The organism is Streptomyces sp. NRRL S-31 (assembly GCF_000718775.1).
In the GTDB taxonomy this organism is placed as follows: Bacteria; Actinomycetota; Actinomycetes; order Streptomycetales; family Streptomycetaceae; genus Streptomyces.
This window is the reverse complement of sequence record NZ_JOCB01000048.1, coordinates 1-56,018: the sequence shown is the minus strand read 5'-3', so window position 1 is coordinate 56,018 and position 56,018 is coordinate 1. Positions and strand designations below refer to the sequence as shown.

Here is a 56,018-nt window from a genome sequence, read left to right as displayed (position 1 = left end):
GCCGTGCCACCGTGCTATCCGCCGGGACGCCCGGGCCCTCGGCGGTCTTCCCGGACGGTGCCGCCCGGGTGCGGGCGGGCCGGGGCGGCGCCGACCCGCGGCTCAGCCGCGGTTCTCCGCCTGGAACATCCAGCTCTGCTTCTCCAGCTCGGCGGTCAGCCCGATCAGCAGGTCCTGGGTCACGACGTCCGACCGCCCGGTGGTCTCGACACGCTCGCGCAGCCGGCCGATGAGCGCGGAGAACGACACGACCAGGGCCTCCACGGCCGCGCCGTCGCCGATCCAGCCGGACTGGAATGCGGGCAGTCCGCTGCCGGACGCGACCGTGGCGGCTCGCCCGTCGGGGCTGATGCCCAGCGCGGCCGCCCGCTCGGCGACCTGGTCTGCGTAGTCGCGCGCGGTGGCGACGACCTCGTCGAGCTGCTGGTGGATGGTGCGGAAACGGGCCCCGTACAGGTTCCAGTGGGCCTGCTTGGCCACCAGGGACAGGTCCAGCAGGTCGACCAGGGTCTCCTGTAGGGCGGTCCCGGTGACCTCGCGGTCCTGCTCCGGCAGCGAACTGGTGATGATCATGGCTGCGTGCTTCCTCCGTGGTCCTCGTGCGGCGTCGTCACCCGGCGGCACTCCCGCGCCGCGGAGGGCCCTGGGGTCCCCCTCCGGCTCGCGTCACGGTGGCCGGGGTCTTCACCCTCATTCTTCGAACGGGCGTGTCGGGCGGAATCCGTCGTTTGACTTACGGTCCGGCACGGCAGTCACCGGGCGAGCCGGCCGACGACGGCAAGCCGTTCCTCGCGGCCGCCGGAGACGGGCGCGAGGGCGGGACGGCCCCGAGGGCGGGACGGGCGCGAGGGCGGGGCGGGCCCGAGGGCGGGGCGGGCCCGAGGGCGGGACGGGCGGTCCTCGCGGTGGCCTCACCGCCGGACCCCGGCACCAGCCGGAGCGGCCGGGAGGGCGCCGGAGCGGCCGGGAGGGCGCCGGTGCGGCCGGGAGGGCGCCGGTGCCGGCTCGCCACCGCCCACCTCCGCGGTCCCGCACGGCACGGTCCGGAGCGAGGCGTTCCCGACTCCCCCGTCGGCAGACGCCAGGGCCTGCCCCCGAGAGGGGCGGGCGGCGTCAGCGAGCCGCCGCCGCCCTCACCGCGGCGGCCACCGGGACGTCCCCGCCGGTCAGTTCCAGCGTCAGTCCGGCCGTGCCCGGCTCGTCGAGCAGCGCCAGCAGGACCGCCGCGACGTCGTCACGGGTCACGTCGCCCGGCGCCGTCGTCGCCGCGAGGGCGACACGCCCGGTTCCCGGTTCATCCGTCAGCCGTCCCGGCCGCAGGATCGTCCAGTCCAGCGCCGCCCGTGAGCGCAGGTCCGCGTCGGCCAGGGCCTTGGCCTCGAGGTAAGCGGCGAAGACCGGGTCGGTGCCCCGCGGGGGTTCGTCGCCCACACCCTTGCCGGAGATCATCAGGAAGCGGCGCACCCCCGCCGTCTCCGCGGCGTCCGCCAGGAGTACGGCCGCCGCCCGGTCGACGGTGTCCTTGCGCGCCGCGCCGCTGCTGGGTCCGGCACCCGCGGCGAAGACCACCGCGTCCGCGCCCGCCAGGTGATCCGCCACCTGCTGCACCGACGCCGACTCCAGGTCGCACACCACGGGCCGGGCGCCCGCGGCCCGTACGTCCTCGGTCTGCTCCGGCCGGCGGACGAGCCCGACGGCCTCGTCGCCACGTGCCGACAGCAGACGTTCGAGCCGGAGAGCGATCTGACCGTGTCCTCCGGCGATCGTGATCCGCATGACGGTTACCTCTTTCTCGTTATGGGTTCCAGGGAGCCGTCCGCCACGGAGGCGGACGGGGTTGCTGCCGGGCCGTCGCGAGCCCGGGCCCGTCCGTCCCGTGGTCGGACGCCCGCGCGTGCTGCCGGCAACAGCGAAGAGCAGGAGCGCTCAGGACAGGAAAGCGAGCACGTCCCGCGCGAACTGCCGATGGTGCTGGAAGAGGAAGCCGTGTCCGGCGTCCGGGTAGATCTTCACCCGCGCGTCCGGCAGGAGGCCGCCCAGGAGGTGGAAGACACGCGGGGGAACCACGATGTCGTGATCGCCGCCCGCCACGAACACCGGCTGCCGGATGCCCTTGAGCCGCTGGAGGGCGGTGTGGTCCGGTATACCCCACTCGAGCACGGCGTCGTACTGGGCGTCCCGGGCCGCCTCGTCGACCGGCACGTCACGGTCGTGCTCGCGCTCTATGTACCGGCCGAGGAACTCCAGCCCGCTGCGCTGGCTCGTCTCCGTGTGCCGGAAGAAGGTGAAGAGGTAGTCCTCGGCACCGAGCGGCTCGAAGTCGGCGTGCGCCAGCACGTCCTCGGTGTACCCGTGCACTCCCGGCGCCCCTCGGGGGGCGGTGGCGGCGAGGACGAGCCTGCGGACCGCCCGAGGCCGGAGCAGGGCCAGCTCCTGGGCGGTGAAGCCACCCATCGAGTGGCCCAGCAGGTCGACCCGGCGCAGGTCGAGGGCGGTCATGAAGGCCAGGGTGTCGACGGCCAGGTCCCGGACGGAACGGCACACCTGCCCGGTACTGAGTGCCACTCCGGCGTTGTCGAGTGCGATGACATCGCGTTCGGCGGCCAGGGCGTCGACGAGTGCCGGGTCCCAGCTGTCCAGAGTGCCGCGGAAGTGCTGCAACAGCAGGAGCGGCGGGGCGTTGGAGGGACCGCAGCGACGATAGGCGTACGTGATGCCGTTGGCTGCTCGGATCGTCCGGTTGGGGGTGTCGACGTACATTCGGCTTCCTCGGCGGTGCGGGGGATGTGCGCCGAGTCTGACGTGGCCGGGAGGTCCAGCCATCGGCCATTTGACCGTAAGCGGCGGCCCCGGCGCCGCGGGCAGGCCCGGGCTCGGTGTCGGCCCGCGGCCGCACCCCTGAGACGAGGGGCTGTCACACGGACTGGGCCACAGCCATGCCGGGGCCGAAGCCGCGCCCGACCCACAGCCATGCCGACCGAAGCCGCGCCCGACCCACAGCCATGCCGGGGCCGGAGCCGCGCCCGACCCACAGCCATGCCGGGGCCGAAGCCGCGCCCGACCCACAACCGCGCCGGGGCCGGAGCCGCGCCGGGAAGTCATGGCACGCCTGAAAGCCATGGCCGTGCCGGGAAGGGCGTCCGGCCGTCGGCGCACGGGTGCCGCCACCGCGCAATCGGCCGGGCCGCCAGGTGTCGCGGACGTGGCCGCGGAGCCGCGACGACGGCCGGCGCACGGGATCCGCGGAGGGCGCGTGGGCGGTGGCGTGCGGTGCCGGGATGCCGACGGGTGTCCGGCACCGCCGCCGTCGCCCGGCACGGTCCCGCGTACGACCGCCGGTCTCAGTCGGTACCGGGTGCGGCGGCGTCCGTACCGGCGTCGTCCCCTGCCGCCACAACGGTGTACAGGACCGACCTGTTCTGCTTGTGACGCCGGATGAGTCCCTTGGCGACAAGCCCTTCCAACGTGTTCCGCACCACCTGGGGAGTGGGCACGCGGTCCGGATGTGCCCGCAGGAGCTCCTCCCGCAGCTCGTGCGCCGGGACCGGCTCCACATGCCCCTTGAGCAGGTCCAGCAGAAGGTCCCGGAGCAGGGGGCGTCGGCCGGCCGGCTGCCGGGCCTCGCGGCCCCGCCCTGGCCGCGAGGCGGCGGTGTCCCGGCGCTGTCCGCGGGCGAGCGGCTCCGGAGCGCTGCGCGAGGGTGCGCTGGACGGCCGGGGCGCGCTCTCCTCCTGTGCCTGCTCGGGCACGGCCGCGGCATGCTCGGCCAGGTCGAGGATGCTCCTCAGCAGAGTCTCCTCCTCCCGCAGAGCGTCGAGCCGACGGGCCAGTTCCTGCTGCGCGCGACGGTTCCGTTCCAGGTCCGTCGCGGCCTGTTCCATGTACCTCGACCGCACCGTGGCGCTGGCTGACTTGCTGGGCACAGCCCGTTCTCCCTAGGTATGTGGATGACCTGCGCAATCGTACTCAGGGGAACGGGCGGCCGCTGAGGGACGAACGGAAACCGGGTGACACGCTCCGGCGCGGGCGGGCGGATGCGGAAGCGGGTTGAGGGCACACGCGTGCCCTTCCGGACATGTGTGCGCCGGGACCGGGAGGGGGCGGCGGACCGCCCGGATGTGCGTTGCGGTGTGCCGCCGCGACGGGCGGGGTGGAGGGGAACGACCGACGGCAGTCGCGGCGTTCCCCTCCGCGCGAGTCATCCACTACCCGCGGACCCCCATACTGCCCGTTCGGACACGCGCAGGGGTACGACAGGACGTTCCGGGAGTCCTTCGCGCACATTCGGTGCCCTCGACGGGTACACCTGCGGCGCGAATTGAACCATGGAGCGTGCTGCATCGTGGGACGGCGAAAGTAGGCCGCCGGACGGCGGCACACTCTCAGGCGGGTGGCCGCAGCAGGCCGGCGGCCAGGTCGTCCCAGTCCGTGAGGAGGCTCTCGGTGCCGGCCGGAACGGCCGTGTACGTGTGCTCCAGCCACTGCCGTATCTCCGTCAGGTCGGCGACGAAGGTCGCACTCGCGTCCAGGCGCTGGAAGTGCAGGTAGAGCGATGGTGATCCCTGCCGGCTTCGTGAGGGCCAGACCTTGACGTCGCCCTCACCGCTCAACCCCTCCGTGCCGGCCAGGAGCAGGTCCCGGCCGATGACCCAGCTCATGCCCTGGCCCGAGGGCAGCAGCAGATGCATGTGGACACAGAGGGGCTCCGCCGCGGCATAGCGGAACCGGCACACCACGGTCCCCTCCTCCTGTGGTGCGGTGAGGTGGTGGAGTGTGGTGAGGAGCTCTGATGAGAATTGCGGGGAACCCGTCCCGTGGTCGCGCGGCTCCTGCTGTTCCATGTGTGCGTTTCCTCGACTCGTTCCGTAGGGAGTTGCTGTCTGCCGGACTCCGCGCCGGGCGTCCTCGGGTGGTCGGCGACGCGGCCTGGCGGTACCTCCGGCGGAAGGCCGGGAGAGGGCTGTGCCGGGCGCCGCGGGCACGGGCCGGCCCCCGAAGTCCCTGGGTGGCCCCGGGAGTCCCGCTGTCGCGGGCCGGTCTCACCCGGCATCGGGAGGCGCGGGGGGTGCCGTGCCGTGTCCGCCCGTCACGGTCGCGCGGCGGCTCAGGGCACGCCGCTCCTCCTCGGTGAGGCCGCCCCACACCCCGGCGCTCTCCCCGTTGCCGACGGCCCACTCCCGGCACTCGCGCTGGAGCGGACAGCGGCCGCAGACCGCCTTGGCCTTGGCGATGAGCACCAGGGCGGGTCCGCTGTCGCCGACGGGGAAGAACAGCTCGGGGTCCTCGGAGCGGCAGGCCGGACGGCGACGGGTGTTCCACAGGAAGCGCGGGTTCACCATCGCGTCCGCCCCCGGAAGTGGGCACCGGGTCCGGGGCGCCGGGCCATCGCTCCGGCGCCGCCGGGAACGTACGGAGCCGGTGAGGAACGGGAGAGGGAGAGTGAGCGGTCAGTGTCAGTCCGGCCGGACCTGGTCATCGGCGCCTCCAGCGGCAGGCGGGTGATCGTGGCGCTTCCCACCCTGTACGGGCCGGCACGGAGGTGCATAGGTCGAGTGACTGGCCTTGCCGAGGACCGCTTCCCCCAAGCCGCTCGCCGGCGGCGGCGGAGGACGGCGACGCGGAGCCGGACCGGTACGTCCTCCAGGACTCCGCTCCGGCCCCGCAGGGCACTCCCGCGGCCGTCCGTCAGCCCTGGTTCCCCGTCGGTTCGCGCCCGGCTCCTCGAAGCCCTCGGCGCCCTCGAAGATCGCGGAGACCGCGGAGACCGCGGAGACCGCGGAGACCGCGGAGATCGCGGAGATCGCGGAGATCGCGGAGACCGCGGAGATCGCGGAGGGCACCATCTCGGTCAGGGCGCACCGGCCACCCATCGGCCCCGGTGCCCTCGACGTTCGGTAAGTCGAAGGCCTCCCGCAGGACGGCCGCGCCCTCCGCGTCGTCCTCGAGGCGCACCACCGTGTCTCCCGCGACCGCGGACGGTACGACGTACGGGACACGCACCGCGGCCCCCGTGGACCGGGCCGGCGCACCGGCCGTGCGCAGGGCCCCTCTCCCGGAGCGGTTCGATTCGATGGCCACCGGAATGCGGTCGAACATGGCCGTGTTCTCCTTCGCCCGACCATCGCGGTGCCGGGATCGATTGCGCGGACCTCCACAATATGACCGGTCGTCTTAAACGTCAAACGGCTACCGTACGGATTCCTTCACACTTCGAGCACCTGTGCTAGCCTGCGCCTGCGCTCACACGTGTCTCGATTGCGACCCGTCATGTTCCGGGCATCGCCACATGTGAGTCGTACGTACCGCGGCTCCCGAACACGTATGTGCGGGTGGCTGGATGGTGGTCCCGGGATGCCGGGCAGCACAACACAGCGATGGTGAAGTGGGGTCAGTGAACGGCAACCAGGCACCGCGGACCGGTCAGCGCTCCCAGTCGGCGTTCCCCGAGGAGCACCCTGCCGCTGCGCGAACGGCGGACGAACCTGCCCTGTGGGCGGAGGAACTGCCCTGGCTCGACGACCCGGGGCCCTCCGGGCAGGCGCCCGCGCACATCGCCGACCCCGCCGGGCAGGCGCCCGGGCACGTCGGCGACCCCGCCGAGCAGGCGTCCGCGCCGGCCCGCACCACCGGTCCCGCCGGACAGGCGCGGGCAACGGCGGACACCGCACCGGCTCCGGAGCCCGGCCTGAGCGACACCGCCGGACCGTCCCGTACCGGACCACCGCCCGGTACGGGCGAGGAACCGGACGTCCTGATCCACCCCGCACCCCGTCCTGGAAGGTCCGGCCGGGGCCGCGCGGAGTCGCGGCCCGCCCGCAGACGCCGGCGGACCGCGATCGTCACCACCTTCGCCGGTGCGGGGCTCATCGCGACGGTCGCCGTACTGAGCACCCGTCCGGCCCCGCCCGACGAGGTGAGCGCGGCGCCCATGGTGCCGCTCGACCCGGCCACAGCACCGGCCGCCTCACCGGAATCCCACACGGCCCCTTCCTCCTCCCCCTCGTCTTCCCCCTCCCCCTCCTCGTCCACCGCCTCCCCGACCACCGGCCCCACCGGCACCCCGTCCGCGGATCCATCGGCGACCGCGTCCCCCACGCACCCGTCCGAAGCGCCCTCGCACACCACCGCGCCCGCGCGGCCGCCCTCCGGATCGCCGGCTGCACCGGCCCCCGGCCCCGCCACGACACCGAAGCCGTACGTGGTCCGGGCGACCACCGTGCTGGGCCCCGGCGACTCGGTGTCCTCGGGCAAGGCCACCCTGGCCATGACGGCCGGGGGGAACTTCGTCGTCACCGACGAGCACGGCGCCGTCCGGTGGGCCTCCCACACCTCGGGCAGCGGCCTGCGCGCCGTCTTCCAGGACGACGGCAACCTGGCGGTCTACACCGCGCAGGGCGCGGTCCGGTGGTCCTCGCGCACCGACGGTCACCCGGGCGCGGTCCTGGTGGTGGGCGCCGACGGCAACGTGCAGATCCGGCAGGACGGAGTGGTCCTCTGGCAGACGGGTACCGGGCATTGAGCCGGACGCCCGGCACCGCACCGGGTCCCGCGGGGACCGCACCCGGCAGGCGCACGCGCCGCGGACAGCACCCGGCACGCCCATGACGGCACCGCTCCCCCGCACCGGTCCCCGGCGCGGCGTTCCGCACCTGACCGCCCGGCGCGCCGGAAACGCCTGGCTGATCCACCCCATGGACGCTCTCGACCAGCGTTCCTGGATGTACGCGGCGGGACTGGCCCGCGACCCCGAAGGCACCCTGGTCGTCGTCGACACTCCGAAAGAACCGTCCCCGGACTTCCTGCCCGGCATCCTCCGCGCACTGCCGCCCGGCCGGTCGGAGCTCCGGCTGCTCTTCGGACGGACGCCCCCCGGCGGAGTCGCACGGGCGGGGAAGTGGCTGGCGGCCCGTTCCGGACGCGTGGTGGTGACGACGACCGCCCGCCCCCGGCCCACGGCCCAGGGTGCCCTCTTCGTCGGTCCCGACCGGGGACCGGGCTGGACGAGGTACACCCCTGCCGGGGACGAATCGCCGGCAGGACGGCGCTTCCCGCGTCCCTCCTGGGAGGACGACCTGTCGGACGGGCCCGTCGCCGTCTCGCCGTGGAGCCAGGCCGAGCCCATACCCGCCGGACTGTGGCTCCGCCCGGCGGGACCCGCCCCCGTCCCGCCCGACCACCGGACGCTGGTGACGACACGTCTGAGGAGCAGGCCGGACGCGGTCACGGTCGTCCTCGGTCTGCCCGGCGACACCGCCGTTCCGCTGGCCGACGTGGCCCGCCTGTGGCAGGCGCTGCCCGGTCACCTGCGCTCCGCCACCTGGTTCTGCTGCTTCGGACCGGTCGCGCTGCCACCGGGCACCGCGTTCGACGCGGCACTGGCCGCCGCGGTCGGGGGCACCGTGCGGTCGTACAACGGGCTGCCCGTCAGCCCCACGCCCCGGGAGCCCATCGACGACCCGGTGATGACGGTCGGCGGCGACGGATCACTCGGCCGGCCACTGATGACACACGAACTCGTCCGGTTCCCGCCGCAGGACGCGGCGAGAGATCGGGACCCCATGGTGACGGGCCACCGCTGGCCCGTCGAGGGCCTGCCGATGCTGCGCCCCGGCGTCTACCAGCGGGACCCGGACACCGTGCTGGAGGTGCTGCGCTGCGGTCTGTGGGTCCGCGGCCCACAGGAGCCGGCCGGGGACGGGCCGCGCTTCCTTCCCGTGGATCGATCGGCCGAACTGGTGCTCTACGACACCAGTGATACCAGTCGGCTCCCGGCCTTCCGCCGGCTCGCCAAGGAGATCGCACAACAGGTCTTCGCGGCACACGGAGTCCCCGTCCAGGTGCGGACCGCTCCCCGGGCACCCCTGCCCCAGGACTCCGCGCCGCCGTCCGCAACCAGCGGCCCGCCTGCCCGACCGGTGACCGGCCCCGCGCACGGCACACCCGCTTCCGGAACGGCTGTCCGCCGGGCGGCCCGGCTTCCGGAACAGAGCGAGCGGAGGAAGACGGCGGCCGAGAGGGACGGTACGGGCCGGCCGGGGGGCGCCGTCACGGTACGGCCGACACTGGACGACTGGCTGCGCGGCGCGTTCGGGGCCCGGTACGAGGAGTGCACGTCGTTCGTCGAGGCGCTGATACGACAGCGGGCGTCCGCGCTCGATACACGTGCGGCCGGTGACCCCGTGGCGGAGCTGGCGGCGCTGCGCCTGTACCTGCTGCGGGGCGGCCACATGACCACCGGGCCGGAAACGGCGCCGGACAGCGGGGCCGGCCGGGGGCCGGGGGGGCTCGAGCGGGAACTGCGGCGACGGCTTGTCTCGGGACTGCGCAGACTGCCCGCCTTCCGGGGCCCGGTGACGGTACGGGTGTCACTGCCGGAAACGGGCCTGGCCTGGTACCGGGCGCGGAGCACGCTGACGGACGGCGACTGGTGTGCCACCACCATGTCGGGAAGGCCCGGCCAGCCGGGCGACACCGACGTGGTGATCCTGTCGGCCGACGGCCGCTGCCCGGCGCTGCTCGGGGCCGGCGATCCGGACGTGGTGGTGTTCCCACCGGGCACCCGCTTCGCGCGGCTGCACGTGGAATCCGGGGAACGCGGCACCGTACTGCTGCGGCAGCTCCCCGCCGGGGACACGGCACCGGACCCGCAGGCGGACCGCGACGCACTGCGCCGGCTCCGCCGTGCCCTGGCCGACTGGCGGCGGGACGAGAGCGCCGGTGTGGTCCGCACCGGGCAGCCCGGACGGCTCTTCCGCGCACCCGGCACGGGAACGGCCGCGGAAGCAGGTGCTGCGGACGGGTGATTACGGCGTAATAACCCGTCCGCCGCGTTAGAGAGCCTCAGGTGCCTGGCACCGCGCGGCACACGGCCATGTGCCGCGCGGTGAACGACACCGCTCCGGGGGATCAGGAAGAGATGGGGCAGGAGCAGCGCCGCCATGGTGCCGAGCAGGACCTCGTGCACGGTACCCGGCCGCCCCTCGGTGATCACCCGCCGGGCGTTGCCGGCGAGATGCCGCAGGTCCCCGGCGACGGCGCGCGGGCGCGGGCCCGCGACTGCGTACCGGACGAGCGTCACGATCCAGGCGAGCGCCGCCGCCGGCCACAGGAAACATCGGCGATCACTTCCGGCGCGCCCAGCACCTTCCCCAGTCCCCTGTCCAGCTACCCTGACCCAGTCCCTGTCCGGGGCCCCTCACCCAGTCCCTGTCCGGGGGTCCTCAGTCCACCCAGGCCGTGAACAACGCGTTCAGTCCCTCGGCCATCGTGGGATGCGCGATCATGCCGTCACGGAGGGCCGTGTAAGGCAGGCCCGCCAGCATGGCCGTCTGCACCACCGTGACCACTTCCGCGGCCTCGGGCCCGAGCAGGGCCACGCCGAGGATCTGCTCGCTGTCACGGTCGACGACGGCCTTCCACAGCCCTCGTGTGTCCCGCAGGGTCCGGGCCCTGGGAATGGCCATGACGGGCAGCTTGGCGATCCGCACGTTGTGTCCCGCCGCCCGGGCCTGGTCCTCGGTGAGCCCCACCCGGGCCAGCTCGGGGTCTGTGAAGAGGTTCCAGGGAACGAGGCGCCCGTTCGTGCTCCGGTCGCCGCCCGCGATATTGGCCTTGACGATCCGGTAGTCGTCCAGGGAGACGTGGGTGAACTGGGGGCTGCCCGCCACGTCGCCCACCGCCCAGGTGCGCGGAGCACTCGTCGCGAGCCGGTCGTCGACCTGGACGAAACCGTTCTCGTCGGTGCGGACGCCCGCCGCGTCGAGGCCGAGTTCCCCGGTGACCGGAGCCCTCCCGGTGGCGGCCAGCAGATCGTCGGCCTCCAGCCTGCGGCCGTCCTCCAGGAGGACCGATACCGTCCCGCCCTCGCGGACGACCTCCTTCGCCGCCGAGCCGGTGACCAGTTCCACGCCGTCCTCGCGCAGGTAACCGAGGAGCGCCTCGGCCACGTCGGAGTCCTCCCGGGGCAGCAGGCGCGGCCCACTCTCCAGGACGGTGACCCGGCTGCCGAAAGCGGCGAACATCTGGGCGAACTCGAGGCCGACGTACCCACCGCCGATCACCACCAGGCGGTCCGGGATGTGGTGCAGGTCCATGATGGACTCGCTGGTGAGCGGCTTGGCGGTGGCCAACCCCGGGACGGGGGCGATCCGCGGGACGGTGCCCGTGTTGATCACCACGTCCTTGCCCCGTACGACACGCCGGCCACCGTCGTTGAGCGCGATCTCGACCGTACGTTCGGCGATGAAGCGAGCCGTCCCCAGGACCAGGTCCATGCCGCTGTCGATGAACTGGCGACGGTTCACCTCCACCATGCCCGAGACGACGTCCTCCTTGTGGGAGCGAAGCAGTTCCAAGTCCACTTCGGCCTGGCCGAGCCGCAGCCCCAGGGCCTCCGCGGTCGCCGCCCTGCGCAGCAGCCGCGCGCTGGTGACCAGCGACTTGGTGGGAATGCACGCGACGTTGATACACGTGCCGCCGATCATGCCCCGCTCCACCATCACCACGCGCTGTCCCGCACGAGCGGTGTCCATGGCCAGCGTCTTGCCCGCCTTGCCTCCGCCGACCACCAGCAGGTCGACATCCTCCACGTCCCGCGAAACGACCACGACAGCTCGCCTTCCTCCGAATGCCACTACGGTGAGCGCCCCCTGGCCGGTGTACCGGCGCACAGGGGCTCTCGCCTTCCCAGGGTCGCCCGCCTCCCCGGCGGCGGCATCGGTCAATTGACTCGTGACCTCGTCGGCGGCTGACCGCTCCGCCCTGTTCCGCCATACGCGGTGGTGAGATACGTCCGCCCACTCCGCCCAGCAGGCCGGCAACGGTTCCGGCGTCCTCCAGTTCGTCGGACGCCTTCCGCAACCTGCCCGAAGGTGACGCCACGCCCTTTGACGAGGAGCAAGCGATCCGGCCGCGGGCTGATCCACCTGCCCCTGACCGAAGGCCGGTCCGTACGGACTTGTCGCGCAGGGCTGCGGAGTACATGGGCGAGAGAACCCCGCTCGGCCTCCGGCACCGTGCACAACCGGTTGCCGCACTTCCTGCCGGCCGGCGGCCTGGATATCCGCAGCTTGGCCGAGGCGGTCGGTGATGTCGGTGGAGAAAATGACCAAGACGCCGCCTTATCCGTGAGTGCCTGGGTCTAACCTGATCGGCGCCCCCTGTGTCAGTAGGAGCCGATTTCCGGTCGTGGCATGATCGGCGCCATGGAGCACTTCATACGTCCCAACGGTTCACCGCCCGTCAATGGCTACAGCCACGCGGTCGCCTTCACCGGAGCGATGGTCGCCGTCTCAGGTCAGGTTCCGGTGGACGGCGACGGCAATCTGGTTGGTAAAGAGGACGCTGAGACCCAGGTTCGGCAGGTCTACGCGAATCTGACCACCGCACTGGAGGCAGCGGGCTCCGGCCTGGAGCACGTAGTCAAATTGACGGTCTACCTGACCGATCTGGGCGATCTTGGCGCGTTCCGCAAAGTGCGAGACGAGTACCAGGACGCAGAACACCCGCCCGCCTGCTCCTTGGTGAGGGTCGCCGGCCTGGTCAACCCCGATTTCCGGGTCGAGATTGACGCATTGGCCGTGGCACCGAGCGCTGGATAACGATCGAATTCCGGCGGAACCTTGGGAACGCGGACTGCTCCACCCCGTCGGCGAGCTACGAGACGCGCTTCCGTGCGTACAGTGCGCGACCCGACGTGCTCAAGCTCGACAGTGACGAGACCGGCGAGGAGTTGAGCAGCGCGGGTTTTCGACTACGTGAGTCTCACGGTCTGTGTGAAACTCGCAGCATGGATATGGGGCGGGAGTCGCGGTGGGAGAAGGACGCGATGACGGTGGAGATCGTGTTCGCCCTGGTGACGGCTGCTGTCCTTGCCGCAGCCGTGTTCGGCGTGCTACTGATCCCGGCACTGGTCGTGGGTACCTCCGAGCCTGCGGGGAAATGCCTGCTCGTGACGGGAGTCGTGCTAGCGGCGTTTGCCTCGGTGTGGCGTGTGGCACGGGTACTGCTCCGCTTCGATGCGCGTCGGCATCAGGGGCGTTGACCCGGGTCGATCGCGCTCACCTCCGAACGCCTCTCGCCGCATGTCCGCGCCAATGGGTGGGACGTCACACGGTCCTGCTCAGATCGTCAAGCCACTCACCCAGTTGGTGGGCCGGAGCACCGACGCGAACTGACTTCCACGGGCCCGACGTTCGGCCCGTGCATGTGGCGGCCCCGGCCAGATACCTCTGGTCGGGGCCGGCGCGCGTTCGGACTGAGTCTTCGCCGAGCATGTTCCTGCCGCGCCTGGACGAGGCGAGCTGGGCGATCCAAGGCCAGCAGGGTGACGTCCAGCGCGCCTACGCCCGGCTCTTCCTCGCCCTTTGGACGCCGTTTTGCCGGAGCGGCAACAGGAGTGGCTTGACCGGGCCACGATGGGTGACGTTGGGCCCGTGACCGACAACATCGCAGCGGGATCGCCCGCGTCTGACACTTCCTTTCCTGGCGACGGATACGTCGGAGACCCCGCGGTGCGGGCAGAGTGGGACAACCGATACGCCGACCGACAACAGCTGTGGAGCGGCCGGCCCAACGGTGCGCTCGTGGCCGAGGTCGCCGGGCTCACGCCCGGGCGGGTGCTCGACGTCGGCTGCGGCGAGGGCGCGGACGCCGTCTGGCTCGCGCGCGGCGGCTGGGACGTGACCGCGCTCGAGGTCTCGGGCGTGGCGCTGGAGCGGGCGGCCGGGCACGCACGGGACGCAGGCGTCGGCGTTCGCTGGGTACACGCCGCGCTGACGGAAGCGGCACTCCCGCCGGCCTCCTTCGACCTGGTCTCCGCGCAGTATCCAGCCCTGCTGCGCACCCCCGACGCCGCAGCCGAGCGAGCGCTGCTCGCGGCCGTCGCGCCCGGCGGTGTGCTGCTGCTCGTACACCACTCGGGGATGGACACGCAGCAGGCGCACGACAGCGGCTTCGACCCGGCTGACTACGTCTGGCCCTCGATGGTCGCCGCCCTGCTCACCGACGACTGGAAGGTGGAGGTGAACGAGCAGCGCCCACGCGTGGCACCCGACGGCGGCGCCGGCGCGCACCATACCGACGACTTGGTGCTGCGTGCGCGACGGCTGCGCTGAGCCCCTCCGCTCACAGCAGGCCCGGCATCTGGGCGGACTGGATGACCGAGCCACCGAAAACGGGCTGCGGCCTCCTCGGGCAGGTCGAGGCGCTGGCGCGGCCGAGGGAGCCACACGTCCGGGCCAGCGGGCAGCAGGCCCCTGCGGAGGAGCTTGACGCGGCGGCGGCACCAGGTGCGGCGCCGGGTGCGGATCAGTGTGCCGTCGATCAGGACGGTGTGGCCACCCGTTCGGCTGACTTCTTCAGCGCGCGCTCCAGGCGCTGGACCCGTGCGGCAAGCAGTTCGATCAGTTCCGGGCCCCAAGGACGCACCGTCGTGGCGGAGATGTGGTTGCCGCCTGCCAGGTCGGCAAGCCGCTGGTCATGGCGGAGAACCGCGAGGACGATCGCGGCGATCTGCCCGGGCGGCAGCTTGCGCCACCGGGAGCGGATCTTCGGATGGCCGCGGAGCAGGTCGCCGAGGAAGGTCCGGGTGGCCCACATCGTCTGCCGTTTCGGTGATCAGGGATCCGCGGATTCCCGGCGTGAGCGAGGTAGCCGTCCGTACGACGGACTTCAGCGCGGCGTTCGCCGGACTTGATCAGCGGTGGGAAGACTGGGCGTACCGGAGGGCCAGACGTTCCTGATCAGCCCGGACGGCGAGTACGACGTCCTGTTGAGACGCGGGCGGGCCGGCCCGGAGCATCTTCTCCGGGCCGGCCCGCGCACGCGATGTCAGTTTGCGGCGGGGACCGGGTCGCGGGTCGGTCCGGGCATCGCCGCGGGTGCGGGCGTCTGCTTCGGAGCGGGCTCGGCTGTCACCGTGGAGGGAGCGGGGGCGGGGGCGTAGGGGATCTCTCCGCGCAGGACGGCCTTGGCGCGGTCCTCGTCGAGCTCGCCCTCCCAGCGGGCGACGGCCAGGGTGGCGACGCCGTTGCCGACCAGGCTGGTCAGGGCGCGGGCTTCGGACATGAACCGGTCGACGCCGAATATCAGCGCGAGGGCGGCGACCGGGACGTGTGGGACGGCGCTGAGAGTCGCGGCCAGGGCGATGAAGCCGGAGCCGGTGACGCCTGCGGCGCCCTTGGAGGTGAGCAGCATGACGGCGAGCATGGCCAGCTGCTGGGTGAGGCTGAGGTCGATGCCGAGGGCCTGGGCGAGGAAGACCGATCCCATGGTCAGGTAGATGGCCGTGCCGTCGAGGTTGAAGGAGTATCCGGCGGGCAGCGTGATGCCGACGACCGGTTTCGAGGCGCCCACGTGCTGGAGCTTGGCCATCATGCGCGGCAGGACGGGCTCGGTGGAGGAAGTGCCCAGGACGATCAGCAGCTCTTCCTTGATGTAACGCAGGAAGGGCAGCAGCCGTAGTCCGTTCAGGCGCATCACGGTACCGAGGACGACCAGGACGAAGAAGAGGGAGGTCAGCCAGAACGAGCCGACCAGCAGGGCCAGGTGACGCAGGGTGCCCAGGCCGTAGTGGCCGATGGTGAAGGCCATCGAGCCGAACGCGCCGACGGGGGCGAGCCGCATGATCCAGCGGATGAGCGTGAACAGGACCGTGGAGAACTTCTCGATGCCCCGGGCGATGCCCAGGCCGGCCTCCCCGCTGGCGTGCAGGCCGAAGCCGATGAGCACCGACACCAGCAGCACCGGCAGGATCTCGTTGCCGGTCAGGGCGCTGAGCAGGGTGGCCGGGATGATGGCCAGGAGGAAATCGGCGAAACCCTCGTGGGCCGTGGTCGCCTCCGGCGGCAGGCCCTTGTCGGACAGGGCCGAAACATCGACGTGCAGACCGCTGCCCGGCTGGACGACGTTGACGACGACCAGCCCGACCACCATGGCCACGGTGGTCAGCACCTCGAAGTAGACCAGAGCCTTCAGGCTCACCCGGCCGACCGCGCGGGCGTTGCCCATGGAGGCGATGCCGTGGACGACCGTGCAGAAGATGATCGGCGCGATGAACATCTTCACCAGCGCGATGAAGCCGTCGCCGAGCGGCTTCAGGTCAGCGCTGAAGGACGGCCACAGCCCGCCCACGACGGCGCCGAGAAGGACGGCAATCAGGCACTGGACGTAGAGATGGGACAGCATCCGGCGGATGCGGCCCGGTGGTGCGGTGACGGTACCCGGGGCGGCGTCGTTGCGGCTCATGCGGGGCGTCCTTCCAGGACGGGGACAAGGAGTTCGGCTCGGGCGATACGCCGGGCGGCGCGGTGCAGGAGCACCGTGGGGGACGCGCCGTCCGGTGCGGGAACGGCTCGGGTGGTGACCACGCCGGCGGGGGTGCCCAGGCGCAGCGTGCCGTCGGCGGTCTGCCGGGCGACGCGGTGCGCGAGGGTGCCGGGGGTGGCGGCGGCCGTGGCCAGGGCGACGGCGGAGGTCAGGCCGATCGCCGGGTGCGGGGCGTGCATGGAGACCATGCGCACGGCCAGGTCGTACTCGTCGTGGTTGACGAGGATCCCCTGTGCGGTGCGATAGAGCGCGGGTCGGGCGACGATGCCCGCCTTCGGCACCGTGTGGCTGACCGGATCGTCCTCGCGGGCCAGCCCCATGGCCAGCGCTGCCTGGCGGCGCAGCAGCGTCAGCGCGGGTACTGCGGCGGCGAACGCGGTGAGGGATTCCGTGCCCTCGAGGCCGAACGCCTTGGCCTCGAACAGCGCGGCGGGCGCGCCGGCGTCCACCAGGGACGCCTCGACGGGACCGTCCGGGCCGGTCAGCTCATCCAGTGCCCGGCCGGTCGGCAGTGCCCGGCCGGTCGTCGAGCCCGCCGGATCCTGGAACCCGAGCAGGACCGGCACACCCGGCGCCGAGGTGCCCGGCACCCTGGCCGTGCCCTCTTCCGGGGCCACGCCCGCGGGGGTGGGGATCGTGCCGGCGAGGCGGGCCCCGGTGTTGACGTTGAGCATGCGGACCGTGGTGGTGTCCGACGTGATCGGCACGAGATCGTGGTGGACGGCGTACAAGGCCACGGCAGTGGCGCAGTTGCCGCAGTTGCTGGCCCACTCCACGCGCTCGTCGCCGATCCCGACCTGTGCGAAGGCGTACTCGACATCCACACCCGGCTGGGTCGACGCCTGTACGACGGCGGCCTTGGATGTGGTGGAGGAGGCACCGCCGACGCCGTCGATCTGGCGGGGGTCGGCGGCGTTGAAGGCGGCAAGCAGGAGGGCATCGACGTCCACGCCCGTGGCGGCCACGTCGTGGTGGTCGAAGATCCAGCACTTGCTGGTTCCTCCGCGGATCATCTCGCCCTGCAGACGCAGCACAACTGACTCCTCACAGCCATGGAAGGGGGCCCACCGACGGCCTCGCCGTGCGTGGTGTCCTCCACGGTGGGTTACGGCTGCGTGAAGTACAATCTCGGAAATCTGCATGGCTATTAAGCTGGAGTGAACGCTGGAGGTGGCGGCATGCTCGACGTCCGGCGAATCCTGCTGTTCACGGAGGTCGCCCGGCGCGGTTCGGTGACCGCGACAGCCCGCGCCCTCAACTACACCCCGTCAGCGGTATCGCAGCAGATCAGCCGCCTGGAAACGGAGGCAGGCCAGCCCCTGCTCGAACGCCACGCCCGAGGCGTCACCCTCACCGACGCCGGCCGGGCACTGGCCGAACGAGGGCACCGGATCGAACGCGAACTGCGGGCCGCGGAAAACGAACTCGCCGACTTCGCCGGCCTGCGTACGGGCATCCTGCGCATCGGCACCTTCCCCACGGTCGGCGCCTCGCTCCTCCCGCAGGCCGTGATCGCCTTCCGTGACGCCCACCCCGACGTACGGCTGACCGTCCGCAGCGCCCGCATCGCCGGGCTGTGGACCATGCTGGGGAACCGGGAGATCGAGCTGTCGCTGATGTGGGACTACGACTGGAGCCGAATCGACCGGGAGGACATCGTCGTCACCCCGCTCCTCGATGACCCGCCGGCCCTTCTCGTCAGCGACCACCATCCACTCGCCGACCGCGGCACCGCCTCACTCGCCGACTTCGCCCACGACCCCTGGATCACCCGCGCCGAACATCATCCGGTGGCCGAAGCCCTCGTCCGCGGCTGCCGCGCCGCCGGCTTCGAGCCCCACATCGTCTACGAGGCCCACGACTACCAGGAAGCCCAGGCCATGGTCGCCGCCGGCATCGGCGTCGCCCTCGCCCCCACCCTGGCCCTGGAGGGCATTCGACCCGGCGTCAGCGTCCTTCCCCTCCAGGCGCCGGCCCCCATCCGCCGCATCCTCCTGGTTCGCATGGCCGACCACTCGCCCACCCCCGCCGCCCTGACCTTCGCCACACTCCTCCGCGACGCCGCTGCGGCCCGAACCCTCTGACGCACTTCGGTGTCAGACCTGAGCGACGGGCGGCGGCAGGCAACCCTGGCCGTACGTTGGGTCCGGCGGCGTGATCCTGAAGGAACACGGGATCCGAGGTGAGCTCGGCGAGCGTCGGCTCCGGAAGCGACCAGGCCGAGGACGAGGACGTCCGCTACGCGGCCGTCGGCCGGCTCTCCGTCACCTGCTGAGCCTCCGCCAACTTGGAATCGCAGGTCAAAGTGCTGGTGTGACCGGTTCTCGGAATGCTGGTACGTGCACGCCAGGACGCGGACCACGTACGGCGTTGCGCTCACCCGAGCCGCCGGCGGCCGCCCGCTCGCGCTCGAACGCCGGCGCCCACCGGTCCGCCCGGCCGGCGCGCAGCTGGGCGAGGAGTTCGGCCGGCGCCCCGGGCGCGGGGGCGTGCGGCGCGAGGAGGACGTGGTCGGGCTGCGCGCTCGTCTGGTCCTCCCGGCGGGTCCTCCCCTCACGGTACGCGCGCCGGGTGGCCGCGGACGCGGACATGCGGCGATCCCCTCCTACCGGGTGCACAGGGCGCGGGCGACGGCCTGGGCGTGCTCGCGCATGCTGCCCACAGCCAGCCTGCGGCAGGTGTCGGCGCCAACTTCCAGTCGTCACCGACAAGTTGGGGGAATCTTGGCGTCCTGATGACATGATGCGGCACCAGGGGTAGTTGTCTGGTGTCCGTGTCATTCGGGGGTGTCATGGGAACAGCCGAACTCGCCGCGGCCGCTGTCGGGGGCGTGGTGGAGTCGGGGGTGACGCCGATCTCCGCCGCGACGGCCTTCGCGCTGCCGAACTACTTGAGCAGGAACCCGATCTGACCCTGCTCCTGGGCGTAGGCGACGGTGTGCGTCTGGTAGCAACCGTCGCGGGCTTGCTCGACGAGGGCATCCTGGTCCGCGCAGAGGACGGGCTCATGAAGGCGCAGGTGGCACGGCAAGAGAGGCTGTTTCACCAGATCATATCACTTTGCGTCACCAATGCTGCACGGCGTGTAATATTCCGCGTGGTGGAGAGGAGGCCGCAGATGACGATGAGCGAATACCGCTCGCCCGGTGCGGGCCGTCTGCTGACGGTCGCAGTGCTGCTCATAGGCCGGCGCCGCCGCCAACCGGCGCCGCCGCGTCCCAGGCTGTGGCTGCCTCGGTAGTCCGGGCGTCCACCCGCCGCCGCGTGTGATGCCGGGTGGGCCCTGTCGACTGTGCTTGGCCCCTCCGCAGCCCGGTGCGTCGTACGCCGCGGACTGCCCGTACCCCGGAAACAGGAGACCTCATGAAGCGTGTCGCTCGCGGCGCTCTGCTCGCCGCTGCCCTGCTCGCCTTCTCCCTGCCGGCATCCCCTGCCGGCGCCGCCGACGACATCGTCAGGAACGGCGAGTTCGAAGCCCCCTTCGTGCCCGCCTACGGCCTCGCCACCTTCGCGCCATACACCACCCCCGGCATCCCCGAGTGGAGGGTGGCCGAGGGCACCGTCGACGTCTACAGCACCCAACTGGCCGGCTTCTACGACCAGGCCGTCGACCTCAACGGCGGCTCCCGCGGCGCTATCACCCAGGTCATTCGAACCACCCCTGGCAAGACGGTGCACCTGAGCTGGTACCACACCCGCAACACCCACCCAGTGTGCGTGAACGAGCCCCCGCAGTCCTACGACGTGTCGGTCGAGGGGGCAGCCGAAGAGGTGTTCACCACTCTCGGCAGGATCGGCAACTGGCAGCCCAAGGAACTCACCTTCAGGGCCACACGCAGCCGCTACAACCTCACCTTCTCCTCCGACGTCCAGGGCGTGTGCGGCGCGCTGATCTCCGACGTCCAGGGCGAGGCGATCACCAACTCCTAGCGGCCCGTAGCGGGGCCCGGCGCACCATCGCAACCGGTCGGTTCGCCGGAGCCCCGCCCGGGCCCCGTCCCTCGTACCGGACGTACTCGGGCCGGGTCGCTGCTCCCGGCCCGGCCGCCGCGCCCCGCGATGGGCCCGGAGTCCTATCCGTGGGCTCGACCAGCGGCTTCGCACATCGGTGGCGGATTCAGGCCGCCCAGCGATTACCGCGACTGGCGCCGGCTGTTCGGCATCTGTAGACGCATCTCCAAGTCACTGACGACTCAGCGCTAACGACACCCGTTCCGGTCGTCCGTCAGCCTGTTGGTGACCTCGGTATGTACTTTCGGCGCTGTACCGTGACGCCGAGTCATGCCGCCGCGCTCGAAGAAGGGTGACCATGACACACGCACAGAAGCTCCTGTACTCCATCGGTGTCGCCATCGTCATCGTAGGTGGCGGTGCCGCATCGGCTGCGGCAGACGAAGGCCATACTCCCGTCGCGGCTTCGCTGGACGAAGCCATGCCGGTGGCGACACCGCTGGACGAGGGCCACGCGCCGGTAGTGACGCCATGGGACGCGGCCACACCGTCCCGCGCTGCCGATTCCGTCTGCCGCTCCAGGATCCGAACCGCCATCGCTCTCAACGAGAAGGCCCTGGCAGCCGACGGTCAACGACCTGACACGGATGCAGCCGCAAGGTACAACCGGAGGACGCAGGCGGAGATTGGTTCAGCGCAAATGGACTGCCGTGGAGCGAGCCACGCCAGGGAGATCAAGCGACAGTTGGACGCGGCGACAGATTCGGTGAGCGCGGCGGAACATCACAACAAAGCCGGGGACGAGGCGCCTGCCAGGCACGCCGAGCAGGATGTGAAGGCTCACCTCGGCAGGGCCAAGGGCATGGCGTGATCGCGAGGTGTCTGGATACCAAGGCGGGTCCGGGGCGCGCGGCCGCGCCGGGCCGGGCAGGGACGGCGGCGCGGGCCGGGCGGGAGATTACTGACCTCCTGGGTGAACAGCGAGGGCTGCTCGAACGCGGCGGAGTAACCGCCGTGGGGAAGCCGGTCGTTCCCCTCCCGGGTGGCTCTCGGAAACGCCCTCTCCTCACGGACCGGGGACGGTGTGAAGCCCTAGGCGCAGTCCCCCCAGGAGGGCGGCAGCGCGGCCCGGAGCCTCGCCCGCTGGGTGTCGGTGAGGTCGGGGAGGTGTGTCAGCCGTCCGACGAGTCGGTGCGCCCGGCTGTCGGTGCTGTCGCGTTCCAGCCGGTTCAGGGCGTGGTCCGCCGCGGCCGTCGCCTGCTGCGGGGTAAGGCCGGGGGTGTCGAGCAGGGGCAGCACCAGGCGCAGGTGCGCCCCTTGAACGTCGAGCCAGCGGAGCGCCATCCCGGCCACGAGTGCCCTGCGGGCGGCGTCGAGTGCGGGGTGGACCAGCAGGATGCGCAGCACTCTGCTGGTCGGCCGGGCGGTGACGTGGGCGGCCGATACCGTCATGGCGCGGTCGAACGTGCGGGCCTGCTGCTCCGGACCGAGGTCGTCCCGCAGGAGCAGGGCGCACAGCAGGTCGTCGACCAGCCGCGTCTGCGTCCGCGGCGACCGGCTGTCCAGCCAGTCCAGCGCGGCGGCGGCGGAGCACCGCACGATCCGCGCGGGGACGTCCGGGCGCCGCAGGAGGCCGGCCAGCAGCCAGTTCCCCTGATCCGGGGCGACCTGGAAGCACGTCCCCACTGCGGTCGCCTGCGCGTCCAGGACCCGACCGAGGTATCCCGGCACCGGCGCCCGGACCTCGTCGACCGTCACCGGCACGGGATCACGCGTCCGCCGGATTCGGCGCCGCCCCCCTGTCCCCGCCGGGACCGGGCTCCTGACCCGTGTGCCCGCCGGGCAGCGCGGCGGCTCGGTTGTAGGTGAGTCGTACGGCCAGTGTGGCCTCACCCGATGCGCCGGCCATGATGACGTTCCCGTTCGCGGAGAACTTCAGGCCGAACTCGACCTCCATCGTGTCGGGGCGGGCTGCCCGGCGGCCCGCTTCCTCGATCACCTGCATGGTGGAGGTGGCGACTTCCACGATCGCCGACTGCGCCCGTACGAAGGCATCCCGCGCATGGCCGACCGCGTCGGTGACGCGTGAGGCGGCCGAGGTGGCCTGTGTACCGGCCACGGGAACCGTCTCCACCAACAGCTCGATCTCCCCGACCCGCACCGGTAACGTGACGCCGACCATACGCGTCCCCCTCACTCGTCCAGCGGACCACCGCGAAGCAGTCGATCGGTACCCCACCATTTCTACCAGGGAAACGGGTGGGGCGGACCGGCCGCGACGGCAGCCCTGCGGCAACACCTCGGGGTCAGGAAGCCGGTCATCGTGTGAGCCCCGGATCCAGCGCCCGTGCCAGGGCGGCGGTGACGGCGGCGGCTTGGGCCGGCAGGTGTTGTTCCGCCCAGCTTCCGGCGAGGCCGAGGAAGTCCCGCAAGTCCCGCTGGGCACCGGTGACGAGCATGCGTACCTGGTCCACTGGCAGCTCGATCACCGGGCTGTCATCCTCCCCGTGGACGTCGAATGTCAGCCGGACGGTGTCGCCGACGCGTTCGGCCATCGAGGACGGGTCGTGGCCGAAGTAGCAGCAGCCGATGCCGTCGAGCACCTCGAGCCAGTCCCGCCAGCTCTCGAGGCCACCGCAGCAGCCCGGCTCGACGAAGACGGTGCCGGTGGCGGTGTCGGTCACCCGGAACCCGCCGGCGGCGAACAGATCGGGCATGGTGAGCAGTCCGTGCAGGAACGTGCCGAGCGGGTCGGTCGGGCACGGCCCATGTTCCTCCTCCGGCTCGAAGTCGTTGCAACTGGCGATCCGCATGACTGCCGTGCCGATCTCCGCCGGAGTCAACTCCCCGTTGAGAACGAGGTAGTCGTACGACCCGTGCTCGCCGATGGGCCAGAGCACGAAGTCGTCGGCAGCGAGGAACTCCAGGACGGGCTGCATCACAATCACAGGGGGATGATGCCGGACCCACTGCCGCGCCGCCACGGGCTTCAGCCGCGGTGTCGGACTCAGGGCGGCCCGGCTGACCGGGCCGCGATCAGCTTCGGCGCGCTCCAGCGCGGCTTCGTGCCGACTGCCGGAGCCTCGAGTACGGCGTCCAGGCTTCCTGCCGGTGGCACCGTTCTTCTTCGGCGTCTTCCGGGCCCCGACCAGGGGCTGACGCGGGAGGTCGACCCGGCTCAGCTCGGTCATGCGATCACCGACCAGGTCGTGTCGCCGTCCGGCGGGCGTGCGGCGAGCATGGGCAGCCGGTCCGTCCACGGCGCGGGACCAACCTGCTCCGCGGTGGTGGCCGAGCGCGCCGGCCGGGCCCGCTCCGTGTCAGGTCACCCCGGGCTCGGTGCCCGGCGCCGGTGCCGGCCGCTACGCGTCGACGCCGTCGGGTACCAGGAGAACGGGGATGCCGCTGGCGTGCGTCACCGCGTCGCTCACCCGCGGGGTGAACCAGGCGGTGAACATGTTCCGCTTGTGCGGGGTGATCACCAGCAGGTCCGCCGCGAGTTCCCCGACCGTCCTGCTGATGATTCCGGGTACCTCACCGACCGTGCCCGCCGCGAGGTGTCCTTCGGAGCGGACTCCGGCTTCGGCCACCGACTCGACCGCGGCATCGAGGACCCGCCGCGCCGCGTCGGTGTCCTCCAGCCGTACGACCGCCTGGCGCTCGATGTCCGTGACGGCGATGTGCAGCACGTGCACGACGCCGCCCGCGGTCTGCGCCAGGCGGGTCGCCGTGCGCAGGGCGGCCGCGTCGCCCGCGCTGGAATCGACGGCAACCACGATGTTCTGGAACATGAGTCACTCCAATGAGAGCTGAGGTGTTCTGATGGGGAAAAGGGCCGGCGTGGAACCGGGGGAGGGAGATCGCAGGAGGCTCGGGGGCGGCTCGCGGTCAGAGCCCGGGCGTGGCGTCCGCACCGGTTGCGACCGCCGCGTCGGGGGTGGGGAAGTGCGGCAGCACCGTCTCGGCGAGTTCCCGGAGTACCTCCTCGATGGGGCGGTCGCCGGGGCGCAGGTTGAAGGAGACGTGGCTGACGCCGAGGCTGCCCATCTCCCGCAGGTGGTCGACCAGGGCCCTGCTCCCGGTGCGCAGGCCGAGCCGGATCGCGGTCGCGGCGGTGGCCGGATCCTCGGTGAGGTCCAGTTGCATGGGAGTGAGGTACGGCTTGGGGGTCCCGGCGGTGAGCTGCTGCCATTCGCGGGTCTTCAGCCGCAGGGCACCCAGGGGGCGGGGGTAGTTGAGGGAGGCATCGGCGTTGCGTGAGATCCACTCCGCGGACTGCTGGGCATGGCCCGCGATGGCGAGGGGAATGGTCCGGCCCGTCGGCTTGGGCAGCACCTCGAGCTTGCGGTCGGCGCCGAGTCCGATGTCGGGCAGGCTGATGCCCTGCCCGACGGGACGGGTGGCCCAGGCCGCGCGCAGGATCTCCACGCTTCTGCGGAACGTGGCACCGCGAGCCTCGAAGTCCTCGCCGAACAAGGGGTACTCCACCGGCCGGTCCCCGCTGGCCAGCCCGAGGACGAACCGGCCGCCGGAGAGGACGTCGACGGTGGCCGCCGCCTTCGCGACGAGCAGCGGCTGCCGCAGCGGCAGCACGATGGCACCGGTGCCGAGCACGGCCCGCTCGGTGACGGCCGCGAGATGCCCCAGGTGCGTGAACGCCTCGAAGACGGAGCCGGCGTCGCCGAACTGCTCGGGGTCGTACAGGGGTACGTCGCGGACCCACAGGCTCGCGAAACCCAAGGTGTCGGCGAGACGTGCCAATTCCGTGTGACGTGTCAGGTCGGGGACTCCGAAGGGACGGCCGGCTGCCCGGTCGGCGCGCACACGCGTGTGGCCCCAGTCGTTGTCGAGAGGAAGCTCAAGGCCCAGAGTCGGCAGGCCCGCGGGGTTCACGAGCCGGTCGAGGGCGGTGGCAGCGGGGGTGGGAGACATCGGGTGGAACCTTTCAGCGTTCGGTACGGCCTGAGGCCCGGGGGTGTGCGACCCCGGCGGTGTGCGACCCCGGCGGAACCGGGTCGGGGCCGCGGCCCCGGAGGGAGAGGAGGGGTGGCTTGGGCGCGCGGGCGCGAGGGTTCGTCCCGCGCGCCCTCGCGGAGCGGCCCGCCATCCGGAGCGGCGCGGCCCGTGCGGAACCGTGCGGGCCGCTCCCGTCCCAACGGGCCAGGGGGCTGGGTTTTCCGTTCGGATCGGGCCGGGCCGGGGCCGGGGGCCCGGTTCCGCGCTCTCCCGGCCGTGGCCGTGGGAAAGCGTGCCCGGCGTCGCGACGGGGCGCGCGTCGGCGCTAGTTGAGGGTGTCGGGGTCCGGACCGGTGCGCAGACCGCGGTCGAGGGCGGCGATCGCGGCCATTTCCTCGTCCGACAGGGTGAAGTCGAAGACGTCGAGGTTCTCGCGCATGCGGGCGGGCGTCACGGACTTGGGGATGACGATGTTGCCGAGCTGGAGGTGCCAGCGCAGGACGACCTGCGCGGGCGACTTGGCGTGCCGCGCGGCGATGGCGGTGATCGCTTCGTCACCGAGGACGGCGCCCTGTGCCAGCGGGCTCCATGCCTCGGTGGCGATACCGAGGTCGGCGTGCAGGGCGCGCAGCTCGTTCTGCTGGAGGCCGGGGTGCAGCTCGATCTGGTTGACCACCGGCACCAGGCCGGTGCCGTCCAGCAGCCGCTTCAGGTGCGCCGGCTGGAAGTTGGAGACGCCCGCGGCCCTGATCCGTCCGTCGGCGGCCAGCTTCTCGATGGCCTTCCAGGACTCCCGGTACAGGTCACGGGCCGGGGTCGGCCAGTGGATCAGATAGAGGTCGACGTAGTCCAGTCCCAGCCTTTCCAGGCTGGCGTCGAAGGCCTTGAGCGTGGCGTCGTACCCCTGGTCGGCGTTCCACAGCTTGGTCGTGACGAAGAGGTCGTCGCGAGCGATGCCGGAGTCGGCGAGGGCCTTGCCGACCCCGGATTCGTTGCCGTAGATCGCGGCGGTGTCGATCGAGCGGTAGCCGGCCTCCAGCGCGGCCGAGACGGCTGCGGCCGTCTCGGTGTCGGGCACCTGGAAGACACCGAAGCCGAGCTGGGGGATCTCGACGCCGTTGTGGAGAGTGACGGTGGGGACAGAGGCGTTCATGAACAGGTTCCTTGCGTGGTGAGGGGGGTGGGCAGGCTGTGGGAAGGGCCGTCCGGGTCGAACAGGTCGACGAGGTCGGCCGTCGGGGCGTTCATCCGGAGCGCGGTGCACGCCCGGCGGTCGCCTCCTCGCCGTCCGCCGTGACGACCGCGCCGTGCTGATCTCCTCTGGGATCAGTACCCGTGAGGGCGGCGGTGATCAGCACCTCCGCGCTCGCTGTCAGTGGCCGACCGGGGCGCTGGTCTGCCGTGCCGGCGTGTGGGTGGCACCGGGCACACCGTCGCCGGAGGCCCGGCGCGCGCGGCGGTCGAGGAACGCGGCGACGAAGGACAGCAGCAGGGCAGTGCCGGAGAGCAGGGCGCCGACCCAGTTCGGCGAGGTGTAGCCGAGTCCGGCCGCGATCACCACACCACCGAGCCACGCGGCCAGCGCGTTGCCGAGGTTGAAGGCGCCGATGTTGGCGGCCGAGGCCAGGGTCGGGGCGGCCGAGGCCTGGTCGAGGACCCATTTCTGCAACGGGGGCACCGTGGCGAATCCCAGGGCGCCGATCAGGGAGAGGGTGATCGCCGCCAGCACCTTGTTGTGGGCGGTGGCGGTGAACAGCAGCAGTACCGCGGCCAGGCTCGCCAGGGTGGTGAAGAGCATCGGCATCAGGGCGCGGTCGGCGAACTTGCCGCCGAGCAGGTTGCCGAGGAACATGCCGACGCCGAAGAGGACGAGCAGCCAGGTCACGGCGCCCTCGCGGAAGCCTGCCACCTGGGTCATCATCGGCGTGATGTAGGTGATCGCCGCGAAGACACCGCCGTAGCCGAGGACGGTCATCGCCATGGCGAGCCAGACCTGTACGTTCTTGAACGCGGCGAACTCGGCGCGGACGTTCCCGGCCTGGGGCTTGCCCTGCTCGGGGACGAGCTTGGCGACGCCCAGCAGGCCGATGAGGCCGAGGGCTGCGACGATGGCGAAGGTGACGCGCCAGCCGGCGATCTGTCCGATGTAGGTGCCGCCGGGTACCCCGACGATGTTGGCGATGGTCAGGCCCATGAACATCAAGGAGATGGCGGAGGCCTTCTTCTCGGGGGCGACCAGGTCCGCGGCGACCACCGAGCCGATGCCGAAGAACGCGCCGTGCGCGAGGGAGGCGACGACCCGGCCGACGAGCATGAGGCCGAAGCTCGGGGCGGCGGCCGAAAGGGCGTTGCCCACGACGAACAGGCCCATGAGGAACATGAGCATCTTCCTGCGGGACACCCTGGTGCCGAGCACGGTGAGGAGCGGGGCTCCGATGACGACGCCGAGCGCGTAGCCGGACACCAGCCAGCCGGCGGTCGGGATGCTGACGCCGAAGTCGTCCGCGACCTGGGGCAGCACGCCCATGATCACGAATTCGGTGGTGCCGATCCCGAAGGCCCCGATGGCGAGGGCCAGGAGCGCGAGAGGCATGGGAGAGACCTTCCAGATGATTGCGTTAGACGCTTACCTTCGAAGACAATAGTTGCAGACGCCTGATACTTGCAAACGCCGTTTGCCGAACTTTGAAATATTCTTCGTCCGCATGTATGGTGACGGGGGCCTGGTTCGCCGCTGAAGGAGGCTTCCGTGACCGCTTGTGCTCCCGCGCTTCCCGTCCTGACCCAGGGCTGGTCCGCCCTCTCCGTGCTGCACGGCAGGATCGAGGCACACCTCGGACACGTGCTGGAGAGCGAGCACGGCCTGAGCGCCCGTGAGTACGCCCTGCTCGACGTGCTCAGCCGACAGCACGACGGGGTCGGAGGGCACCTACAGATGAGACAGGTCGCCCACACCCTCGTCCTCAGCCAGAGCGCCACCACGCGGCTGGTCACCCGTCTCGAGGACCGCGGACTGCTGTCCCGCTACCTGTGCCCCACCGACCGCCGCGGGATCTACACCGATGTGACGGACGCCGGTGCGGAACTGCTCGACGCGGCCCGCCCCGCCCACGGCACCGCCCTGCGGGCGGCACTCGCCGAGGCAGCTCAGGACGCCAGGCTCGCACCGCTGGTCCGGGCCTTGCAGGCGCCGCCCGCCCCGGTCGCTGTCGCCGCCTGAACCGGGACCTGACCGGTGCCGTCGCAGGCGCCGCCCGCCCCGGTCGCTGTCGCCGCCTGAACCGGGACCTGACCGGCGCCGTCGAGCGCGCGAAGCCGTGCCCGTTCGCGGCGCGACCGGGGCGCCGGCTCGTTCGAGCCCGGATCGCCGCTGCCACCGCACCGACCTCGGCCGGCCAACCCGGGAAGCCCGACGAAGCACGCCGGTGAGCGAGCCACGAGCGTACGAAGGGCTCCGGCAAAAGGCCCATGGATGACAGCGCACACATTTTGCCTGTGAGGGCACTGCGCAGCGGCCCGGCGCGACCGAGGACGGTCGCGCGTACATCATGAGGCGTCCGCAAAAAAACCGGCCAACCGGTGGGTGTCACGGCGGCCGTCGATCACTGGCTGCTGACGCGCCCCGGCCGCCGCATGTCCTTCTTCGAGAGGTGAACGAGTCGATGCACCCGCCGCCGACGCGTTCCTTCGCACCCCCGTGTGAGCGACACCGTCGTCGACACCGGCCGGATCACCATGTCTGTCGGTCGCGCAGCACTCCGCCGCCTCCATGACCGGGGTCCGCGGGCCACGCCCCGTCCGTCCGATGAATCCGCGCGCGACGAGGCGACGGCGGTGCAACGGAGCCCGGGCGAGGCACCGTCGGCCCGCCGCCCGCCCGGCAAAGGCAGCGCACGCTCCTACGCGCGCCCAGTGAGGAAGCCGCTCCGGCGCCTGATCTTTCGAGGGTCCCCATGCACCGTTTCCAAGCAACGTACGAATCCGGCGGAGCCGACGACCGGCGACTGCCGCTGCGCGGCCGGGAGGAGGAGATGCGCTTCCTGCGTGCGCGCTTCGGGGCCCTGTTGCGCGGGCACGGTGGTGTCGTCCACCTAGAAGGGCCGGCGGGCAGCGGCAAGACCCGCTTGCTGGCCGAGGCCCGTGCCGTCGCGCTGGGGCGGGGAATCCGGGTGTTCCAGGCGAGTGCGGATCCTGATGGCCAGTTCGTCCCTCTGGGCCCTCTGCTGGACGGCGTGTCGACGGGCGGCGGACAGCTCTTCGACACGGACCGGCTCCGTGGGCTCGCGGCGGCGCCCGAGCAACGGTTCTGGCTGCTCCAGGAGTTGCAGGACGGGCTCGAACGGGCGGCGCTCGACACCCCGCTGCTCATCGCCGTGGACGACGGCCAGTGGCTGGACGACATGACACTGCTGGCTCTGCGCGTCCTGCCGGCCCGGCTGGCCGACCACCGGATCCTCTGGATCGTGGCCACACGCAGCGGGGTCCAGGCACCCGCCGTGTCCTCGGCCCTGGAGAGCCTGAAGAAGTCCGGTGCCCATCGCCTGCGTCTCAACGCCCTGACCGACGAGGACGTCGCCGGGGTCACCGAGGACGTGCTCGGGGCGCGGCCGGACGCCGGGACCCTGCGTGCGGTCCGCCGTGCGCAGGGCGTTCCCCTGCTCCTGATCGAACTGCTCCGCGGTCTGCGCGACGAGCACGCCGTGATCGTCGAGAACGACAGGGCACGGATCACCACCGACCGTCTTCCCGCCGGTTTCCACGCCTCCGTGCGACAACGGATCGATCAACTCGGCGCACCGGCCAAGGACGTGGTGCAGACCGCGTCCGCGGTGGGCCGCAGTGTCACCGTCGGCCTGCTAGCCGAACTGCTCGACCGGCCCCCGGCGGCACTCATCGCGCCGGTGCGGGAGTTGCTCGACACCGACCTGTTGTTCGAGGAGGACGACCGCCTGCACTTCCGCCATGACCTGATCCGCGAGGCCGTCGAGAGCAGCCTGCCCTCATCGGTGCGTACGGCGCTGCGCCGTTGCGCCGCGGACGCCTTGCTGGAACGGAACGCGCCGCTGACCGAGGTGGCCGCCCTGCTGGTGGACAGTGCGGAGCCGGGCGATCAGGCGGCCGTCCGGCTGCTGCGGACGGCCGCGCAGGAACTCTCCGCCTCCTCGCCGGCGTCGGCGGTGCACCTCAGCCGCCGGGCGCTGGACCTCACGGCCGAGGGCGACCCGGAACGGCCCGCACTTCTCGCCGAAACGATCCTTCTGCTCTGGCAGACGGGGCAGCCGGCCCAGGCCAGACTGCTCGCCGCGACCGCGCTGCCCAGTGAGCTGGAGCCGGAGGCCGAGGCACGGTTGCGGCTCGGCCTGGCGCGCGTGTCGAGCCAGTACAGCTTCGTGGAGGCGGCCGAGCAGGCCGGCGTCGGAGCCGCTCTCGCCGGCATTCCGGACACACTGCGAGCCGAACTGCTGGCACTGCGGTGCCTGAACCTCTCCATGGTGGGCGATCTCGACGCGACCGCCACCGTGGTGTCCGAGACGCTCGAGGTCGCCGCACGGGCCCACAACCGGACGGCCTGGGCCACGGCGACCGCCGTCGAGTCGGTGGTGCGCTTCTACCAGCTGGACTGGGACTCCGCGCTCGCCTGCGCGGACCAGGCCGCGGCCGTGGCGGCCGACGTGGGGATCAACCACTCGCTGTGGGTGCCGGAGGCCCTGTGGAAAGCCTTCGTGCTCAATGCCGCCGGCCGCTCGCCCGAGGCGCTCGCCGAGTCCCGGACCGGGATTCGCGAGGCACAGCGGCAGGGCCAGGCGGCGGCCACCTACCTGTGGACCACGAACCGCGCCCGGGCCCTGCTGGACGCGGGCCGGCTGGAGGACGCCCAGGTCGAGGCGGAAGCCGCGGCCGCCATGTTCGACGACCTGAGCACAGGCAACTTCGCCGACACCACCCTGCTGTACTCGCTCGGCCGTGCCGCGGTGTACCGGAACGACCTCGAGGCGGCCAGGCGGTACGCGAAGGAGGCCGAACGCATGCTGGACGATTCGGCGGTCCTCGTACGCAACTCCGGCTCGTGGCTGATCGCGCTGGTGACCGACGCCGAAGGCCGTCCCCACGAGGCCATGGAGGTCCTCGACGAGGCGGTGAGCACGTTCGACAAGGCCGGCCCCTCCCTCGCCACCCCCGATGATCCGGCCGATCTTCCCGTCTTCGTCCGCATGGCCCTGCGGGCCGGGGCGGTGGAGCGTGCGGCCGCCGCGGTGCGGATGGCCGTGCAGCGGGCGGCCTTGGGCTCGCGGTTCCCGATCCTGCCGGCGGCGGCCGCCCACGCCCGCGGGCTGTTCGACAACGACCTGACCCTCCTGCTGCAAGCCGTCGACCTGTATCAGGACATCCCCCGCCTGCTTCCCCGGGCCTCGGCACTTGAGGACGTCGGACGTAAACTCCTGCCCATCCGTACGGTGGACGCCGTGCCGTACCTCGACAGGGCACTCGACCTCTACACCGAGGCGGGGGCCGAGCGAGAGGCGGCGCGGGTCCGTCGCCGACTGCGTGCGGCGGGGGCACCCCGGCGCCGTACGACGTCCAGGGGCACCGTCAAGGGGTGGCCGGAGCTGACGGTCTCGGAGGTGACGGTGGTCCGGCTGGTGGCACAGGGGCTGACGAACAGACAGGTCGCACAGCGTCTCGAGAACTCACCGCACACCGTGAACACGCACCTGCGGCACGCGTTCACCAAACTCGGGACCACCTCCCGGGCGGAACTCACCCAGCTCGTCCGGGCGCGTGAACACGCAGAGTAACCGCTTGACATCACCCGAGCGTCCGCCGAACTCGGTGAGAACGCGCGATGTCGTGCCGTGCCTCGTCTGCCAGGATCACTCCGATTACTCCGCAGAATCTCTCGGCGAAGGCGTTCGTCGCTCGAACGAAGAGCTGATCCAAGCAGGTGAGCATCATGGAGACCAGGACACACGACGCCGGGGGCGCCCAAGTGGGGATGTCACTCTCCGGTCTGGACGAGGAGCAGCGCGACGCGGTCTCGGCGGCCCTCGGGCTGCCGCCCGGACACGTCGTGGACGGCACGGTGGTCGCCCGCGCTCACCTGCTGGTGCTGCGGCACGAGGCGGCGGACCACCCGCTGCTCCTCACCGCCGACGATCCGTCCGCCATGCACCGGCAGACCACGACGGCGCTGGAGATGCTCGCTCACGAGCTTCCGAGGAGCAGGGCCCGCACGGCCGCCGCCTCCGGCGCGGACACGGGCGGCCCTTCACCATCGGCGGACCTCCCCGGGCTGCTCGTGCGGCCCGGGAACGAGGAGGCCGCGGACCGGCTGCTGCACCATGCCTTCCCCGCCATGCCCCTGGGCAGGAGGCGGCAGGTGCTGACCGGGACCGGGAGGGCTCCGCTCGCCCTGCTCCACCTGCCGGACGCTCCCGACGTCATCCGGTTCCCGCCGGTGGAGGCACTCCCTGAGGTGGTGCCCCTTTTCGAGGGCGTCGAGGCGCTGTTCGGCATGCGTGTCGGGCGACTGCCCGCACGGACACGTGCCGCCCTGCTGCTGCTTGCTCTCGCGGGCCAGGGCGAGGGCGAGGGCGAAAGTGAAGGCGACCTGCACGTGCTGCGGGCGGCGGGCGGCGACGCGGCCCGGGCCGCGCTGGAAGCGGCCGAGACCGCGAAGCTCGTCGAGGTGGACGACGAGGCCCACCGGGTGCTCTTCCGCCACCCGCTGGTCCGGTCGGCGGTCGTGGGCTCCTCGACCCGTGCCGAACGGCGCCGGGCACACCGTGTACTGGCCGGCCTCGTGGGCGACCCCGACCGGCGTGCGTGGCACCGGGCCGAGGCCTGCGCCACTCCCGACGAGACAACCGCCGCGCTGCTGGAGGAGACCGGCCGCCGCACCATCCGGCGAGGGGACGCCGCCGCCGCGGTCACCGCTCTCGTCCGTGCCGCGGACCTCAGCCCGCACCCCGCCGACCAGAGCCGCCGACTGGCCGAGGCCGCCTACCTCGGCGCCTGCGTCACCGGAGAACTGGAGAACGCGTCGAATCTGCTGCGCCGGGCGCGCGCCGTCGCCACGGGTGGCCGCGGCTCCCTGCACGCCGCCGCGGCCACCGCCCTCGTTCTCCTCGAAGGCGACGGCGACGTGGAAACGGCGTACCGGTTGGTGGTGGACGCGATCGAGGAGGGCTCCCACGGATACGACGCCACCGACAGCGAACTGATCGATGCCCTCTCGACGCTCCTGACCATCTGCGGGTGGGCGGGCCGGGCGGAGTACTGGCCGCCGCTCTTCCGGGCGATCGACCGCCTGGTCCCCGAGCCGCCGGAGGAACTGCTGCTCATGCGCGAGGCCGTCCCCGACCCCGCCCGGGCACGCGAGGGGACCCGAAGGCGTCTGGCGGCGCTGGTCCGGAACGGGGCCGCCGGGGCACATCCCGGCAGTCTCGTCCGGGTCAACACCACCGCCGTCTTCCTCGATCTGCTCGCCGACAGCAGGGCCGGTGCCTGGCAGCTGGTCGAGAGCGGCCGGGCCGGCAACGCTGTCGCCGGCGCTCTGACCGGATTCACGCACCTCTGCCTCGACGACTTCGTCACCGGACGCTGGGAGGAGGGCCGGCGCCTCGCCGACGAGGGCCTGGCTCTCGCCAGGGCCCACGGTTACGCGTTCACCGGCTGGTACTTCCTGTTCCACCTGGCCCTCCTCGCCGCGGCACGAGGCGATGAAGCGGGCTGGACCACCCTGGCGGACGAGCTGGCCCACGTGACCACCCTGCGCCGGGCCCACGGCGCCGCCCGCCTCGCCCATCACGCCAGAGCCCTCGGCGCCCTCGGCCAGGGCGACTTCGAGGCCGCGTACCACCACGTCTGCGAAGTCAGCCCGGCCGGCACCCTCGCGCCGTACGCCCCGAACGCCGCGTGGGTGGCCCTCGACCTGGTCGAGTCCGCCCTGCGCACCAACCGGCGTGCGCAGGCCGAAGCCCATGTACGCGCCATGACGCGGGCCCCCTCGGGCGGCGCCTCACCCCGGATGGCGATGCTCACCCTGGCGGCTCGTGCCCTCGTCGCCCCCGACGCCGAAGCCCTGGTCCTGTTCCGGGCGGCCGTCGACTCGCCCAACGCTCGGGACTGGCCGTTCGACCAAGCGCGTGTGCGGCTGCTCTACGGCGAACGCCTGCGACGCCTGCGCATGATCGCGGAGTCCCGCCACCACCTGAACGCCGCCACGGAGACCTTCATACGCCTGGGTGCCGCTCCGTGGGCGGCGAGGTCGGCCGCGGAACTGCGGGCCGCCGGCCAGCCGCGGTCCGGCACCGCCACCGACGCCGCCGCGTCCGCGGGGCTGACCGCGCAGGAGATGAAGATCGCCTTCCTCGCCGCCGAGGGACTGACGAACAAGCAGATCGGCGAACGGCTCTTCCTCTCCTCCCGCACGGTCAGCTCCCACCTGTACCGGATCTTCCCCAAACTCGGTATCCGTTCGCGGGCGGCGCTGCGGGACGCGCTCTCCCATCGGGGGGCGACGACGGCGGACCAGACCCTGTGACTGGACCGGCGCCAGGGCCTGCGAGAGTGCCGCCAGGTAGGGAGATGACACTGACACATCACATGTTCAGGTGAGAAACACATGACACCGATCACCTAACATCAGTGCATGTGCCCTTATCGGGAAGACGAGAAGCACTTCGGGACACGTGTGTGCCGACGACTGTGGGCCGCCGCCGCGGGCGCGGTGCTGTTGCTGGCCTGCGTCTACGGGGCGTTCGTGCGGACAGCGGCCGGACAGCGCTGGGAGAACGCGGTGCTCCGGGGACGCCGCGAGGACGAGACCCTGGCCGCCGCCCGGGCCGCGAACCGCGTGCTGGATCACATCACCCTGTCCTCGCTCGGCGCCGCTGTCGCGGTGCTGGTCCTGCTCGGGCTGGCACGGCGCCGCTACGTCCTGACGGTGGCCGGCGCCGGGACCGTGGGCTTCTCCGTGCTGATCGCCGAGGTGCTCAAGCGGTACGTGCTGGAGCGGCCGGATCTCGTGGCCGCCCCGGAGCGGCTGCTGGGCAACAGCTTCCCCAGCGGGCACACCACCATCGCGATGAGCGTGCTGTTCGGGCTCGTCCTGGTCGTCCCCTACCGGTGGCGGGGCGTCGCCGTCGGTGTCTGCTCGCTGTGGGCCACCTTCGTCGGCGCCTACACGGTGGCGGCGGGCTGGCACCGGCCCAGTGACACCATCGGGGCCGACCTGCTCGTACTGGCCGTGGCCTGCGCGCTCACCGCGCTCCTGGCGCGAAGCGGCCGGGTGCGTCCCGTCGTGGATCGCCCGCGTCCGTTGCGTGCGCTGTTCGTGATCGCCCCGCTGTGCGGTGTCGCGCTGGCCGGGCTCGGCTGCGGCGCGCTGCTGCTGGTCGACTCGTCGTTCCGGCTCCCGCCCGGTGATCCGGCGGTGCCGCGCCTGGCGTACGCGGGCGGGCACGCGCTGGCCGCGGGGGCCAGTGCGGCAACCACCCTGGCGCTGCTCGCTCTGCTGCACCGGGTCGATCTGGACCGGCCGCGGCCGTCCGGACGGGGCACCGGCCCGCTCTCCTGAACGGTGTCCGCGAGGACCGGCGGCGGGGCTGTCACCACCGCCGGGGCGGCCGGTGGCCAGGTGACCTCCGGACGGTCGCGTGGCGGCCGATCGCCGAAGACCGGCGCCCGGTGGGGAGTCAGCGATGGGGCGGGCCTCCGCGCCGGCCACCGCCGAACTCCTCGACGGCGGCCGACGCGGGATGCCGGGGCCGATGCGCACACCGGTCCGGGAGGCGCGGGTGCCGCACCCGCCGGGCCCCGGTGGCGGGGTGCCGTACTCGAAGGCACTCCGGTGGCAAGGTGCCGTACCCCCCGGGCACTCCGGTAGCGAGGCGCCGCACCCGCAGGCACTCCCGTGGCCAGGTGCGGCACCCGCACGCACTCCCGTCGTGGGCGGTGCGGACGCACGGGGGCTTCCCGGCCGCGGAGGTGTCGGGTCCGCGCCGCCGGTACGGCGCCGGGTCGTCGGCCCGTGGCCGGGGAACACGTCACGTGTCCCACACGCGGGACCCGGTGCCGGCCGTGCTGCCGGGCCGTCGTCACGGTGCCGTGCCACGGGCGCACGCCGGTTCAGTTGCCGTACAGGGCGGCCACCGCGCCCCGGTCCAGCGCCCCCTTGGCCGTGTGGGGCAGGGACGGCACGATGGCGAGGCGCTCCGGCACCTCGTAGGGGGCCAACTGCTCACGGCAGTGGGCGAGGAGATCCCGCTCGGTGCCGGTGCCGCCCCCGGCGAGCACGACCGCCGCGCCGACACGCTGGCCGTAGGTGGGATCGGGGACGGCGAAGACGGCTGCCTCGGTGACGCCGGGGGCACCGGCGAGGACCTCCTCGACGTGTTCGGGGGAGATCTTCTCCCCGCCCCGGTTGATCAGGTTCTTGATCCGGCCGGTCAGGTACAGCCGGCCCGCGGCGTCCTGGACGCCCAGGTCACCGGTGCGGAACCAGCCGTCGTGGAAGGCGGCGGCCGTCTCGGCGGGCTCGGCCAGGTATCCCCGCGCGACGGCGGGGCCGCGCACCCAGACCTCGCCCTCGGTGCCCGCGGCGCACGGCTGCCGGCCGGCGTCGAGGACCCGGATCTCCCCGGCGGTCGGCCGGCCCACGGAACCGGGTGCGCGGTCGCGGGGCCCGTCGAGCGGTTCGCTGGCGGCCTGGTGGGTCGTCTCGGTCATCCCGTAGGCGGACAGCACCGGCGCATCGAGCAGTTGTTCCAGGGCGTGTGCGGTGGCCGCGGGGAGCGGGGCGCTGCAACTGCGGGCGAACCGGAGGGGCAGTGCCGACCGGCCCGGGTACTCCGCGGGCGCGCGCCGGAGCAGGATCTGATGGATGGTGGGCACGGCCGTGTACCAGGTGGCGGACACCGCGCGCATGTCGTCCCAGAAGGTGTGGGCGGTGAACCGGCCGCGTTCCGGCAGCAGCAGGCGGCCTCCGGTGGCGAGCGTGGCCAGCAGCCCGGCCAGCAGCCCGTGCCCGTGGAAGAACGGCATCGCCGCCACCGTGGCGTCCTCGGGGGTGAGTTCGTAGGTCGTCGTGATGCCGTGCAGGGACGCGGCCACGTTGGCGTGGGTCAGCGGGACGATCTTGGCCCGGCCCGTGGTGCCGGCCGTGAACAGGGCGAGGGCGTCGTCCCCGGTCAGCCGGTCGGCGGCGCCGTGCGGGGCGTCGTCCGCCGTGGTCCCGGCGTCCAGGGTCACGCCGTACCGCCCGTCGCCGGGCCGGCGCACCGTCAGCCGCCAGTGCGGCGGGCCGCCGGCCGGCCCCGTGGGCGGGGAGACGGGCGGGCCGGTGAGCACCGCCTGGGCTCCGAGGGCGGTGTAGCGGTGGCGTCGTTCCGCTTCCGGCAGGGCCGGATCGACGGGCGCGAGGACCAGACCGGCGCGGGCCGCGCCCAGCAGGGCGACGACGAACTCCAGGTTGTCGGCACTGACCAGGCCGACCGGCCGGTGCCGGTGCAGCCCCGCCGCCAGCAGCCGATGGGCCAGTTCGTCGGCCAGGTCGGCGAGGGCTCGGTACGACACCGCCTCGCGGGAGTCGCCGAGGACGAGTGCGGGCGCGCCCGGCCGGTCCCTGGCCTGGGCGTCGATCACGTCGTGCAGGCCGCTGATCCGCGGTGGCCGATAGCCGCCCGCATGAGGGTCGTCCGTGCTGACTGCGAGAGGCATATGCACTCCTGACTTAACATCTGACTTAGGTTGACCAGTATCACTCACATTAGAGTGCGCCAAACCTAAACTGATGTCAGCATGAGCAAGACATGTGCTGAACACAAGGGAGGTTGACTGACATCATGACCGATGCGGAACTGACCGATGGCGCACACCTCGTGGTGGACGCGCTCAGGCTCAACGGCGTCGACACCCTCTACGGCCTGGTCGGCATCCCCGTCACCGACCTGGCGCGGCTCGCCCAGGCGTCCGGCATCCGGTTCATCGGCTTCCGGCACGAGAGCAGCGCGGGCCGGGCGGCAGCGGCGGCGGGCTTCCTCACCGGCCGTCCGGGCGTGTCGCTGACCGTGTCCGCGCCCGGCTTCCTGAACGGTCTGGTGGCCCTGGCGGAGGCGACGACCAACTGCTTCCCGGTGGTGCAGATCTCCGGCTCCAGCGAGCGGCACATCGTGGACCTCAAGCAGGGCGACTACGAGGAGCTGGACCAACTGGCCGCCGCCCGGCCCTTCGTGAAGGCCGCCTACCGGGTGAGCCGGGCCCAGGACATCGGCCGGGGCGTGGCGCGGGCGCTGCGTACGGCCGCGTCGGGCCGTCCCGGCGGGGTCTACCTCGACATCCCGGCCGCCGTACTGGGCGAGGCCCTCGACGCGGACCGGGGCGCGGCCTCGCTGTGGCGGCTGGTGGACCCGGCGCCCCGGCAACTGCCCGCGCCGGAGGCGGTGGACCGGGCGATCGAACTGCTCGCGGGCGCCGAGCGACCGCTGGTCGTCCTCGGCAAGGGCGCCGCCTACGCCCGGGCGGACGAGGTGATCCGGGAGTTCGTCGACACCACCGGCCTGCCCTTCCTGCCGATGTCCATGGCCAAGGGGCTGATCCCGGACGACCATCCGCAGTCGGTGGCCGCGGCCCGTTCGCTGGCGCTGAAGCGGGCCGACGTGGTGCTGCTCGTCGGGGCACGGCTGAACTGGCTGCTGGGCCACGGCGAGCCCCCGCAGTGGAACCCGGACGCGAAGTTCCTCCAGATCGACATCGAGCCCACCGAGCTGGACAGCAACCAGCCCATCGCGGCGCCGCTGGTCGGAGACATCGGCTCGGTGGTCGGCGCGCTGGTGGAGCGGATGAAGCCGGGGCGGATCACCGTACCCGAGGCGTGGCGGCGGGAACTCGCCGAGCGCTCCGGGCAGAACACGGCGAAGATGGCGGAACGGCTGGCCGCCGACCCGCATCCCATGCAGTTCTACGGCGCCCTGCGGGCGATCCGGGACGTACTGCGCGCCCACCCGCACACCTACCTCGTCAACGAGGGTGCCAACGCGCTGGACTTCGCGCGCAACGTCATCGACATGCAGGTGCCCCGGCACCGCCTGGACAGCGGCACCTGGGGCGTGATGGGCGTCGGCATGGGCTACGCCATCGCCGCGGCCGTGGAGACGGGCCGGCCGGTCGTCGCGGTGGAGGGCGACAGCGCCTTCGGCTTCAGCGGCATGGAGCTGGAGACCATCTGCCGGTACGGCCTTCCGGTGGTCGTCGTGATCCTCAACAACGGCGGCGTCTACCGCGGCGACGGGGTCAACCCCGCCTCCGCCGACCCCTCCCCCACCACCCTCGCGCCCACGGCCCGGCACGAGAAGCTCATCGAGGCCTTCGGCGGGCGCGGGTACCACGTGGAGTCCCCCGTGGAGCTCGCCTCGGCGCTCACCGAAGCCCTGGAGTCCCGGCGGCCCGCGCTCATCGACTGCCACATCGACCCCACGGCGGGCACGGAGAGCGGTCACCTCACGAACCTCAACCCCAGCGTGGCCCTCCGGCCCTCCGGCACCGGCGACTAGGGGCCTCCCGCCCCGTCCCGCTCCTCCGTCAGGGGCCTCCCGCCCCGCCCCTCAAGAAAGGGATGCACGACCATGTCACAGCTGCCCCTCACCGGTATCAAGGTGATCGACTTCACCGGCGTCCAGGCGGGCCCGGCCTGCACCCAGATGATGGCGTGGTTCGGCGCCGACGTGCTGAAGGTGGAGCGCGTCAACGGCGGTGACGTCACCCGCCATCAGCTTCGCGACATACCGGACGTCGACGCCCTGTACTTCACGATGCTGAACAGCAACAAGCGCTCCCTGGCCATCGACACCAAGACACCCGAGGGCGAGGAGATCATGGAGAAGCTGATCCAGGACGCCGACGTCCTGGTGGAGAACATGGCCCCCGGCGCCCTGGACCGGATGGGCCTGAGCTGGGATCACCTCCACAAGCTGAACCCCCGGCTGATCTACGGCTCGGTCAAGGGGTTCAACGACGACTCCCCGTGGTCCGACCTCAAGGTGTACGAGAACGTCGCCCAGTGCGCGGGCGGCGCCGCCTCCACGACCGGGTTCTGGGACGGCCCGCCGACCGTCAGCGCCGCCGCGCTCGGCGACAGCAACAGCGGGATGCACCTGCTGATCGGCATCCTCACCGCGCTGCTGGACCGCGAGCGCACCGGTCTGGGCCAGCGCGTGGCGGTGTCCATGCAGGACGCGGTGCTCAACCTGTGCCGGGTCAAGCTGCGCGACCAGCAGCGGCTGGAGCGGGTGGGCTACCTGGAGGAGTACCCGCAGTACCCGAACGGAACGTTCACCGACGTCGTCCCGCGCGGCGGCAACGCCGGCGGCGGCGGCCAGCCCGGCTGGGTACTCAAGTGCAAGGGCTGGGAGGAGGACCCCAACGCCTACATCTACTTCACCATCCAGGAGCAGGACTGGGGGCCGACCTGCCAGGCGCTCGGCAAGCCGGAGTGGATCGACGACCCGGCGTACAGCACGGCGCAGGCCCGCCAGCCGCACATCTTCGACATCTTCGCCGAGATCGAGCGGTGGCTCGCCGACAAGACGAAGTACGAGGCCGTGGACATCCTGCGCGAGTACGGCGTCCCGTGCGCTCCGGTGCTGAGCATGAAGGAGATCGCCTACGATCCCGCGCTGCGCAGCAGCGGCAGCGTCGTGGAGGTGGAGCACAAGGAGCGGGGCACCTATCTGACGGTCGGCAGCCCCATCAAGTTCACCGGGTTCACGCCGACGATCACCGGTTCTCCCCTGCTCGGTGAACACACCGACGAGGTGCTGGCGTCGCTCCGCTACAGCGCGGAGGAGATCGCCGCGCTGCGCGAGAAGAAGGTCGTCGCCTCGCACGACTGACCCGACGGCACGTCACGGCGCTCCCGGAACGTGCCGGGAGCGCCGTGACGTGCCGGGAGCGCCGTGACGTGCGGGGATCCCGCGTGCGCCACCGGGGCGCGCCGCTGTTCCGCGGTCGTCCGGCTTATCCACGTTCATCACGCGATCGAGTGATGTAGGGCCGGTCCGGCGTTGCCAGCATGGGGTGCGTATGAACGGAAGCCGCGTCCTCTGTGTCGCGGGACAAGTCCTGGGAGAGGACGGGGAGATGACCAAGACGACCATCGCTCATCCACCGGCGGGCGCTATCGGACGGTCTCCCGGGTCGGGTGCGCGCCGCGCCCGGCGCGTGTTCCGGCGCCGCCTGGGATACATCGCCGCCTTCGCCGTCGGGACCTCGCTGTTCGCGGCGGCTTGTGCCGGCGCGGGGCAGGAACGGCAGGGCGTGGAGAGCGGCCGGGAGGGCCGCCCGGCGGGAGCCGCGGCGCCGGCCGGCGGGCTCACCTCGCGACAGGCGCGGCACGCGCTGCTCACGGAGGCGTATCTGGGGTCCGGGTGGACCGAGGTGACGGACTCCGCCGACCGGCGTGACGGTCTGCTGCGCGGCACCGTGGATGCCCGGGAATGGCTCACGCACGAGGGGGACGCCGCGGTCTGCCGGCGGTTGCTGGACCGGCTGGGCGACGGCCGGATCATCGGGGCGCCGCTGCCCGGCACGCAGGCCGCGGCCGTGTTCGACGCCGACGACGGCAACCGGCTGCGCTACGCGGTCGGCACCTACTCCCCCGAGCGACTACGTTCGGAGCGGCGGTGGTTCGGCACCCTGGCCGAGACGTGCGGTGTCTTCGCCGCCACCCGGCCCGACGGCAGTACGGAGGACGTACGGGTCACCTCCCTGCCGGTGCCGGAGGGCGACGGCGTCCGGCAGGCGCTGTCGGTCGTCGCGAAGGGGACGACGGAGGGCATGCCGTTCACCGTGTCGGTCGACGTGGCCCTGGTCACCTCGGGCAACAGCGCGGTCACCGTGATCAACGGCGGCCTGGCCGACGCTTCCCACGTCACCACCGAACTCGCCGTACGGCTGGGGGCACCGCGGCTGACCACGGCGCTGGCCGGCGGCACTCCCCCGGCGCAGCCGACGGGCCCGCTCGACTGACGTCGCGCGGGCCGGGCGGGCCGCCGCCCGCTTCGGACACAGCGGCGCCGGGTGGGCGTGCCCACCCGGCGCCGCTCGTGCGTCAGGCGCCGGCCGGGGCCGGTGACAGGGCCACCACGGCCTCGCCGGTGTACGCCAGGAAGGTCAGCGTCTCCTGGAAGTACAGCGTGACGCTCGTCGCGTCGTGCGACAGATAGCCGATCGACACGTCCTGGCCGAGACGCAGTTCGAAGTCACCGCCGCGGGTGGAGAGCAGGAAGGCGCCGTCGATCGCGGGCGCCCAGACGATGTCGCCGTCCACGAGCCGGGCGAGGTGCTTGATGACCGGGTAGCCGTGGTCGGAGGTCTCGCTGACGGCCGTGTACGCCTCGGCGCTCAGCGCCAGCGTGCGGGCGCCGTCCACCCCGGCCAGGCGCAGGGCCGTCACCGCCTGGCCGACGGCGTCCGGGTAGTCCCGCGGGTCGGCGGGGAGCGTCAGCGCCGGATGGGAGGAGATCGCCCGCAGCCCGGTGATCCCGGCCTCCGGGTAGCCCTCGAACACCGCCCGGTCCTCGGCGAACGCCAGCCGCCGGGCCGCGTCCTTGACCGGCTGCCAGTCGGCGTCCTTGGCGCCCCGGGCGACGTCGTCCACCTGCCGGCGGTCCACGGTGAACGGTACGCGGAGTTCGACCAGTGGCTGATAGCAGTGGGTGTGGGCGATGACCCCGTCCGCGGGGGCGTCGATGGCGTCCAGGTGGCCGGTGCCCACGCCGGCGAGCGCGACGCCGCCCGCTTCGGGGACGTCGACGATGCGGCGGCCGGCGATGTGGCGCCGGAAGGTGCGGCGGGCCTCCTCCTCCAGATCGGCCCAAGCGGCACCGGAGAGGGGCGCGAGTTCACGGTGCAGGTTGTTCATCGGTCGCTCCGCTTCATGCTGCCGATCCCGAGGGAGGACCCGGGGGACCGGACCTGGTGGTCGGTCGGTGTGACTGCGGCGGGTGTGACGGCGGCGGGTGTCCCGGCGGCCGGCGGCGCGGGGAGGTCTTCGAGGAAGTCCGCGGCGGGTGTGAAGAACAGGGAGCCGGTGACCGCGGTGGAGAAGTCCAGGATCCGGTCGTGCGGCGCCGACTCCGTGCCCAGGAACATCCGCTCCAGCATCGTCTCCGTCACCTCGGGGGTGCGGGCGTAGCCGATGAAGTAGGTGCCGAACTCCCCCCGGCCCGCCGCGCCGAAGGGCATGTTGTCGCGCAGGATCTCGCGTTCGGTGCCGTCCTGGTCGACGACGGTGGTGAGGGCGACGTGCGAGTCCGCGGGTTTCACGTCGTCGGCGAGTTCCACGTCGGACAGCTTGCGCCGGCCGATCGCCCGCTCCTGCGCCTCGACGGGCAGGGCCTCCCACGCCGCCAGGTCGTGCAGGTACTTCTGGACGACGACGTAGCTGCCGCCCGCGAACGACGGGTCCTCGTCGCCGACGAGGACGGCCGCGCGCGCCGCGACACCCGTCGGGTTCTCCGTGCCGTCCACGAAGCCGAGCAGGTCGCGTTCGTCGAAGTACTTGAAGCCCTGCACCTCGTCCTGGACCGTGACCGCCCCGCGCAGCCGGCTCATGATCTCCGTGGCGAGCGCGAAGCACAGGTCGAGCCTCGAGGCCCGGATGTGGAACAGCAGGTCACCGGGGGTGGCCACAGCCCGGTGCACCGGCCCCCTCAGTTCCCGGAAGGGGTGCAGCAGGGCCGGGCGCGGCCCGGCGAACAGGCGGTCCCAGGCGTGCGAGCCGATGCCGGTGACACAGCTCAGCCTGCCCTCGGGCTGGGCGCGGAACCCCACGGCCCGTTCCAGCGAGCCGACGTCGGACAGCAGTTCGCGGACCGTGCTCTCGCCGCCGCTGTCGATGGTGACCACCAGGAAGATCGCCGCGCTGGTCAGCGGGGACAGGACCGTCTGGGGTACCGGTTCGGATACGTCTTGGGTCATGTGTGTTGCCTCTCCCGGCCGGGTCGGCGGCAGACAGGTGGATGGTCGAGCCGTTCTCAGGATGTCTCGTGCGGGGCCCGGTGCGCGCCGTCGACCCGCCCCATGACCCGGAACAGCAGGATCAGGGAGGGCAGGATGAGGACGGCCGCGGCGCAGGCGACGGCGACGAGGACGCCGAGGGTGGCGTGCGGTGCCGCCGCCTCCTGGACGGACAGATGGGTGCCGAGCAGGTACGGGTACTGGGACACGCCCCAGCCGCTGACGATGAGGGCGACGGCCGCCGCCGCCGTCTCGCGCAGGCCGCGGGTCCGCTCGGCGCGCAGCAGGGCCAGGCCCAGCACGCCGCAGACCGCCGCGAGCAGGGCGAGCGGCAGCGCGCGGTGGCCGAGCTGGTGGAACAGCCGGGGGGCGTCCGCCCGCAGTACGAAGACGCCGGCGATGCTGACGGCCCCGGTGACGGCACCCGCCGCCAGGGCACGGTCGCGGAAGTACCGGAACAGGTGCGGGTCCCCGTGCCGGCGGGCGGCCACCGTCAGATAGGTGGCGGCCAGGTAGGCGCAGGCCAGCACGGCGAGCACACCGCCGAGGGCGCTGGTCGGGTTCAGCCAGCTGGTCAGGGCGTCCCCGTCGCCGCGGGCGGGTACACGCCCGGAGGCCAGGGCGCCGGCGACCGAGCCGAAGCAGTAGGGCGTCAGCACGGAGGAGAGGGCGAAGGCGGCACCGTACACGCGCTGCTCTGGGGTGCGGATGGATGCCTTGCGGAACGCGAAGCCGGCTCCGCGCAGCACGATGCCCAGCGCGGCGATGCCCAGCGGGAGGTAGAGGGTGGAGGTCAGCGCGGCGAGCGCGGCCGGGAAGCCGCTCCACAGCATGACCAGGCAGTAGATCAGCCAGGTGTGGTTGGCTTCCCAGACGGGGGCGAGGGAGTCGTCGATCAGGTTTCGCGGTTCCCGGCCGCGCCGGGCCCCGCCCGCGACCAGGTCCCAGAAGCCCGCGCCGAAGTCGGCCCCGCCGAGCAGGGCATAGGCGATGACGCCGATGAAGAGGAACACCGCGACCAGGTCCGCCATGTCAGGTCGCCTTCGCTTCGGCGGTCCCGCCAGGGCGTTCGGGACCGTAGGGCACGGACACGGCTTCGTCGCCCCGCTGTCGCCAGCGCCGTGTCATGGACCGGAGCACCCACAGGGCGGCGGCTCCGACGGCCAGGTAGAGCAGGAGGACCGCGCCGAAGAAGGGCCACAGGTTGCCCTGGGTCGCCACCGCGTCCCGGGTCAGCAGGTGGCCGACGACGATCCAGGGCTGGCGGCCGACCTCGGTGACCACCCAGCCGCTCTCCAGGCAGAGGATCGCCACGATCCCGCACACGGCGGCCGCCCGCAGGAACCAGCGGTTGGTCGCGAGCGTGTGCCGGCGGCGCCACCACAGCCAGGCGAACCAGAGGACGACGGCGAGCATCAGGAAGGACGTGCCGACCATGATGTCGAACGCCCAGTGGACGATGTTCGCCTGTGCGTCGGTCGGCCGGACGTGGGCCGGGACCGCCTCCAGTCCCTTGATGGTGGTCGAGGGCTTGAATCCGGCCAGCAGGGATGCCATGTCCGGGATCCTGATGCCGTACCGCACCCTGCCGTCCACCAGGACGCCGCCCAGGGTCTCGGGCACATGGTCGCCGGTGGCGGGCAGCAGTTCGATCGAGGCGAACTTCGCGGGTTCGTCGTCGAAGACCTGCCGGGCGATGGTGTCGCCGACGACGATCTGCACGGGCAGCGCGCAGGCGGCGGTGACGAATCCGGTGAGGAAGCCGACCCGGTGGTAGCGGTCGCGCCGGCCCCGCAGCATACCCACCGCGTAGACGCCGGCCACGACGAAGCCGGCGATGATGTACGCGGCGATGAGCATGTGCCAGAACTCCAGCCAGAAGGCGTCGTTGAAGAACACCTCGGCGGGCCGGACGGCGGTCACCTTGCCGTGCTCGACGGTGATGCCGCGGGGCTGGTTCATCCAGGCGTTGGCGGCGACGACCGAGGCGGTTCCGCCGACGCCGGCCAGGGAGACGGGGACCCCGCACCAGAAGTGCGCCCAGGGCCGCATCCGGTCCCAGCCGTAGACGTAGAGGGCCACGAAGATGGCTTCGAGGAAGAAGAACAGGCCCTCGACGGCGAAGGGGAAGCCGAAGGCCGCCCCGTAGTCCCCCATCAGGCGCGGCCACAGGATGCCCAGTTCGAAGGAGAGGACGGTGCCGGTGACGGCGCCGACCGCGAAGAGCACGGCGGCCACCTTCGACCAGCGACGTGCGAGCAGCAGCGCCTCGGTGTCGCCCTTGCGCAGCCCTCGCCAGTGCGCGATCAGCATGAGGGTGGTCAGGGCGACGCCGAACGGCACGATGATGATGTGGAACCCGAGGGTGAAGGCCATCTGCTCCCGGGCGGGCAGCAGTTGCGCGGGGTCGGCGGCGGCCATGGCGGGCAGACGGGCGAGAGCGCCGTATGTCGTCATGGCCGGTCAGTCCTCGGCGCTGGGTGTGACGCGCACCTTGATGTTCTTCATCAGGGGCTGGTTGCTCTGCGTGCTGTAGTCGCTCGCGGAGATCAGCACGTTCATCTCCGGCATGTATCCGGCGGCGCAGCCCCTGGGCATCTGGTATTCGATCGCGGTGTACCGCTTCAGGTGCCGTAGGCTGCCGTCGCGGGCGGTGGCGGTGATGTCGACCGGGCTGTAGGGCCTGATCCCGCGGGCGCGCATGTCGTCGCCGTTCATCAGGACGAGGGTGCGCAGGTTGCTGATGCCGCGGTAGCGGTCGTTGTCCGAGTAGATCGTGGTGTTCCACTGGTCGTGGCTGCGCATGGTCTGGAGGATGAGCACGTCGTCCCGTGGCGGCGCCTCGGGCAGCGGCGCGGCGGAGAACTCGGCGCGGCCGGACGGGGTGAGGAAGACCAGTTCCCGGGCGGGCTGTTTGATGCGGAAGCCCAGCGGGCGCCGCACCCTGCGGTTGAAGTCCTCGAAGCCGTCCAGGACCTTCGCCATGGTGTCCCGGATGCGGTCGTAGTCCTCGATGTACGACTCCCAGGGCGTGCCGCTCTCGGGGAGGGCGGCCCGGGCGATGCCCGCGATGATGGCGGGCTCGGAGAGCAGGTGCGGGGAGGCTGGCTTCTTCATGCCGGTCGACAGGTGCACCATGCTCATGGAGTCCTCGACGGAGACGGCCTGCGGGCCGCGCCGCTGGTGGTCCTTCTCGGTGCGGCCGAGGCAGGGCAGGATGAGCGCCTTCCTGCCGTGCACGAGGTGGCTGCGGTTGAGCTTGGTGCTGACGTGCAGGGTGAGGGCGCAGTTCCGCAGGCCCTGGGAGGTGTACGCGGTGTCCGGCGCGGCGAGCACGAAGTTGCCGCCCATGCCGACGAAGACCTTCACCCGGCCCTGGTTCATGGCCTCGATGGTGTCGACCGTGTCCATGCCGTGCTCGCGCGGCGGGTCGATGCGGCAGACGTCGGCGAGCCGGTCCAGGAACTCCGGCCGGGGCCGGTGGTCGATGCCGCAGGTGCGGTTGCCCTGGACGTTGCTGTGGCCGCGCACCGGCGAGGGGCCGGCGCCCTCCCGGCCGAGGTTGCCGCGCAGCAGCAGGACGTTGACGATCTCGCGGACGGTGTCGACACCGTGCTCGTGCTGGGTGACCCCGAGGCACCAGCTGATCAGGGTGCGGTCGGAACGGGAGTAGATCTCGGCGGCCTTGAGGATGTCGGCCCGGGGGAGGCCGGACTGCTCCTCCAGTTCCTCCCACGAGGTCGCCTCGCACAGCTCCCGGTACGCCTCGAAGCCGTGCGTGTGGCGTTCGATGAACTCCTTGTCGAGCGCCTTGGGGTCGCTGATGCTCTCCTCCAGGACCGCCTTGGCGATGCCGCGCAGCAGGGCCATGTCGCCGCCCGCGCGGACCTGGAGGTTGAGGGTGCTGGTGCGGGTGGCCTTGAACAGGGCCATGTCGGTGAACTCGTGCGGCACGATCGTGCTGGTGGCCGCCGCCTCGACCAGGGGGTTCACATGGACGATCTGCGCGCCCCGCCGGTATGCCTCGGCGAGGGCGGTGAGCATGCGGGGGGCGTTGGAGGCCGCGTTGACGCCCATGATGAACAGGGCGTCGGCGGTCTCCCAGTCCTTGAGGTCGGCGGTTCCCTTGCCGGTGCCGAGGGCCGCCGTCAGGGCCCGGCCGGATGCCTCGTGGCACATGTTGGAGCAGTCGGGCAGGTTGTTGGTGCCGAACTCGCGGGCCATCAGCTGGTAGAGGAAGGTCGCCTCGTTGCTGAGCCGGCCCGAGGTGTAGAAGGCGGCCTCGTCGGGACTGTCCAGGGCACGCAGTTCACGGCCGATGAGGGCGAAGGCGTCCTGCCAGGTGATCGGGACGTACCGGTCGCTCGTCTCGTCGTAGACGAGCGGCTCGGTCAGCCGGCCCTGGTCCTCCAGTGCGAAGTCGGACCATTCGGACAGCTCGGAGACGGTGTGCCGGGCGAAGAAGTCGGCACCGACCCGCTTGGAGGTCATCTCCCAGGTCACATGCTTGATGCCGTTCTCGCATATGTCGAGCTTGAGGCCCTTGGTGTCGTCGGGCCAGGCGCAGCCCGGGCAGTCGAACCCGCCGTTCTCGTGGTTCATCTTGAGGATGGCCCGCGATCCCTCGAACAGCGCCCGTTCCTTGATCAGCACCCGGCCGACGCTCTTGGCGGCGCCCCAGCCGGCCGCCGGGTGGTGGTAGGAGCGGTGGGAGGGCCGCTTGTCGCTGGCCGGGCCGTCGCCGCCGGTGGCCGACCGGCCGACCGGGCCGCCCTGCGGGTGGGGCATCGGGTCACCATCGGATGCGGTCATGTCGTGTGCTCTCTCTGTCGAAAAGGCCGTGCCGGGAAACAGGGGTTCGGCGGCCTCAGGGCCGCGGCGGACGGGCTGCCGGGCGGGACGGCGCGCGGGCCCAGGTCGCCGCCAGCGCCGCGGTCACGAGCAGGGCCGGAACGAGCGGGGCTCCGAGGGGCAGCCAGCGGTAGACCGCGCCCTCCGCCGCCGCTCCGGCGACCAGCGAGGCCACGATGGCGACGCTGCGGGCCTGGAGGCGTCCCCGGGTGGCGAACGTGGTGACGGTCGAGGTGAGCAGGCCCGTCAGATAGGCGGTGGTGACCTCGCTGCCCGCGGTGACCCGGACGCTGCCGTTCTGGCAGCCCATGGCGACGGCCGTGAGGAACAGCAGCAGGGTGCGGGCCACGCCGTCCGGTGCCATGTGCCAGCCCAGCCAGCCGCAGACCACCAGCCACAGCAGCAGGGCCTCCAGGAGCAGACCGCCCCGGATGCCCGCGCCGCGGAGCGGGCCCCGGCCGGCCGCCACCAGGCCGCCGGCCGCCGCCCCGGCGACATAGCCGAGCAGCGCTACGGCGACGAGGCGGGCGGCTGCCAGGTGGGCGTTGCCCAGGTGCAGGCCGAAGAGGGCGGAGTTGGCCGTGACGACGCTGGTGAAGACGCCGCCGAGGGCGAGGAACCCGAAGGCGTTCGCCGCTCCGGCCGCGAGGGTGAGCAGGTGCCGGGTGGCTCCGCTCCACCCGGGCCACGGGGACTGGGCGGGGGTCGTCGGCGCGGTCACTTGGCGGTGAGGTCCGGCGGGACGCCGTCGGTTTCCGGCGCGGGGTTCTCCCCGGCCACCGTCACGAACCCCATGGCACACACCTTCCGTCGGTTCTCTCGCTTCTCTGGCTGTCGAGCCTTCCAGCGGTCCGGCCACCTCGCATCACATGTACGTGCGAGGCCCGGAACGCGGACGGCGGGTCCGGCACCGCCCGGCGCCGGTGACGACAGGAGGAACGAGACCTGTCCCGCGCGGGGTCGGGGTGGTCGTACACGAAGCGGGCCCGGACGGGTACGCGGACCGTCCCGGCGGGGCCCTGCCGCACATGTGTCCCGTGCCGGACCGTGTCGGAGGGCCGGGCGGGCCACGTGCTCACGGCGCTGGTCCGTGATCTGCTTGGTTCGCTGTCCTGCCGGCCACGGGTCCAGCCTGTCGCATCGGGCCGGGACCGGGCATCCGTAATTTGACGCCATTGGTGGGACTTCCGGTGGTGGTCCCCTGTCCCGGCGGAGCCGGCGGATCAGTACGGGACGGGGATGACGACGCTGATGGTGGTGCCCTCCTCAGGGGTGTGCCGCACCGTCAGCGTGCCCTCCAGTAGGGCCACCCGGCCGGCGATCGCCGCCAGGAACGCCGGTTCCGGGCCGTGTCCGGGCGCCGTGCCGTCGTCCGAGACCGTCACCACCAGGTCCGGGTCCAGGTCCGGGTCCGAGTCCGGGTCCAGCTCGGCCACCACCCGCACCCGGCCGGCCCCGGCGCCGTGAACCGCCCGACTGAGCGCGTCCCTGACCAGGAAGTACGCGTGCGTCTCCACGGCGTCGGGCAGCCGTCGCCGCAGGTTCCCGAAGACGGCGACGGGCACCGGCCACTGCTCGGCGAGGGCGGTGAGCGCGACCGTGAGCCCGCGGAGTTCGAGCACGCCCGGATACAGCGCGGCCGTGACCTCCCGGACCTGGGCCAGCGCCTCCTCGGCGTCCCGGGCGGCGTCGTCGAGCAGCCGGGCCCCCGGCGACGGCAGGCTTCCGCCCAGCTGTTCACGGGCCAGGCTCAGGCCGAGCAGCAGCGAGGCCAGACGTTCCTGGGCACCGTGCCGGAGCGAGCCGGCGGCGGTGCGGCAGCGGTCGGCGCACACCTGCGCGGCGAGCGCCCGGGGCACTCCGTCCTTGGGCGAGGGTTCCCGGGTGGCGCCGGACGGGCCGGCGCTCGTGCGGAAGAGGTACACGGCCGCCTCGCCGTCCGGCCGGGCCAGGGGCACCAGGGACCACTCGACGTGGAGGAGGGAACCGTCCGCGTGGGTGAGGGTGCCGCACCGGTGGGAGGGGGCTGCGTGGTGTCGCGACCGCGCGCCGGGGTGCCCGCCCGGCCTGCCATCGGTGCCCAGCAGATCGGACGGACTGTCGTGACCCGTGAGCGCGGCAACCCTCGGATTGGCGTACGACACCCGGTGGTCGGCGTCCACGGCCCAGGCCGGCTGCTCAATGACGTCAAGGATGCTTCTCAGTTCAGCGGCGATTGACGTCATCGCCCCTCCCCCTTTCCTGGAGATGTCGAGAACGTGCCTCGACGGCACGGCTGTTGCAGCGGACGGCCCCGGACGGCGCTGCCGAGGAGGACCGGTGGTGACGGCGGTGCGGGCGCATCAGTCCGGGACCGGGATCCGCACCTCGATCGCGGTGCCTTCGCCGAGGGGTGACGCGATGGTCAGCGTGCCGTCGAAGGCGGCCACCCGGTCCGCCAGCCCGGTCAGCCCGCTGCCGGCCTTGGGGCCTGGCACGCCGCCGACGCCGTCGTCGGCGACCCGTATCCACAGGGCGCCGTCACCGAGTCGCAGGGAGATGTCGATCTGGGACGCCTGGGCGTGCTTGACCGCGTTCGTCACGGCCTCGGCCACGATGAAGTAGGCGTTGGACTCCACCGCGGAGTCGAACCGCCGGTCACAGCCGTTGTCGAGTTCGGTGGGTATCGGGCACCGGGACGCCAGGTCCTCCACCGCCCCCGCCAGTCCCTTGACCGTGAGGGTGAGCGGATAGATCCCCCGTGCCAGTTCCCTCAGTTCGTCGATCGCGGTCTGGGCGTTGACGATCGAGTCCTCCATCAGCTCGGTCACGGGCGTCTCCTCGCGGGGCAGCATCTCGCGGGCCAGCCGAAGAGCGATCATCAGGCTCACGAGGCGCTGCTGCGCCCCGTCGTGCAGATCCCGGGCCGTGCGGCGGTGCACCTCCTCGACGCTCTGCATGACGCGCCTGCGGCTGTCCTGCAACGAGGACGCCATGGTGTTGAACGACGTGCCCAGCGCGCCGATCTCCGCCACCTTGCTGGGAGTGATCCGGACGCCGAGGTCGCCGGCCGCGAGCCGTTGCGCCGCGGCGGCGGCCCCGCGCACCGGCCGGACGACGGCGCGGTGCTGGAGCACCGTGAAGGCGGCGACCAGCGCGGTCGACGCCGCCAGACCCGCGGCCGCGGCGACCACCGCCCGGTGCGCGTTGGCGCTCGCGGCGTCCTCGTGTGCCGCGAGGTGGGCGCGTTCATCGGACACGTACCGGTCGAAGAGGGTCCGCAGGGCGTCTACACGTCGCTTGCCCTCTTCGGTGTTCGCCAGGCCGGAGACGGCGGGGTCGCCCCGCCGGACCGCTTCGACCAGCGGGATCGAGTAGTCGTCCAGGTAGGACCGGATCTCCCGCGTGATCTGTGCGGCGGTACGCCGCTGTTCGGACGAGGTGGTGCTCCGGGTGAACCGCCGCATCTCCGCGGGAAGCTTCCCGCGTGCCTCGTTCCACGGCTGGAGGAACTCGTCCCGCTCGGTGATCACGAAGCCGCGCTGTCCGGTCTCGAGGTCCGAGACCAACTGTTCCACGCTGCCTGCCTCGACCAGCGCCGTCCGGGAAGCCCGCCGCGCCGAGGTGGAGCTGTTCGCGTCGTCGATCGCCCAGAGCAGGACGGCGAAGGCGACGCCGATCAGCAGGGCGAGCAAGCCGCTCGCCGCGATCGTGAGGCTCGTCAGCCCCAGTCGCCGGCCCCTGTACCACCGTTGCACGCTCATGCTCCGCAATGTTGAAAAGGAATGTGTATGCTCTGAGTTATCGGTAAGTAATGTACCTGCGTTCGGCAGGCCACAACCAAAAAAACGTAACTTACCGATGGTCTCAACTGCCATGGCAGCATTAGTCAGTCTCCCTCGGCTGCCCAGACCGGGGACCACCTGGCCGGCACGTCGACATGACAGCTCGTCACCTTGTGACAGTAAGTGCGAAAGGTTCCTCATGGCCGCGGCTCCGTTCGGTGAAGTTCCCCCTCCCGCTCCGCACGACGGCCCCCGCCCCGGATACCGGGCGCCTTCCGCGTCCCCGTCCGTCGCGGCCGGCCGACTCTGGGCCACCGGGGCCGCGACGGCGGTGGTCGCCGCCCTGGTGGCGGTGGTGGCGACGATGTTCGTACGCGGTGTGCTCGACCTCGCGGTGTTCGCGCCCGAAGAGGCGGGCGTGTGGGGGGACGCCACGACGGGATACCTGGCCGCGTGGGCAGCGGCCGGTGCCGTCGCGGCGACCGGGCTGCTGCATCTTCTGCTTCTGACCGTCGCCAGACCGCGCGCCTTCTTCACCTGGATCGCCGGGCTGGTGACCGTGGCACTCGCCCTGCTGCCGTTCACGACCGTCCTCACCCTCCCCGCCGAACTCGCCAGCGCGGGAGTGTTCCTGGCCGTCGGCGGCACGATCACCGGCCTGCTCTCCGGTACGGCGGACAGCGTCGTTTCGGACGGGCGCCGCGACGACTGGTGACGTGCGGGCCGCCCGTTTCCACGGACCGTCGGCCGGCCTGCGGGCCGACCCTCCTCCAGCGCGGCGTCGAGAGTACGGTGGGACGCGTCGCCGAGTCCGCCGTGGTCGTCTTCCCGCTCTCGGGCACGCGGCGCACTTCTCCGGAATCCGCGGCTCATTCGATCAGGTGAGTCATTCGGTCCCACCCCATACATGCCCCTTCGTGTCCCTCGGGGACGAGGTGATAGGTGTCGAGGAGCCACTCGGTGATGGGCTCCGCCGCCATCTCGAAGAGGGCGGTGTGGGGGGCACGGCCCACTTCCAGCCAGAGGAACCACTCGTCGGCCCCGGCGTTCTCCGGCCACACGGTGACATCACCCTCGCCGGCGCTGCCCGCCAGCCCGTCGGCGAGCAGTTCCCGGGAGAAGACCCACCGCACCGGGTGCTCGCCCTCCGAATCGAGGATCAGTGTGACGGCGTAGGGATCCCGCTCGCTGTACGAGAGTTCGCAGCTGATCATCACGGGAAGCCGTTCGGCGACCCAGTACGTGGCGGCGAAGGTGAGATGCGGTCTCCTCATTCCGTCCGCTCCCGGCCGGAATGAGGAAGAGAGGTGGTGATTCGCTGTTTCCGGCAGTTCCATCGGCTCACTTCCCTTTCCGGGCGCGGCCGTTCCGCACCACCCAGTACCGCCTCTTCATCATGCGGGTCATGCCCCGCCCTTTCCCATCCGTCATATGACGGTCATGGGTCGAAGGCGCGGAGAGAGGGGGGGGTGGCCATGGGGGCGCCGATCCGGATGCCGACGGAGCGGCTGGGGATCACGGCCCGCCGAGGCGGCGTACCGGTGGTCGCCGGTCGCGAAGAGCCGGGAGCGGCGCGGTCAACGGCCGGTATACGGAGCCGGATCGGGTGGACGCCGGTCGCACAGACCCGGGAGCAGCGCGGTCAACGGCCGGCGTCCGGAGCCGGACCGGGTGGACGCCGGTCGCACAGACCCGGGAGCGGCACGGTCAACGGCCGGCGTCCGGAGCCGGATCGGGTGGACGCCGGTCGCACAGACCCGGGAGCGGCACGGTCAACGGCCGGCGTCCGGAGCCGGATCGGGTGGACGCCTTCCAGGTCGTCGTCACCCTTCGCCACGGCACGGCCGTCATGCGCGCCGAGCGCTCCGCGGCGACGGACACCGGGGGGAGGAAGCCCCGCTGCCGGGTCTCACCGGAGCCGGCGCCGTCCATCGGCGCCACCGACCCCGTGAGACCCGGCGCCCACCGGCCCCGGGTGGGAGACCGGCGTCCGGCCACGGTCCCGCGTTCAGCTGTCGTCCGCCGCGCTCCTCGGCGAAAGGCCCGCGACGCGGTACGCGTCCGGTTCCTCCAGGGTCTCGTGTTCCAGCAGGGCCACGGCGAGGGCGTCCAGGCGGTCCCGGTTGTCGCGGAGCTTGCGGCACGCCTCCCCATAGCACTCGTCGACGATCCGCCGCATCTCGGCATCGATCACATCCAGGGTGCGGGGCGCGGCCGACAGGCCGTACGGCTGCCGGGTGTCGCCCGGCACGGCCGTAAGACGGCCGACCTTCTCGCTCATCCCCCAGCGCGACACCATCCCCCGCGCGATACCGGTGACCTGCTCCAGGTCGTTCTCCGCACCGGTCGTGACGACCCCGAACACCACCTGCTCGGCCGCCATGCCGCCCAGCGCGCCGATGATCCGGCTCCGCAGGTACTCCTCGGTGTACGCGTACTTGTCCGCGTCCGGGGTCGACAGGGTGACGCCGAGCGCCCGGCCGCGCGGCACGATGGTGATCTTGCGGACCGGGTCGGCGCCCGGCTGGAGCATGCCCAGCAGCGCGTGCCCGCTCTCGTGGTACGCCGTCCGCCGCCGCTCCGCGCGCGGCATGACCAACGGCCGTTCGGCACCGAGTTGGATCTTCTCCAGCGCCTCGGAGAGGTTCTTCCGCGTCACCCGGTCCTGGCCGTACTTCACCGCGAGCAGTGCCGCCTCGTTGGCGAGGTTCGCCAGCTCCGCACCGGTCATGCCCGGCGTCGTACGGGCCACCCGCGCGAGATCGACGTCGGCGGCGAGCGGGATCTCGCGGGTGTGGATGCGCAGGATCGCCTCCCGGCCGCCACGGTCCGGCGGTGACACCTGGACCACGCGGTCGAACCGTCCCGGCCGGGTCAGCGCCGGGTCCAGGACGTCCACCCGGTTGGTGGCCGCGATCACGATGACGCCCTCCGAGCCGGAGAAGCCGTCCATCTCGGTCAGGATCTGGTTGAGCGTCTGTTCCCGCTCGTCGTGCCCGCCCACGCTCGCGCCGTCCCGCGCCCGGCCGATGGTGTCGATCTCGTCGATGAAGACGATCGACGGCGCCACCTTGCGGGCCTCCGCGAACAGCTCCCGCACCCGGGAGGCGCCCACGCCGACGATCATCTCGATGAACTCGGACGCCGAGGCGGA

The 56,018-nt window shown here is 72.1% G+C and carries 46 protein-coding genes; 16 read left to right on the top strand and 30 right to left on the bottom strand.

Translation table 11 applies throughout. The features are described 5' to 3' along the window. Positions 1–102: 102 nt before the first annotated feature. The 6 genes from IF37_RS0119900 to IF37_RS0119875 all read right to left on the bottom strand — a co-directional run bounded on the left by IF37_RS0119900 (position 103) and on the right by IF37_RS0119875 (position 5,339). On the bottom strand, positions 103–573 hold the full coding sequence (locus IF37_RS0119900) for a Dps family protein (protein WP_030744208.1): 471 nt from the start codon (positions 571–573) through the stop codon (positions 103–105). Between the two features lie 540 nt (positions 574–1,113). After that, positions 1,114–1,776: an SDR family oxidoreductase gene (locus tag IF37_RS0119895; RefSeq protein WP_030744205.1), complete on the bottom strand. Its 663-nt coding sequence runs from the start codon at positions 1,774–1,776 to the stop codon at positions 1,114–1,116. 150 nt (positions 1,777–1,926) lie between these two features. Next, the gene (locus IF37_RS0119890) at positions 1,927–2,760 is read right to left on the bottom strand and encodes an alpha/beta fold hydrolase (protein WP_030744202.1); all 834 of its coding nucleotides are present in this window, start codon (positions 2,758–2,760) and stop codon (positions 1,927–1,929) included. A gap of 581 nt (positions 2,761–3,341) precedes the next feature. After that, complete coding sequence (locus IF37_RS39555; protein WP_030744199.1) at positions 3,342–3,923, bottom strand: hypothetical protein; 582 nt, start codon at positions 3,921–3,923, stop codon at positions 3,342–3,344. Between the two features lie 459 nt (positions 3,924–4,382). Next, positions 4,383–4,841 (bottom strand): SsgA family sporulation/cell division regulator, encoded by a 459-nt coding sequence (locus IF37_RS0119880; protein WP_030744197.1) that lies wholly within the window; start codon positions 4,839–4,841, stop codon positions 4,383–4,385. 198 nt (positions 4,842–5,039) lie between these two features. Beyond that, on the bottom strand, positions 5,040–5,339 hold the full coding sequence (locus IF37_RS0119875; protein WP_052845273.1) for a WhiB family transcriptional regulator: 300 nt from the start codon (positions 5,337–5,339) through the stop codon (positions 5,040–5,042). A gap of 1,052 nt (positions 5,340–6,391) precedes the next feature. Between IF37_RS0119875 and IF37_RS44515 the strand changes: the two genes are divergently transcribed. Together IF37_RS44515 and IF37_RS0119860 are read left to right on the top strand one after the other, a co-directional pair. Then, positions 6,392–7,519: a hypothetical protein gene (locus IF37_RS44515; protein WP_030744189.1), complete on the top strand. Its 1,128-nt coding sequence runs from the start codon at positions 6,392–6,394 to the stop codon at positions 7,517–7,519. Between the two features lie 82 nt (positions 7,520–7,601). Further along, positions 7,602–9,803, top strand: a complete 2,202-nt coding sequence (locus IF37_RS0119860) for a hypothetical protein (protein ID WP_030744187.1) — start codon at positions 7,602–7,604, stop codon at positions 9,801–9,803. Positions 9,804–10,220: 417 nt separating this feature from the next. On the opposite strand, the gene IF37_RS0119855 is transcribed toward IF37_RS0119860, so the two are convergent. Further along, complete coding sequence (locus tag IF37_RS0119855) at positions 10,221–11,606, bottom strand: NAD(P)/FAD-dependent oxidoreductase (RefSeq protein ID WP_030744185.1); 1,386 nt, start codon at positions 11,604–11,606, stop codon at positions 10,221–10,223. A 585-nt stretch (positions 11,607–12,191) separates the two neighbouring features. Here IF37_RS0119855 and IF37_RS0119850 point away from each other — a divergent pair. The 3 genes from IF37_RS0119850 (at position 12,192) to IF37_RS0119835 (ending at position 14,114) form a co-directional block, all read left to right on the top strand. Beyond that, positions 12,192–12,599: a RidA family protein gene (locus IF37_RS0119850; RefSeq protein ID WP_253915808.1), complete on the top strand. Its 408-nt coding sequence runs from the start codon at positions 12,192–12,194 to the stop codon at positions 12,597–12,599. 95 nt (positions 12,600–12,694) lie between these two features. Next, on the top strand, positions 12,695–13,042 hold the full coding sequence (locus tag IF37_RS0119845) for a DUF6332 family protein (protein ID WP_367647098.1): 348 nt from the start codon (positions 12,695–12,697) through the stop codon (positions 13,040–13,042). Positions 13,043–13,433: 391 nt separating this feature from the next. Next, a complete protein-coding gene (locus tag IF37_RS0119835; RefSeq protein WP_030744178.1) occupies positions 13,434–14,114 on the top strand; it encodes a bifunctional 2-polyprenyl-6-hydroxyphenol methylase/3-demethylubiquinol 3-O-methyltransferase UbiG in 681 nt (226 codons plus the stop codon). 208 nt (positions 14,115–14,322) lie between these two features. On the opposite strand, the gene IF37_RS39545 is transcribed toward IF37_RS0119835, so the two are convergent. From IF37_RS39545 to IF37_RS0119820, 3 genes are all read right to left on the bottom strand, one after another. Beyond that, positions 14,323–14,598: a hypothetical protein gene (locus IF37_RS39545; RefSeq protein ID WP_216725847.1), complete on the bottom strand. Its 276-nt coding sequence runs from the start codon at positions 14,596–14,598 to the stop codon at positions 14,323–14,325. A 231-nt stretch (positions 14,599–14,829) separates the two neighbouring features. After that, on the bottom strand, positions 14,830–16,245 hold the full coding sequence (gene dctA, locus IF37_RS0119825) for a C4-dicarboxylate transporter DctA (protein ID WP_030744176.1): 1,416 nt from the start codon (positions 16,243–16,245) through the stop codon (positions 14,830–14,832). Continuing rightward, positions 16,242–17,360 (bottom strand): PrpF domain-containing protein, encoded by a 1,119-nt coding sequence (locus tag IF37_RS0119820; protein WP_030744175.1) that lies wholly within the window; start codon positions 17,358–17,360, stop codon positions 16,242–16,244. Before IF37_RS0119820 ends, dctA begins: the two co-directional genes overlap by 4 nt. A 144-nt stretch (positions 17,361–17,504) precedes the next feature. Between IF37_RS0119820 and IF37_RS0119815 the strand changes: the two genes are divergently transcribed. Beyond that, on the top strand, positions 17,505–18,410 hold the full coding sequence (locus IF37_RS0119815) for a LysR family transcriptional regulator (protein WP_030744173.1): 906 nt from the start codon (positions 17,505–17,507) through the stop codon (positions 18,408–18,410). A gap of 216 nt (positions 18,411–18,626) precedes the next feature. Here the strand turns inward: IF37_RS0119815 and IF37_RS42285 are convergent, their stop codons facing one another. After that, positions 18,627–18,917: a hypothetical protein gene (locus IF37_RS42285; RefSeq protein WP_253915807.1), complete on the bottom strand. Its 291-nt coding sequence runs from the start codon at positions 18,915–18,917 to the stop codon at positions 18,627–18,629. Positions 18,918–19,212: 295 nt separating this feature from the next. Next, on the bottom strand, positions 19,213–19,371 hold the full coding sequence (locus IF37_RS44510; protein WP_158727362.1) for a hypothetical protein: 159 nt from the start codon (positions 19,369–19,371) through the stop codon (positions 19,213–19,215). Positions 19,372–19,688: 317 nt separating this feature from the next. Here IF37_RS44510 and IF37_RS0119800 point away from each other — a divergent pair, with 317 nt between their 5' ends. Beyond that, complete coding sequence (locus IF37_RS0119800; protein WP_030744171.1) at positions 19,689–20,255, top strand: DUF642 domain-containing protein; 567 nt, start codon at positions 19,689–19,691, stop codon at positions 20,253–20,255. 379 nt (positions 20,256–20,634) lie between these two features. Next, a complete protein-coding gene (locus IF37_RS44505; protein WP_158727361.1) occupies positions 20,635–21,147 on the top strand; it encodes a hypothetical protein in 513 nt (170 codons plus the stop codon). A 221-nt stretch (positions 21,148–21,368) separates the two neighbouring features. Here the strand turns inward: IF37_RS44505 and IF37_RS0119790 are convergent, their stop codons facing one another. From IF37_RS0119790 to IF37_RS0119760, 7 genes are all read right to left on the bottom strand, one after another. Continuing rightward, entirely contained in the window at positions 21,369–22,034 is a 666-nt protein-coding gene (locus IF37_RS0119790; RefSeq protein WP_158727360.1) for a hypothetical protein, read from the bottom strand. A 10-nt stretch (positions 22,035–22,044) separates the two neighbouring features. Continuing rightward, positions 22,045–22,458 (bottom strand): CU044_2847 family protein, encoded by a 414-nt coding sequence (locus IF37_RS0119785; RefSeq protein WP_030744168.1) that lies wholly within the window; start codon positions 22,456–22,458, stop codon positions 22,045–22,047. A gap of 136 nt (positions 22,459–22,594) precedes the next feature. After that, positions 22,595–23,215, bottom strand: coding sequence for a hypothetical protein (locus IF37_RS0119780; RefSeq protein WP_079165808.1), 621 nt, complete (start codon positions 23,213–23,215; stop codon positions 22,595–22,597). A 423-nt stretch (positions 23,216–23,638) separates the two neighbouring features. Beyond that, positions 23,639–24,067 carry a universal stress protein gene (locus IF37_RS0119775; protein WP_030744161.1) on the bottom strand — a complete coding sequence of 143 codons (429 nt, stop codon included), beginning with the start codon at positions 24,065–24,067 and terminating at the stop codon, positions 23,639–23,641. A gap of 97 nt (positions 24,068–24,164) precedes the next feature. Continuing rightward, positions 24,165–25,208 (bottom strand): TIGR03571 family LLM class oxidoreductase, encoded by a 1,044-nt coding sequence (locus tag IF37_RS0119770; protein ID WP_030744158.1) that lies wholly within the window; start codon positions 25,206–25,208, stop codon positions 24,165–24,167. 349 nt (positions 25,209–25,557) lie between these two features. Then, entirely contained in the window at positions 25,558–26,385 is an 828-nt protein-coding gene (locus IF37_RS0119765; protein WP_030744155.1) for an aldo/keto reductase, read from the bottom strand. Between the two features lie 219 nt (positions 26,386–26,604). Next, positions 26,605–27,825, bottom strand: coding sequence for an MFS transporter (locus IF37_RS0119760; RefSeq protein ID WP_030744153.1), 1,221 nt, complete (start codon positions 27,823–27,825; stop codon positions 26,605–26,607). A gap of 156 nt (positions 27,826–27,981) precedes the next feature. Here IF37_RS0119760 and IF37_RS0119755 point away from each other — a divergent pair, with 156 nt between their 5' ends. From IF37_RS0119755 to IF37_RS0119740, 4 genes are all read left to right on the top strand, one after another. Further along, on the top strand, positions 27,982–28,452 hold the full coding sequence (locus IF37_RS0119755) for a MarR family winged helix-turn-helix transcriptional regulator (protein WP_030744150.1): 471 nt from the start codon (positions 27,982–27,984) through the stop codon (positions 28,450–28,452). Positions 28,453–29,185: 733 nt separating this feature from the next. Next, the gene (locus tag IF37_RS0119750; protein ID WP_030744148.1) at positions 29,186–32,029 is read left to right on the top strand and encodes a LuxR family transcriptional regulator; all 2,844 of its coding nucleotides are present in this window, start codon (positions 29,186–29,188) and stop codon (positions 32,027–32,029) included. Between the two features lie 155 nt (positions 32,030–32,184). Further along, complete coding sequence (locus IF37_RS0119745) at positions 32,185–34,776, top strand: helix-turn-helix transcriptional regulator (protein WP_030744145.1); 2,592 nt, start codon at positions 32,185–32,187, stop codon at positions 34,774–34,776. A 108-nt stretch (positions 34,777–34,884) separates the two neighbouring features. Then, positions 34,885–35,811 carry a phosphatase PAP2 family protein gene (locus IF37_RS0119740; RefSeq protein ID WP_052845271.1) on the top strand — a complete coding sequence of 309 codons (927 nt, stop codon included), beginning with the start codon at positions 34,885–34,887 and terminating at the stop codon, positions 35,809–35,811. Positions 35,812–36,362: 551 nt separating this feature from the next. On the opposite strand, the gene IF37_RS0119735 is transcribed toward IF37_RS0119740, so the two are convergent. Continuing rightward, positions 36,363–37,952, bottom strand: a complete 1,590-nt coding sequence (locus IF37_RS0119735; RefSeq protein WP_030744138.1) for a FadD7 family fatty acid--CoA ligase — start codon at positions 37,950–37,952, stop codon at positions 36,363–36,365. Between the two features lie 125 nt (positions 37,953–38,077). On the opposite strand from IF37_RS0119735, the gene oxc reads away from it, so the two are divergent. The 3 genes from oxc (at position 38,078) to IF37_RS0119720 (ending at position 42,257) form a co-directional block, all read left to right on the top strand. Continuing rightward, positions 38,078–39,784 carry an oxalyl-CoA decarboxylase gene (gene oxc / locus IF37_RS0119730; protein WP_030744136.1) on the top strand — a complete coding sequence of 569 codons (1,707 nt, stop codon included), beginning with the start codon at positions 38,078–38,080 and terminating at the stop codon, positions 39,782–39,784. A 72-nt stretch (positions 39,785–39,856) separates the two neighbouring features. Next, entirely contained in the window at positions 39,857–41,122 is a 1,266-nt protein-coding gene (gene frc, locus IF37_RS0119725) for a formyl-CoA transferase (protein WP_030744134.1), read from the top strand. Between the two features lie 247 nt (positions 41,123–41,369). Further along, positions 41,370–42,257, top strand: a complete 888-nt coding sequence (locus IF37_RS0119720; RefSeq protein WP_253915806.1) for a hypothetical protein — start codon at positions 41,370–41,372, stop codon at positions 42,255–42,257. 82 nt (positions 42,258–42,339) lie between these two features. Here the strand turns inward: IF37_RS0119720 and IF37_RS0119715 are convergent, their stop codons facing one another. The 8 genes from IF37_RS0119715 to IF37_RS0119675 all read right to left on the bottom strand — a co-directional run bounded on the left by IF37_RS0119715 (position 42,340) and on the right by IF37_RS0119675 (position 52,843). Then, positions 42,340–43,152 (bottom strand): family 1 encapsulin nanocompartment shell protein, encoded by an 813-nt coding sequence (locus IF37_RS0119715; RefSeq protein ID WP_030744128.1) that lies wholly within the window; start codon positions 43,150–43,152, stop codon positions 42,340–42,342. Beyond that, a complete protein-coding gene (locus IF37_RS0119710; RefSeq protein ID WP_030744125.1) occupies positions 43,149–44,210 on the bottom strand; it encodes a Dyp-type peroxidase in 1,062 nt (353 codons plus the stop codon). The genes IF37_RS0119715 and IF37_RS0119710 overlap by 4 nt, the downstream gene beginning before the upstream one ends. Positions 44,211–44,266: 56 nt before the next feature. After that, entirely contained in the window at positions 44,267–45,280 is a 1,014-nt protein-coding gene (locus tag IF37_RS0119705) for a cytochrome d ubiquinol oxidase subunit II (protein ID WP_030744122.1), read from the bottom strand. A 1-nt stretch (position 45,281) separates the two neighbouring features. Beyond that, positions 45,282–46,706: a cytochrome ubiquinol oxidase subunit I gene (locus IF37_RS0119700; RefSeq protein ID WP_030744120.1), complete on the bottom strand. Its 1,425-nt coding sequence runs from the start codon at positions 46,704–46,706 to the stop codon at positions 45,282–45,284. A gap of 6 nt (positions 46,707–46,712) precedes the next feature. After that, positions 46,713–49,061: an FdhF/YdeP family oxidoreductase gene (locus IF37_RS0119695; RefSeq protein WP_030744118.1), complete on the bottom strand. Its 2,349-nt coding sequence runs from the start codon at positions 49,059–49,061 to the stop codon at positions 46,713–46,715. A gap of 55 nt (positions 49,062–49,116) precedes the next feature. Beyond that, a complete protein-coding gene (locus IF37_RS0119690) occupies positions 49,117–49,821 on the bottom strand; it encodes a DUF1275 family protein (protein ID WP_030744115.1) in 705 nt (234 codons plus the stop codon). Positions 49,822–50,323: 502 nt separating this feature from the next. After that, complete coding sequence (locus IF37_RS0119680) at positions 50,324–51,325, bottom strand: PAS domain-containing protein (protein WP_030744113.1); 1,002 nt, start codon at positions 51,323–51,325, stop codon at positions 50,324–50,326. Positions 51,326–51,442: 117 nt separating this feature from the next. Then, complete coding sequence (locus IF37_RS0119675) at positions 51,443–52,843, bottom strand: CHASE3 domain-containing protein (RefSeq protein WP_030744110.1); 1,401 nt, start codon at positions 52,841–52,843, stop codon at positions 51,443–51,445. 220 nt (positions 52,844–53,063) lie between these two features. On the opposite strand from IF37_RS0119675, the gene IF37_RS0119670 reads away from it, so the two are divergent. Continuing rightward, a complete protein-coding gene (locus IF37_RS0119670) occupies positions 53,064–53,579 on the top strand; it encodes a DUF6069 family protein (protein WP_030744108.1) in 516 nt (171 codons plus the stop codon). Between the two features lie 154 nt (positions 53,580–53,733). Here the strand turns inward: IF37_RS0119670 and IF37_RS0119665 are convergent, their stop codons facing one another. Next, the gene (locus IF37_RS0119665) at positions 53,734–54,138 is read right to left on the bottom strand and encodes an SsgA family sporulation/cell division regulator (RefSeq protein WP_030744107.1); all 405 of its coding nucleotides are present in this window, start codon (positions 54,136–54,138) and stop codon (positions 53,734–53,736) included. Positions 54,139–54,872: 734 nt separating this feature from the next. Further along, positions 54,873–56,018 (bottom strand): ATP-dependent metallopeptidase FtsH/Yme1/Tma family protein (locus IF37_RS0119655; RefSeq protein ID WP_030744103.1); only part of this gene is annotated, 1,146 nt, incomplete at its 5' end.

Coding starts and splice junctions, on each gene's coding strand:
- IF37_RS0119900 (WP_030744208.1), bottom strand. CDS start 573: ATGATCATCACCAGTTCGCTGCCGGAGCAGGACCGCGAGGTCACCGGG.
- IF37_RS0119880 (WP_030744197.1), bottom strand. CDS start 4,841: ATGGAACAGCAGGAGCCGCGCGACCACGGGACGGGTTCCCCGCAATTC.
- IF37_RS0119720 (WP_253915806.1), top strand. CDS start 41,370: ATGACCAAGACGACCATCGCTCATCCACCGGCGGGCGCTATCGGACGG.
- IF37_RS0119780 (WP_079165808.1), bottom strand. CDS start 23,215: ATGCAGCCCGTCCTGGAGTTCCTCGCTGCCGACGACTTCGTGCTCTGG.
- IF37_RS0119705 (WP_030744122.1), bottom strand. CDS start 45,280: ATGGCGGACCTGGTCGCGGTGTTCCTCTTCATCGGCGTCATCGCCTAT.
- IF37_RS0119740 (WP_052845271.1), top strand. CDS start 34,885: ATGTGCCCTTATCGGGAAGACGAGAAGCACTTCGGGACACGTGTGTGC.
- IF37_RS0119850 (WP_253915808.1), top strand. CDS start 12,192: ATGATCGGCGCCATGGAGCACTTCATACGTCCCAACGGTTCACCGCCC.
- IF37_RS0119680 (WP_030744113.1), bottom strand. CDS start 51,325: ATGACGTCAATCGCCGCTGAACTGAGAAGCATCCTTGACGTCATTGAG.
- IF37_RS42285 (WP_253915807.1), bottom strand. CDS start 18,917: ATGTCCGCGTCCGCGGCCACCCGGCGCGCGTACCGTGAGGGGAGGACC.
- frc (WP_030744134.1), top strand. CDS start 39,857: ATGTCACAGCTGCCCCTCACCGGTATCAAGGTGATCGACTTCACCGGC.
- IF37_RS0119695 (WP_030744118.1), bottom strand. CDS start 49,061: ATGACCGCATCCGATGGTGACCCGATGCCCCACCCGCAGGGCGGCCCG.
- IF37_RS0119890 (WP_030744202.1), bottom strand. CDS start 2,760: ATGTACGTCGACACCCCCAACCGGACGATCCGAGCAGCCAACGGCATC.
- IF37_RS0119700 (WP_030744120.1), bottom strand. CDS start 46,706: ATGACGACATACGGCGCTCTCGCCCGTCTGCCCGCCATGGCCGCCGCC.
- IF37_RS0119715 (WP_030744128.1), bottom strand. CDS start 43,152: ATGAACAACCTGCACCGTGAACTCGCGCCCCTCTCCGGTGCCGCTTGG.
- IF37_RS39545 (WP_216725847.1), bottom strand. CDS start 14,598: ATGTGGGCCACCCGGACCTTCCTCGGCGACCTGCTCCGCGGCCATCCG.
- IF37_RS0119770 (WP_030744158.1), bottom strand. CDS start 25,208: ATGTCTCCCACCCCCGCTGCCACCGCCCTCGACCGGCTCGTGAACCCC.
- IF37_RS0119710 (WP_030744125.1), bottom strand. CDS start 44,210: ATGACCCAAGACGTATCCGAACCGGTACCCCAGACGGTCCTGTCCCCG.
- IF37_RS0119665 (WP_030744107.1), bottom strand. CDS start 54,138: ATGAGGAGACCGCATCTCACCTTCGCCGCCACGTACTGGGTCGCCGAA.
- IF37_RS0119735 (WP_030744138.1), bottom strand. CDS start 37,952: ATGCCTCTCGCAGTCAGCACGGACGACCCTCATGCGGGCGGCTATCGG.
- IF37_RS0119815 (WP_030744173.1), top strand. CDS start 17,505: ATGCTCGACGTCCGGCGAATCCTGCTGTTCACGGAGGTCGCCCGGCGC.
- IF37_RS0119670 (WP_030744108.1), top strand. CDS start 53,064: ATGGCCGCGGCTCCGTTCGGTGAAGTTCCCCCTCCCGCTCCGCACGAC.
- IF37_RS0119785 (WP_030744168.1), bottom strand. CDS start 22,458: ATGGTCGGCGTCACGTTACCGGTGCGGGTCGGGGAGATCGAGCTGTTG.
- IF37_RS0119775 (WP_030744161.1), bottom strand. CDS start 24,067: ATGTTCCAGAACATCGTGGTTGCCGTCGATTCCAGCGCGGGCGACGCG.
- oxc (WP_030744136.1), top strand. CDS start 38,078: ATGACCGATGCGGAACTGACCGATGGCGCACACCTCGTGGTGGACGCG.
- IF37_RS0119800 (WP_030744171.1), top strand. CDS start 19,689: ATGAAGCGTGTCGCTCGCGGCGCTCTGCTCGCCGCTGCCCTGCTCGCC.
- IF37_RS0119750 (WP_030744148.1), top strand. CDS start 29,186: ATGCACCGTTTCCAAGCAACGTACGAATCCGGCGGAGCCGACGACCGG.
- IF37_RS0119675 (WP_030744110.1), bottom strand. CDS start 52,843: ATGAGCGTGCAACGGTGGTACAGGGGCCGGCGACTGGGGCTGACGAGC.
- IF37_RS0119860 (WP_030744187.1), top strand. CDS start 7,602: ATGACGGCACCGCTCCCCCGCACCGGTCCCCGGCGCGGCGTTCCGCAC.
- IF37_RS0119765 (WP_030744155.1), bottom strand. CDS start 26,385: ATGAACGCCTCTGTCCCCACCGTCACTCTCCACAACGGCGTCGAGATC.
- dctA (WP_030744176.1), bottom strand. CDS start 16,245: ATGAGCCGCAACGACGCCGCCCCGGGTACCGTCACCGCACCACCGGGC.
- IF37_RS0119745 (WP_030744145.1), top strand. CDS start 32,185: ATGGAGACCAGGACACACGACGCCGGGGGCGCCCAAGTGGGGATGTCA.
- IF37_RS0119760 (WP_030744153.1), bottom strand. CDS start 27,825: ATGCCTCTCGCGCTCCTGGCCCTCGCCATCGGGGCCTTCGGGATCGGC.
- IF37_RS0119875 (WP_052845273.1), bottom strand. CDS start 5,339: ATGGTGAACCCGCGCTTCCTGTGGAACACCCGTCGCCGTCCGGCCTGC.
- IF37_RS0119895 (WP_030744205.1), bottom strand. CDS start 1,776: ATGCGGATCACGATCGCCGGAGGACACGGTCAGATCGCTCTCCGGCTC.
- IF37_RS44505 (WP_158727361.1), top strand. CDS start 20,635: ATGACACACGCACAGAAGCTCCTGTACTCCATCGGTGTCGCCATCGTC.